Annotated in this window: 48 protein-coding genes (2 of these 48 running past the window's edge); 8 read left to right on the top strand and 40 right to left on the bottom strand. The window is 70.9% G+C overall.

The window, feature by feature from the left end:
* The 11 genes from AB1046_RS11905 to fdxA all read right to left on the bottom strand — a co-directional run.
* Window positions 1-1682: the 5' portion of a dipeptide ABC transporter ATP-binding protein gene (locus AB1046_RS11905; RefSeq protein ID WP_369369524.1), read on the bottom strand. It extends 64 nt beyond the left edge of the window; 1682 of the gene's 1746 nt are visible here — the first part of the coding sequence; its start codon is at window positions 1680-1682; the stop codon falls past the left edge of the window.
* Window positions 1679-2638, bottom strand: a complete 960-nt coding sequence (locus tag AB1046_RS11910; RefSeq protein WP_369369525.1) for an ABC transporter permease — start codon at window positions 2636-2638, stop codon at window positions 1679-1681. The genes AB1046_RS11905 and AB1046_RS11910 overlap by 4 nt, the downstream gene beginning before the upstream one ends.
* Window positions 2631-3557 (bottom strand): ABC transporter permease, encoded by a 927-nt coding sequence (locus tag AB1046_RS11915; protein WP_369369526.1) that lies wholly within the window; start codon window positions 3555-3557, stop codon window positions 2631-2633. Before AB1046_RS11915 ends, AB1046_RS11910 begins: the two co-directional genes overlap by 8 nt.
* Before the next feature lie 151 nt (window positions 3558-3708).
* A complete protein-coding gene (locus AB1046_RS11920) occupies window positions 3709-5283 on the bottom strand; it encodes an ABC transporter substrate-binding protein (protein WP_369369527.1) in 1575 nt (524 codons plus the stop codon).
* A 381-nt stretch (window positions 5284-5664) separates the two neighbouring features.
* On the bottom strand, window positions 5665-6357 hold the full coding sequence (locus AB1046_RS11925; protein WP_369369528.1) for an ABC transporter ATP-binding protein: 693 nt from the start codon (window positions 6355-6357) through the stop codon (window positions 5665-5667).
* Window positions 6354-7328: an ABC transporter ATP-binding protein gene (locus AB1046_RS11930; protein WP_369369529.1), complete on the bottom strand. Its 975-nt coding sequence runs from the start codon at window positions 7326-7328 to the stop codon at window positions 6354-6356. The genes AB1046_RS11925 and AB1046_RS11930 overlap by 4 nt, the downstream gene beginning before the upstream one ends.
* A gap of 54 nt (window positions 7329-7382) precedes the next feature.
* Window positions 7383-10229: an FtsX-like permease family protein gene (locus AB1046_RS11935; RefSeq protein ID WP_369369530.1), complete on the bottom strand. Its 2847-nt coding sequence runs from the start codon at window positions 10227-10229 to the stop codon at window positions 7383-7385.
* Complete coding sequence (locus AB1046_RS11940; RefSeq protein ID WP_369369531.1) at window positions 10229-13483, bottom strand: FtsX-like permease family protein; 3255 nt, start codon at window positions 13481-13483, stop codon at window positions 10229-10231. Before AB1046_RS11940 ends, AB1046_RS11935 begins: the two co-directional genes overlap by 1 nt.
* 177 nt (window positions 13484-13660) lie before the next feature.
* On the bottom strand, window positions 13661-14968 hold the full coding sequence (locus AB1046_RS11945) for a citrate synthase (RefSeq protein WP_369369532.1): 1308 nt from the start codon (window positions 14966-14968) through the stop codon (window positions 13661-13663).
* A 113-nt stretch (window positions 14969-15081) separates the two neighbouring features.
* A complete protein-coding gene (gene dapC, locus AB1046_RS11950; protein ID WP_369369533.1) occupies window positions 15082-16200 on the bottom strand; it encodes a succinyldiaminopimelate transaminase in 1119 nt (372 codons plus the stop codon).
* Window position 16201: 1 nt separating this feature from the next.
* Window positions 16202-16519 (bottom strand): ferredoxin, encoded by a 318-nt coding sequence (gene fdxA, locus AB1046_RS11955; protein ID WP_369369534.1) that lies wholly within the window; start codon window positions 16517-16519, stop codon window positions 16202-16204.
* A 139-nt stretch (window positions 16520-16658) separates the two neighbouring features.
* Between fdxA and AB1046_RS11960 the strand changes: the two genes are divergently transcribed.
* On the top strand, window positions 16659-16985 hold the full coding sequence (locus AB1046_RS11960) for a DUF6725 family protein (protein WP_369369535.1): 327 nt from the start codon (window positions 16659-16661) through the stop codon (window positions 16983-16985).
* Here the strand turns inward: AB1046_RS11960 and AB1046_RS11965 are convergent.
* Together AB1046_RS11965 and glgP are read right to left on the bottom strand one after the other, a co-directional pair.
* On the bottom strand, window positions 16960-17157 hold the full coding sequence (locus tag AB1046_RS11965) for a ferredoxin (protein ID WP_369369536.1): 198 nt from the start codon (window positions 17155-17157) through the stop codon (window positions 16960-16962). The genes AB1046_RS11960 and AB1046_RS11965 overlap by 26 nt on opposite strands.
* A 63-nt stretch (window positions 17158-17220) precedes the next feature.
* Complete coding sequence (glgP, locus tag AB1046_RS11970) at window positions 17221-19800, bottom strand: alpha-glucan family phosphorylase (protein ID WP_369369537.1); 2580 nt, start codon at window positions 19798-19800, stop codon at window positions 17221-17223.
* 121 nt (window positions 19801-19921) lie between these two features.
* On the opposite strand from glgP, the gene AB1046_RS11975 reads away from it, so the two are divergent.
* From AB1046_RS11975 to glgB, 4 genes are all read left to right on the top strand, one after another.
* Window positions 19922-22018, top strand: coding sequence for an alpha-1,4-glucan--maltose-1-phosphate maltosyltransferase (locus AB1046_RS11975; RefSeq protein ID WP_369369538.1), 2097 nt, complete (start codon window positions 19922-19924; stop codon window positions 22016-22018).
* Entirely contained in the window at window positions 22015-23895 is a 1881-nt protein-coding gene (gene treS, locus AB1046_RS11980) for a maltose alpha-D-glucosyltransferase (protein WP_369369539.1), read from the top strand. The genes AB1046_RS11975 and treS overlap by 4 nt, the downstream gene beginning before the upstream one ends.
* Window positions 23892-25343: an aminoglycoside phosphotransferase gene (locus AB1046_RS11985; protein WP_369369540.1), complete on the top strand. Its 1452-nt coding sequence runs from the start codon at window positions 23892-23894 to the stop codon at window positions 25341-25343. The genes treS and AB1046_RS11985 overlap by 4 nt, the downstream gene beginning before the upstream one ends.
* 66 nt (window positions 25344-25409) lie before the next feature.
* A complete protein-coding gene (gene glgB / locus AB1046_RS11990; RefSeq protein ID WP_369369541.1) occupies window positions 25410-27713 on the top strand; it encodes a 1,4-alpha-glucan branching protein GlgB in 2304 nt (767 codons plus the stop codon).
* Window positions 27714-27740: 27 nt separating this feature from the next.
* On the opposite strand, the gene AB1046_RS11995 is transcribed toward glgB, so the two are convergent.
* From AB1046_RS11995 to AB1046_RS12010, 4 genes are all read right to left on the bottom strand, one after another.
* Complete coding sequence (locus AB1046_RS11995; RefSeq protein WP_369369542.1) at window positions 27741-28703, bottom strand: co-chaperone YbbN; 963 nt, start codon at window positions 28701-28703, stop codon at window positions 27741-27743.
* 117 nt (window positions 28704-28820) lie between these two features.
* Window positions 28821-29861: a hypothetical protein gene (locus AB1046_RS12000; protein WP_369369543.1), complete on the bottom strand. Its 1041-nt coding sequence runs from the start codon at window positions 29859-29861 to the stop codon at window positions 28821-28823.
* Between the two features lie 12 nt (window positions 29862-29873).
* Window positions 29874-30875 (bottom strand): hypothetical protein, encoded by a 1002-nt coding sequence (locus AB1046_RS12005; protein WP_369369544.1) that lies wholly within the window; start codon window positions 30873-30875, stop codon window positions 29874-29876.
* A gap of 5 nt (window positions 30876-30880) precedes the next feature.
* Entirely contained in the window at window positions 30881-32290 is a 1410-nt protein-coding gene (locus AB1046_RS12010; protein ID WP_369369545.1) for a hypothetical protein, read from the bottom strand.
* Window positions 32291-32626: 336 nt separating this feature from the next.
* On the opposite strand from AB1046_RS12010, the gene AB1046_RS12015 reads away from it, so the two are divergent.
* Window positions 32627-34201 (top strand): DivIVA domain-containing protein, encoded by a 1575-nt coding sequence (locus tag AB1046_RS12015; RefSeq protein WP_369369546.1) that lies wholly within the window; start codon window positions 32627-32629, stop codon window positions 34199-34201.
* A 107-nt stretch (window positions 34202-34308) separates the two neighbouring features.
* On the opposite strand, the gene AB1046_RS12020 is transcribed toward AB1046_RS12015, so the two are convergent.
* The 3 genes from AB1046_RS12020 to AB1046_RS12030 all read right to left on the bottom strand — a co-directional run bounded on the left by AB1046_RS12020 (window position 34309) and on the right by AB1046_RS12030 (window position 36318).
* Entirely contained in the window at window positions 34309-35136 is an 828-nt protein-coding gene (locus AB1046_RS12020; protein WP_369369547.1) for an alpha/beta fold hydrolase, read from the bottom strand.
* A 38-nt stretch (window positions 35137-35174) separates the two neighbouring features.
* Window positions 35175-35957 (bottom strand): alpha/beta hydrolase, encoded by a 783-nt coding sequence (locus AB1046_RS12025; protein ID WP_369369548.1) that lies wholly within the window; start codon window positions 35955-35957, stop codon window positions 35175-35177.
* Window positions 35958-36018: 61 nt separating this feature from the next.
* Complete coding sequence (locus AB1046_RS12030) at window positions 36019-36318, bottom strand: hypothetical protein (protein ID WP_369369549.1); 300 nt, start codon at window positions 36316-36318, stop codon at window positions 36019-36021.
* 152 nt (window positions 36319-36470) lie between these two features.
* Here AB1046_RS12030 and AB1046_RS12035 point away from each other — a divergent pair, with 152 nt between their 5' ends.
* Together AB1046_RS12035 and AB1046_RS12040 are read left to right on the top strand one after the other, a co-directional pair.
* Window positions 36471-37457, top strand: coding sequence for an FKBP-type peptidyl-prolyl cis-trans isomerase (locus tag AB1046_RS12035; protein ID WP_369369550.1), 987 nt, complete (start codon window positions 36471-36473; stop codon window positions 37455-37457).
* A 66-nt stretch (window positions 37458-37523) separates the two neighbouring features.
* Entirely contained in the window at window positions 37524-38051 is a 528-nt protein-coding gene (locus tag AB1046_RS12040; protein ID WP_369369551.1) for a phosphoribosyltransferase, read from the top strand.
* Window positions 38052-38067: 16 nt separating this feature from the next.
* Here the strand turns inward: AB1046_RS12040 and AB1046_RS12045 are convergent, their stop codons facing one another.
* The 20 genes from AB1046_RS12045 to AB1046_RS12140 all read right to left on the bottom strand — a co-directional run.
* Window positions 38068-38505 (bottom strand): VOC family protein, encoded by a 438-nt coding sequence (locus AB1046_RS12045; RefSeq protein ID WP_369369552.1) that lies wholly within the window; start codon window positions 38503-38505, stop codon window positions 38068-38070.
* A 255-nt stretch (window positions 38506-38760) separates the two neighbouring features.
* Window positions 38761-39153: a DUF5615 family PIN-like protein gene (locus tag AB1046_RS12050; RefSeq protein ID WP_369369553.1), complete on the bottom strand. Its 393-nt coding sequence runs from the start codon at window positions 39151-39153 to the stop codon at window positions 38761-38763.
* On the bottom strand, window positions 39143-39385 hold the full coding sequence (locus tag AB1046_RS12055) for a DUF433 domain-containing protein (RefSeq protein WP_369369554.1): 243 nt from the start codon (window positions 39383-39385) through the stop codon (window positions 39143-39145). Before AB1046_RS12055 ends, AB1046_RS12050 begins: the two co-directional genes overlap by 11 nt.
* 506 nt (window positions 39386-39891) lie before the next feature.
* On the bottom strand, window positions 39892-40872 hold the full coding sequence (gene nrdF / locus AB1046_RS12060) for a class 1b ribonucleoside-diphosphate reductase subunit beta (RefSeq protein ID WP_369369555.1): 981 nt from the start codon (window positions 40870-40872) through the stop codon (window positions 39892-39894).
* Window positions 40873-40956: 84 nt separating this feature from the next.
* Complete coding sequence (gene nrdE, locus AB1046_RS12065) at window positions 40957-43062, bottom strand: class 1b ribonucleoside-diphosphate reductase subunit alpha (RefSeq protein ID WP_369369556.1); 2106 nt, start codon at window positions 43060-43062, stop codon at window positions 40957-40959.
* A 38-nt stretch (window positions 43063-43100) separates the two neighbouring features.
* Window positions 43101-43535 carry a class Ib ribonucleoside-diphosphate reductase assembly flavoprotein NrdI gene (gene nrdI / locus AB1046_RS12070; RefSeq protein ID WP_369369557.1) on the bottom strand — a complete coding sequence of 145 codons (435 nt, stop codon included), beginning with the start codon at window positions 43533-43535 and terminating at the stop codon, window positions 43101-43103.
* A gap of 35 nt (window positions 43536-43570) precedes the next feature.
* Window positions 43571-43813 carry a glutaredoxin-like protein NrdH gene (nrdH, locus tag AB1046_RS12075; protein ID WP_108495800.1) on the bottom strand — a complete coding sequence of 81 codons (243 nt, stop codon included), beginning with the start codon at window positions 43811-43813 and terminating at the stop codon, window positions 43571-43573.
* A gap of 492 nt (window positions 43814-44305) precedes the next feature.
* A complete protein-coding gene (locus tag AB1046_RS12080) occupies window positions 44306-45742 on the bottom strand; it encodes a GH1 family beta-glucosidase (RefSeq protein WP_369369558.1) in 1437 nt (478 codons plus the stop codon).
* Entirely contained in the window at window positions 45739-48021 is a 2283-nt protein-coding gene (yicI, locus tag AB1046_RS12085) for an alpha-xylosidase (protein WP_369369559.1), read from the bottom strand. Before yicI ends, AB1046_RS12080 begins: the two co-directional genes overlap by 4 nt.
* A gap of 25 nt (window positions 48022-48046) precedes the next feature.
* Window positions 48047-48619: a GNAT family N-acetyltransferase gene (locus tag AB1046_RS12090; RefSeq protein WP_369369560.1), complete on the bottom strand. Its 573-nt coding sequence runs from the start codon at window positions 48617-48619 to the stop codon at window positions 48047-48049.
* An 88-nt stretch (window positions 48620-48707) separates the two neighbouring features.
* Window positions 48708-49331 (bottom strand): DUF402 domain-containing protein, encoded by a 624-nt coding sequence (locus AB1046_RS12095; RefSeq protein WP_369369561.1) that lies wholly within the window; start codon window positions 49329-49331, stop codon window positions 48708-48710.
* Window positions 49332-49355: 24 nt separating this feature from the next.
* Window positions 49356-50606, bottom strand: a complete 1251-nt coding sequence (locus AB1046_RS12100) for an N-acetylglucosamine-6-phosphate deacetylase (RefSeq protein ID WP_369369562.1) — start codon at window positions 50604-50606, stop codon at window positions 49356-49358.
* A 30-nt stretch (window positions 50607-50636) separates the two neighbouring features.
* Window positions 50637-51332, bottom strand: coding sequence for an endonuclease NucS (nucS, locus tag AB1046_RS12105; protein ID WP_369369563.1), 696 nt, complete (start codon window positions 51330-51332; stop codon window positions 50637-50639).
* Window positions 51332-51757, bottom strand: a complete 426-nt coding sequence (locus AB1046_RS12110; RefSeq protein ID WP_369369564.1) for a DUF2550 domain-containing protein — start codon at window positions 51755-51757, stop codon at window positions 51332-51334. Before AB1046_RS12110 ends, nucS begins: the two co-directional genes overlap by 1 nt.
* A 12-nt stretch (window positions 51758-51769) precedes the next feature.
* Complete coding sequence (locus AB1046_RS12115; RefSeq protein WP_369369565.1) at window positions 51770-52030, bottom strand: F0F1 ATP synthase subunit epsilon; 261 nt, start codon at window positions 52028-52030, stop codon at window positions 51770-51772.
* Window positions 52031-52133: 103 nt separating this feature from the next.
* Complete coding sequence (gene atpD, locus AB1046_RS12120; RefSeq protein WP_369369566.1) at window positions 52134-53615, bottom strand: F0F1 ATP synthase subunit beta; 1482 nt, start codon at window positions 53613-53615, stop codon at window positions 52134-52136.
* A gap of 89 nt (window positions 53616-53704) precedes the next feature.
* Window positions 53705-54601 (bottom strand): F0F1 ATP synthase subunit gamma, encoded by an 897-nt coding sequence (locus tag AB1046_RS12125; protein WP_369369567.1) that lies wholly within the window; start codon window positions 54599-54601, stop codon window positions 53705-53707.
* A gap of 3 nt (window positions 54602-54604) precedes the next feature.
* A complete protein-coding gene (gene atpA, locus AB1046_RS12130; protein WP_369369568.1) occupies window positions 54605-56233 on the bottom strand; it encodes a F0F1 ATP synthase subunit alpha in 1629 nt (542 codons plus the stop codon).
* A gap of 55 nt (window positions 56234-56288) precedes the next feature.
* Complete coding sequence (locus tag AB1046_RS12135; RefSeq protein WP_369369569.1) at window positions 56289-57101, bottom strand: F0F1 ATP synthase subunit delta; 813 nt, start codon at window positions 57099-57101, stop codon at window positions 56289-56291.
* Window positions 57101-57671: the 3' portion of a F0F1 ATP synthase subunit B gene (locus tag AB1046_RS12140; protein WP_369369570.1), read on the bottom strand. 32 nt of this gene lie beyond the right edge of the window; the window shows 571 of its 603 coding nt (coding positions 33-603); the start codon falls outside the window, past its right edge; the stop codon is at window positions 57101-57103. Before AB1046_RS12140 ends, AB1046_RS12135 begins: the two co-directional genes overlap by 1 nt.

The following is a 57671-nucleotide window of genomic DNA, read 5'->3' on the forward strand; positions in this document are numbered from 1 at the left end:
TGCGGGTTGTCGAACACCTCGTCGGTCGGTGCGTGCTCCACGATGCTGCCGTCCTTCATCACGGCCACCAGGTCGGCGATCTGCCGCACCACTGCCAGGTCGTGCGTGATGAACAGGTAGGACAGCCCCAGCTCGGCCTGCAGGTCGTTGAGCAGCGTCAGGATCTGCGCCTGGACCAGCACGTCGAGCGCCGAGACGGCCTCGTCGAGCACAAGCACCTCTGGCTTGAGCGCCAGCGCACGCGCGATGGCGATGCGCTGCCGCTGGCCACCTGAGAGCTCGTTCGGGAACCGGCGCATGGTCGCCTGCGGCAGCGAGACCATGTCGAGCAGCTCGCGGACCCGCGCCTCGCGGGACTTCCGGTCGCCCACCCGGTGCAGGGCGAGCGGCTCCTCGATCGAGCGGAAGACCGAGAACACCGGGTCCAGCGAGCCGTAGGGGTTCTGGAACACAGGCTGCACCCGACGGCGCAGCGCGAACTGCTCCCTCGCGGTCATCTTGGTGATGTCCTTGCCGCCGAACAGGACGCTGCCCGACGTCGGCTCGAGCAGTCCCAGCACCATGTTGGCCGCCGTGGACTTACCCGAGCCGGACTCGCCCACCAGCGCGAGCGTGCGGCCCTTGGGCAGCACGAAGTCGACGCTGTCCACCGCCGTGAAGTCGGTGTGCGAACCCGGCCGGGAACCGCGGATGCGGAACACCTTGGTCAGGTCCTTCGCCACGACGACGTCGGGCGCGGTGGTCTCCTCCTCGTCCGCGTGCTCGGCGAGCAGGTCGTCGGCCTCCTGGCCGCGCTCGTGCGCGGACTGGATGCGCCGCGACGCCAGGGAGGGCGCCGAGGCCACGAGCCGCTTGGTGTACTCGTGCTGCGGGTCCTTGAGGATCTGTGCCGCCGGGCCGGACTCCACGACCTTGCCCTTGTACATCACCACGAGGTGCTCGGCGCGCTCGGCGGCCAGGCCCAGGTCGTGCGTGATGAACAGGACCGCCGTGCCGAGCTCCGCGGTCAGGCCCTCCAGGTGGTCCAGGATCTTCTTCTGGACAGTCACGTCGAGGGCGGAGGTCGGCTCGTCCGCGATGAGCAGCTTGGGCCGGGAGGCCAGGCCGATCGCGATCAGCGCGCGCTGGCGCATGCCGCCCGAGAACTCGTGCGGGAACTGGCGGGCGCGCCGGGCGGCATCGGGCAGGCCGGCCTCACCCAGCAGCTCGGCGACGCGCGCGGTGCGCTCCGCCCTGCTGCCCTGGAAGCCGTTGGCGACCAGCGCCTCGTCGATCTGCGTGCCGATGCGCCACACGGGGTTCAGGTTCGACATCGGGTCCTGGGGTACCAGGCCGATCTCGCGCCCGCGCAGGTCCTCGACCTGCTTGCGCTTCAGGCCGACGAGCTCGCGCCCGCCGAACGAGATGGACCCGCCGGTCACCCTGCCGGTGCCCGGCAGCAGGTCGATGATCGCGTGCGCGGTCGTCGACTTGCCGGAGCCCGACTCACCCACGATCGCCACGGACTGACCCGGGTAGATCGTGAGGTCCACACCGCGCACGGCGTCGACCTTGCCGGTCGCAGTGGTGAAGGAGATCTGCAGGTCGCGGATCTCGAGCAGCGGGGTGCTGTCGTCCCGCTGCTCGGCGGGCACCGGGGCGTCCTCGGTGGTCCCGTCGGTGAGGCTGATAGTGGTGGTCATCGCTTCCTCGCCTTCGGGTCGAGGGCGTCGCGCACCACGTCGCCCATCATGATGAAGCTCAGCACGGTGAGTGCGAGCGCGGTCGCCGGGTAGGCCATGATCTCGGGGGCCACCCGGATGGAGGCCTGGGCCTTGGCGAGGTCGCCGCCCCACGAGACGGTCGACGTCGGCAGGCCGATACCGAGGAAGCTCAGCGTCGCCTCGGCGACGATGAACGTACCCAGGGCCACCGTCGCGTAGACGATGATCGGCGCGGCCGCGTTGGGCAGGATGTGCTTGCCGAGGATCGCCAGGCGCCCCATGCCGAGCGCCTTTGCCGCGGTGACGAACTCGTTGTTCTTCACCCCGAGCACCGCACCGCGGGTGATCCGGGCAATCGACGTCCAGCCGAACGCCGCTAGGACAACGGCGACGACTACCTCGTTCCGGTCCTCCAGCAGGCTCATGATCACGATCGCCGCGAGCACGAACGGCACCGCGAAGAAGATGTCGGTGAACCGGGACAGGAGCGAGTCGAGCCAACCGCCGAAGTATCCGGCGATCGAACCGACGAGCGTGCCGACCACAACGACGAACACTGTGGACAGTAGGCCGACGATCACCGAGGCGCGTGCGCCGTAGATCGCCCGCGCATAGATGTCGCAGCCCTGCCTGTCGAACCCGAAGATGTGCCCGGCAGCGGGCGCGCCCAGCGAGTCCTCCAGGAAGCACGCTCTAGGGTCCGCCGACGTGAACAGCGCCGGCACCGTCGCCATGAGGATGACGAACACGATGAGGGCCGCGGAGACCCAGAACAGCGCCCGATGACGCATGTCGCGCCAGGCGTCTCCCCAGAGGCTGGACGGCGCCTCGGACGTGTCGACAGCATCGACAACACCGACCCGCACCTCCTCGGGGGGCGCCACGAAGTGGCCCTGCCCCGGTCGCGGGGTCTTCTCGTAGCGGTTGTCAGGCATAACGGATCCTCGGGTCCAGGACGGCGTACAGGACGTCCACGATCAGGTTGGCGACGATATAGACGATGACCAGCACCGTGGTCAGTGACACCACTGTCACGTTCTCGCCGCGGACGATCGCCTGATAGAGGGTTCCACCGACGCCGTTGATGTTGAAGATGCCCTCGGTGACCAGGGCGCCGCCCATGAGGTTGCCGAGGTCGATACCGATGAACGTGACGACCGGGATGAGGGAGTTGCGCAGCACGTGCCGCGTCATGACCTTGCCCTGCGGCAGCCCCTTGGCGCGCGCGGTGCGCACGAAGTCCGCCGTGATGTTCTCGACGACCGACGTCCGTGTCAGGCGCAAGATGTAGGCGAACGACGTCGTGGCCAGCACGACGGCGGGCATCAGGAGGCTGATGAAGTCGGGATCTCGTCCGGCGGTGATCGGGAGCCAGCCGAGCTGCACGCCCACGACGGCCTGCAGCACAAAACCGATCACGAAGGTCGGCAGCGAGATGAGCAGCAGGCTCCAGAGCAGCACCGTCGAGTCGAACAGCTTGCCCTTGCGCACCCCGGCCCACAGCCCGAAGCCGATGCCGAACACGGTCTCGATGACGATGGCCATCAGGGCGAGCTGGAACGTCACGGGGAAGGCCTGGGCAATTACCTCGACGACGGGGCGCCCGGTGAACGTGACTCCCATGTCGAACGTGAAGACGCCTCGTAGGAAGTACAGGTACTGCATGAAGAACGGCTGATCCAGGTGGTACGCCTCGCGGATCGCGAGCTCGGCAGCCGGCGACAGGCCGCGCTCACCGCCGAGAGCAGCCACGGGATCGCCTGGGCGCAGGAACACGAGCCCGTACAGCAAGAGCGTGGCGCCGAGGAACACGGGGATCACCTGCAACAGCCGGCGTCCGATGTACCAGAGCATGGGTTGGTCTCCTTGTTGATAACTGCGGAACATTCTCCCGGACCAGTTCCGGTGCTGTGTCCCGCACAGTTGAGGGCGGGGCGCGCAGTCCACGCGCCCCGCCCGTCACCTGGGATGATAGGTCAATCCGGCGGACCGGAAGTGATCGCTATCACTCCGCCTTGGTCACCTCGTAAAGCAGCGGCATGCTGTCCCAGCCGAACTCCACGTTCTCCACGGCCTCGGAGTGTCCGGCAGTGGTGGAGTAGTACCACAGCGGGATGCCCGGGAGGTCCTGGAAGAGGATCTCCTGCGCCTGGTTGTAGAGCACGTTGGCCTCGTCGAGCGACGGGGCGGCAGCGGCCTCGGCCAGAGCGGCGTCGAACTCGTCGCTCACGTAACGGCCGTCGTTCGAGCCGGCCAGCGCCGCCTCGCTGTAGAGCGGGCCGAGGTAGTTCTGCAGCGAGGGGTAGTCCGCCGACCAGCCGGCACGGAACAGACCGTTGACGCTGCCGTCGGGGCCGGCGTCGCGCTCGTTGAGGAACTCGTCGAACGTCGCGTAACCCGTCATCTCGCAGTCGATGCCGAGGTCATTGATGTACCCGTTGCACACTGCCTCCACCCAGTCCTGGTGCGTGGAGTCGGTGTTGGTGTGGATCGTCAGGACGTAGTCGTCCGGCAGCGGGTCTTCCTCGTTGGCCTGGTCCCAAAGGGACCGGGCCTCTTCCGCGTTGTACGTGGTGACCTCGTTGCCCGGGATCTCGCCGGTCCAGCCGTCGATGACGGGCGACGTGAAGTCGGTGGCCGGGATACGGGTACCCGCGAAGATCGTCTCGGTGATCTGCTCCCGGTTGATCGCCAGAGACAGAGCCTGACGCCGCAGCAGACCGGCCTCGCCCTGGAACTCGGGGAGCCACTCGGGCACCGTCATCGCGGCGAAGCTGGCGGACGGCTCGCTGACCGCTCCGTCACCCAGGTCCTCCTCGAAGGTGCTCATCGCCGTGGTCGGCACGTTCTCGAGGATGTCGAGGTTGCCGCCCTGCAGGTCCGCGTACGAGGTGTTCTCGTCCGTGTAGACGATGAAGTCCAGGCCACCGTTCTGCGCCAGGCGCGGACCGGCGTACGACTCGTTCGGCACGAGGCTGAGCTCGGACTCGTGCTCCCAGCTCTCCAGCGTGTACGGCCCGTTGACGACGGTGGTGTCCGGCTCGGTGCCGAACGCCGCGGGGTCCTCGAAGAACACCTCGGGCAGCGGGAAGTACGCCGAGTAGCCCAGGCGGATCGGGAAGTCGGACTCCGGCTGACCAAGCGTGACCGTGAACTCGGTGGGGCTCACGACCTCGAGGCCGGACAGCGTCTCCGCCGTCGGCTCCTCGGCCATGCCGGAGACATTGCCCTCCTCGTCGAACTCGGGCACACCCTGAGCCTCGGCGAAGCCCTCGATCGGCGAGAAGAAGCCAGCGCCCTTGGCGCCGTTCGGGCCGTAGCCCGCCCAGTTCCACGCGTCGACAAAGCTGTCCGCGGTGACCGGGGTACCGTCCGACCACTCCCAGCCGTCCTGGATGGTGATGGTCCAGGTCTGGTTGTCGTCAGACTCGATCGACTCAGCGATCTCGTTGTGCACGACGCCCTCGGCGTCGTAGTAGACGAGGCCGGAGTAGAGATTCTGAACGACGAGACCACCCTCGGTCTCGTTGGTCATCGACCCGATGAGCGGGTTCTGGGGCTCACCGTTGCTGATCGTCACGATGCCGTTGCTGGCGCCTTCGGCGGGCGGATCTTCGCCGCCGCTACCGCCACAGGCAGTCAGCACGAGCGACGAGGCAAGTGCGAATGCGCCGAGCCCCACAAGTCGCTTACGAGGTGTCACGTGTCCTCCTGGGTAGCAGTACACCCCGGCCCGGCGGTCGCCGTCCGGAGCGATGCGGGCGCAACGTTGCGCCCCGTGGTTTCACGCCTAACGTAACCGGTCCCCACACGTCCCGATGACCACCTACAGGGAAACGCCACCGAGTTGTGACCATCTCGGTATGCGTGGGTAACACCAGGTAACAGTTCTGACCAGGTGGTTCTCACGACCGTAACACTAGCGCGGTGAGGGCCTTGGCCAGGAAATTCACCCGTTGCCTCAGGCCACCACCTGCCCGTCATGCAGCTCCACCACCCGGTCGGCTCGGGCCATCAGCTCCGGATCGTGCGTGGAGACGACTGCGGCCACACCCCGCTCGTGCACGACCCGGGCGAGCAGGTCCATCACCACCGCCGCCGTCCCGGAGTCGAGCTGCCCGGTGGGCTCGTCCGCGAGCAGCACCTCCGGTTCGGCCACGAGCGCCCGGGCAATGCCCACCCGCTGCTGCTGCCCGCCCGAGAGCTCGTACGGCCGCTGCTTCGCCTGCCCGGTCAGCCCCACGGCCTCCAGCGCCGCCGCCACCCGCTCCGCCCGCTCGGCCGCCGGCGTGCGCCGCAGCCGCAGCGGCACCTCGACGTTCTCCGCCGCGGAGAGCACGGGCACCAGCCCGAACGACTGGAACACGTAGCCGATCCGGTCGCGCCGGGCGGCGAGCACCGCCGTCTCCCCCAGGGCGGTGAGCTCGGCGTCGCCGAGCCACACGCTGCCCGACGTCGGCCGGTCCAGCCCGCCCAGCAGGTTCAGGAGCGTCGTCTTGCCCGAACCCGAGGGGCCGCGCACCACGAGCAGCTCACCCGCGGCCACCTCCAGCGAGGCGTCCGCCAGGGCACGCACCTCACCCGCGCCGGTGCCGAACACGCGGGTCAGGCCCTGAGCGCGCAGCACGGTGCGGGCCGGTGTGGTGGTGGTCATCGGTCCTCCTCCTTCGGGGTCTCGGCGGGCTCGGCCGCCGGGCCCGGGCCCGGCGCCGCCGGCCACACACCCACGTGGTCCGGCTCCAGCGCCAGCCGCACCCGGTCGCGCAGGTCGAGGGCGTGCACAAAGTCCTGCGGCAGCTGCAGGCGGCCCACCCGGTCGAGCACCGCGAACTCCTCCGACACGTGCCGTGCCTGCCCGTGCTCATCGGTCTCCGTGCGCCGCAGCGTCTCCGTGGAGGTGCGCCCGTCGCGGATCTGGATGGTGCGGGCGACGTGCTCGGACACCGTCGGGTCGTGCGTGACGATCAGCGTGGTCACGCCCGTCTCCCGGTTCACACCGCGCAGGGCCTCCAGGACCTCCACCGACGTGGCCTCGTCGAGCTCACCGGTGGGCTCGTCCGCGAGCAGCACCCGCGGGTTGTTGGCCACCGCTACCGCTATCGCGGTGCGCTGCTGCTCGCCGCCGGACATCTCGCCGGGCCGCCGCCCGGCCACGTGCCCGACCTCCAGCAGCTCCAGGAGCGCCTCGACGCGGCGCGTGCGCTCGCGACGCGGCAGCGTGTTCGCCAGCTCCAGCGGGAGCCGCACGTTCTCGCTCGCCGTGAGGTACGGCAGCAGGTTGCGCGACGTCTGCTGCCACACGAAGCCGACGGTGGACCGCTGGTAACGCACCCGCTCGGCGTGGCCCATGGTCAGCAGGTCAGTACCGGAGACCACCGCGGACCCGCCGGTCGGCGTGTCCAGGCCGGAGAGAATGGTCAGCAGCGTCGACTTCCCGGAGCCGGACGCCCCGACGACGGCGACGATCTCCCCCGGGTCGACGCTCAGGGTGAGGCCCTGCAGCGCCTGCACCTCGACGCCGTCCGTGGCGAAGATCCGCACCAGGTCGCCGCAGCGGATCTCGCCGCCGCCTGCCGGCTCGGCCGACGCCGGCGCGTCACCCGTCAGCTCGATCGTCGTGCTCATCGGGTCTCCTCTCGAACGTCTGGGCCTCGAACGCCTGCGTCTGCAGTAGTCATGTCAGTCGTTGCTCCCCATCCGGAGCTGGGCGGCGACCTCGCCGCGCCGGCTCAGCGCCGCCGCGACGCCCACCGCGGCCAGCACCACCACGAAGAACCCGGCGGCGGCCGCGCCCAGCAGCAGCGGGTCGTACTGCGCGTCGGGTTGGATGTTTCCGCCGGTCAGGGCCGTGACGTCCACCGCGGCCAGCACCAGCGACGGCACGGCCACGCCGAGCACCGCGCCCACCACGAGCGCCACCACGGCCCACGGCCCGATCTCCCAACCCACCAGCCCGCGGCCCTGCCGGGGCGAGAGGCCCAGGGTCTGCAGCACGGCGAGCAGCCGGGCTCGCGCGGGCGCGGCGAGCATCAGCGTCATCACCACCGCCGCCGCGCACAGCAGCCCCGCGAGCAGCACCGCCAGCACGAACGCGACCGCCAGGCCCCCGGAGACGGGCGCAGCCAGGATGTCGGCGGCCTCCTGGTCCGGGTCCTCGACCACCGCCGTCGGCAGGAGCTGCGAGATCTCGGCGGTCACCGCGGTGCGGTCCGCGGCGTCGGCCAGGCCGACGAGCGCGAGCCGCGCGTAGGCGTGGTCGCCCGTGCCCTCGGCCAGCCGGTCGGCGTCGGCGAGGACGAGGGCTCGGCCCGCGGGCAGGCCGGGCAGCTCGTCGACCACGTCGACGACCCGGACGGGCACGCTGCCCTCCTGCGTCACGAGGGTGCCGCCCGTGCTCCCGGGGCTGACGCCAGGGCCGGCCGCGGCACTGGTGAGGATCACGGGCACCGCGTCGTCCGCCCCACCCGGCCCGGTCAGCGCGTCCAGCGTCTCGGGGGCACCGGCCACCTCCTCCTGGGCGACGGCCAGCGCCGCGGCGTCCACCGTGTAGACCTCGGTGCGGAGCGACGATGCCTCGTTCTGCAGCACACCGTCGCCCACCGCGCCGACCGGCGTGACCGCATCGACCCCGTCGAGCGCCGCGATCTGCGCCGCCACCGGCTCGTCGACGACCGGACCGGAGACCCGCAGGTCGGCGCCGGTGGCCCGCCACGCCTCGCGGACCACACCGCCGGAGACGGTGGAGTAGAGCACGGCGGACGTCGCGGCGACGGCCACGGCCAGGACGAGCGCCACCGCCGGGACGGGCCCGCCCGCCGGGTCGCGCGTGGCGCGCGCGGCACCGAGGAACGGGACCAGGTCGCGCCGGGGCGCGAGCGCCCGCTCGACGGCGAGGGCGAGCCACGGGTAGGCGCGCACGGCGAGCAGGGTGAGCGCGAGGGAGACCAGCAGGGGTGCGGCGGCGACCAGTGGGTCGACACCCGCTCCGGCGCCGGTGGTGGCGCCCGAGCCCGCGACGACCCCGCGGGTCAGGAGCAGCCAGGTCGCGAGCGCCGCACCCGCGACCACGAGCACCTCCAGCACCCAGCGCACGCGGCTGCGCGAGCGGGGTGCGAGGTCGGCCCGGGTGGCGCGCAGCCCGGCGGGCGAGGTGGCGAACGCCAGGGCCACCGCCGGGGCAAGACCGGCGGCGAGGGCGAGCGCGACCTGGCTGACGGTGACGGGTGCGTCCATGCCGACGCCGGCCGAGAGGGCGAGCCCCGCAGCAAAACCGGCCACCGCGGACCCGAGGCCCACGACGAGGCCCTCGCCGCCCATGAGCACGCGGAGCTGGGTTCCGGATGCTCCGCGGGCGCGCAGCAGGGCCAGCGCGGGGCGACGCCGGTCGACCACCAGCCGGGCGCCGAGCGCGAGCACGGCCACGGCGGCGCCGAGCGGCCCGACGGCCAGCACCGCGACTATCGCGTCGACGCCGGTGCGCTGCGCGAGCAGGCGCTCCAGGATCTCGTTGAGGCGGCTGGTGGGCCGTAGCTCGATCGCGAACGGGTCGTCCGGGGCGGCCTCGACGATGATCGTCCTGGCCGACTGGCCGTTGAGCTGGGCCAGGAGCAGTGGCACGTCCGCGGCCGTCACGCTGTCGGTGCTCACCGGGTACCAGACGCGGGTCTCGGCCATGCCGAGCGTCAGCGGCGTGATCATCGCCGGGTCCACGTAGGCGGCAGCGGTGCCGAGCAGCCCGCGGTTCGGGTCGGCGATGACGGACGCCCGGGCCCCCAGGGCGTGGTGCAGCCAGTAGTCGGCGTCGGGGTCGCCGGTCTCGAAGATGCCGGTGACGACGAAGGTCGGATAGCGGTCGGCCAGGGCGATCACCCCCGTGCCCGAGAGGTTGTCGTACCGGCCGCCGAGCTCCCAGCCGTACGTGTCCGCGACGGCTTGTGAGACGGCTACCTCGAACGGCGGGGCCTGCGCCGTGGGCTGTCCCAGGGCCTGCTCCTCGTCCCCGAACACGGGGCCCGACGTCGCGGCGGGCCAGCGCCCCGCGACGAGCTCGGCGTGCTCGCTCAGGTCGGTGGCCGTACGGAGGAAGACCTTGGCCTCGGCCAGCTCGGAGACCGGCACCGGGTCGGTGTACGCGGGGTCGGTCGAGGTCACATGGAACTGCGGCGCGCCCATCACCGAGCGCAGCGGCTCCGGGGTCTCGGCGCGCACGGTGTCCAGGTTCGCGAGGAACGGCGCCCAGTCCGGCTCGGCCGGCACGCCGCTCTCGATGCTGCCGGGGTCGTAGAACCCCACGTCCGGCGGCTGCCCAGGGATCGCACCGACCACGGAGATGACGTCGCGGGCAGGCCCGGAGGACTCCGCCGTCTCGTACGCCACCTGGTCGGCGTGCATGGTCGCGACGGCGCGCGGCGCGGTCGACAGCACCCCGGCCGCGAGGAACGCGACCACGCCGAGCGTCGCCGTCGCGCCCCAGGACGTGCGCAGCTGCCGCCGCGCGAGCAGGCCCAGCCCGGACAGCGCGCCCATCAGCGGACCTCCTCGCGGTAGGTGGTGTCGCGGGCCTGCGCAGCCACGCGCGCGCCCACGCCGATCGCGACCAGGGCGAGCCCGGCCACGGCGGCGGCCAGCACCAGGCCGGTCCCGGCGGTCTCCAGGACGAACCGGGCCGGCGGCGCGGCGTCGATCCCAGTGAGGGTCGCGGCCGCGAGGCCGCCGACGACGAACCGCGCCACCCCCCACCCGGCGGCGGCGCCGATCGCGAGCGCCACCACGCAGACGGCGATCAGCTCGGCGGCCCGGGCTCGGCCCTGCGTCGCGGGGCCGAGGCCCACGGCGCGCAGGACGATCACCTCGCCGCGCCGTTCGCGCAGGGTCGCCACGGCGACCGCGAGCACACCCGCCAGCGCGAGCACCGTCGCGCCCGCGGCGGCCAGCCAGAACGAGACCCGCACCGGGACGGCGGTGTCGGTCGAGCCATAGCCCGGGGTCGTGACGGTCGGCTGCTCCCGGGTGCTCGTCGCGGAGGCCTCGGCCTCGGCGATCGCGGCCCCGGCCAGGCGCGCCACGGCGCCGGCGGGCGCCGTGGCGCCGGGCGGGGCCGCGGCCAGCCAGACCTCGTTGGTGAGCACCGGGTCGCTCACGCCGCGCACGAGCGCGGCGGCGAGCGCGCCCCGGTCCAGCAGGGCGGCGTATGGTTCGAGCGCCCCGGGTATGGTGCCCGACGCGGCGACGGCGACCACCTGCAGACGCGTGCCGCCGAGGGTGAGCTCGAAGGGGTCGCCCGCGGCGATGTCCAGCGCTTCAACCAGCGACGACGACGCCAGCAGAGGAATGGTCCCGGCGTCCGGCGTGGTCAGGAGGCGCAACCGGCTGGCGCCGACCGCGAATCCGCCGAGCGGCATGGTGAGCTCGGCCTCGCCGGGCCGGGGGTCTGTGGCCAGCTCCAGCCCCTCGGGGCCGTCGAGCGTCTCTGACAGCGTCCATCCCCGGGCGTCCACGGGTTCCCCGCCCGCCGTCAGGCCCCCGACGGACAGGGTCGCGGTCGCCATCGACCAGCCGGGGGTCGTGTCCAGGTTCACGGCCGCGACCCGCCAGGCCTGCCCCTGCGGGGGCGGCGGCACCTCGCCGGACAGCTCGTGCGTCGTCCGGTCCGGGCCGAGCGTGCTGCCGGTCCCGTCGCCCTCGGCGAGCTGCCCGAGGTCAACCTCGGCGAGGGTGCCGTCGCGTGCCGCGAGCAGCAGCGACACGTCCAGCTTGTGCCCGGGTGCGCCCTCGGGCAGGAGTATCTCCACGGTCGGGCGGATCTGGCCGGTCAGGGTGAGGCTGATGTCGCGCGCGTCGTCGGGCAGGGCGGGGGCCCCGGCGAACGCGTCGTTCGCCAGGTCGTCGGCGAGCCGCCCGACGTCGAGCACCTCCGCCGGCGCTCGCACCACCAGCGGCACCGCCGCCGCGGGCAGCGCGAGCATCGTCACCGGACGTCCGTCCGCGTACGCGGTCCCGGACAGCACCGGCGCGGCCGCCACGGCCTCGCCGCCGGGCCCCGCACCGCCGGGCAGGTACGGCGCCGGGTCGAGCGGCCCGCTCTCGGGGGCCATGACCCGCACGTCTGCACCGTTCGCGAGCACGTCGACGTCAGCCCGCAGGCGCTCCGCGGTGCCCGTGTACCCGCCGGCCAGCGTCGCGGCCCCGCCCGCGAGCACCAGCAGGACCACCGGCACCACGTACACGACGATCCGGCGCGCCACCTGCCGCGCCGCCAGCGGCCCGACGATCCCTCGCGACCGTCCCGCGAGCCCCGCCCACAGGCGGGTGGCCGGGCCGAGCACGGCCATCGCCACCACGGCGAGCGCGGCCAGCACCAGGGCCGGGGCGGCAGCCGCCGTCGGGTCGGTGCGCGAGCCGTCGGGGGTGGTCAGCAGGGGCGAGCCGTAACGCAGCAGCTGCGTCACGCTCACCGCGGCGGCGGCCACCGTCAGCACCACGGTGCCCAGGGCGGCCACCTGGCGCACCCGCCCGGAGCGGTCGGTCACCTGCCGCCGCACCGCCGCCTGTGCCTGCAGCGCTGCGACCAGCACGAGCGCCGCGGTGGCGACGACGGCTACGGCGAGCGCCACGGCCAGCGGTGTCGCGGCGGGGACTGCCGCACCGCCGTCGGCCCGGGCGACCACCCGCAGCGCGGCCCACGCGGCGCCACCGCCCGCGGCCGCGGCGGTCAGCGCCAGCAGCGCGCCCTCGACGCCGGCGGCACCGGTCACCGTGCCCGGTGCGGCACCGCGCGAGACGAGCAGCGCGACCTCACCCTCCCGGGTGGCGGCCAGCAGCCGCGCCACCTGGACGAGAGCGACCAGGCCCACGAGCGCCAGCAGGCACAGCGGCACCAGCGCCACGGCATCGGCGGCGCGCAGCGCGGCCTCCAGGTCGGCGGCCGTCACCTCCAGCGTGCCAGCGACGGTGAGGCCACGCGGCGCGACGGTACGGTCCTCGCCCAGCGTGCGCTCGACCTCGGCGGTGAGCGCCGCCAGGGCGGGCAGGTGGGCGGGGTTGAGTGCGGCGACGTCGGGCACGACCGTCCAGCGGGCGAACGGGTCGGTGTCCAGGCCCGCGAGGACCTCCGGGCTCACCACGACTGGGCCGAGGTAGGCGCCGTCGGCCCCGGTGAGCGCCGTGGGGTCGCCGAGCCAGACCGCGGCGTCGGGGTCGGTGACGCGCCAGGTGGCCGCGACGGTGACGGGTGTGCCGGTGTCCGTCGGGGCGTCCGGGTCGATGCCGAGGCGGACCGTGTCGCCGATCGTGAGCCCGGCGGCCTGTGCGGCGTCCGCCTGCACCGCTGCCTCGTCGGTGCCGGAGGGCCAGACGCCGTCCACCAGCGTGACGCCGTCCGCGCCCCCACCTGCGAATGCCTCCGCGCGCGACGGGGCGGGCAGGACGGCGACCGTCCAGCGGCCCAGGTCCTGACCGTCGCTGCCCTGGGTGTACTGCGGCTCGGTGCGTAGGTCATAGGCGACGTGGTGCGGCACGCCGTCGAGCAGCTCAGCGAGCACCTGCTGGACGGCGGTGTCCTGGACTCCGGCGTCATCCCCGAGACGGGTGGCGAGCTGCAGCGCCCGGCCCGACGGCTCGGTGCCGGCCAGGCCGTCGCGGGCGCCCGCCGTCGCGGCGGCCTGTGTCCAGCCGACGGTCACGCCGAGGGCCCCCGTCAGCACCGCGACCAACAGCCAGACGAGCGCGAGCAGCCCACGGTGCGCCGTCGACCGGCGGGCTAGGAGGGTGGCTCGACTCACGGAGCAAAACTAGCCGGGCTGTCCGACACCCACGACAAAACTAATGACGCCCAGGGCAACAATCCGGTCACGCCGTGCCGAGCAGTCGGTTTCGAGAACGACTTCGGGTACCGAATCCGGCTGGAATCGGTACCCGAGGACGTTCTCGAAGCGGACCGGCTGCCCACCCCGCAGGAGCTAGCGCTGCGTCGCCGGGGCGTACGCGCGCTCGGTCGCGCCGATGTACAGCTGGCGCGGGCGGCCGATCTTCGTCTGCGGGTCCTTGATCATCTCGCGCCACTGGGCGATCCAGCCGGGCATGCGGCCCAGCGCGAACAGCGGCGTGAACATCGCGGGCTCGAAGCCCATGGCCTTGTAGATGAGGCCCGTGTAGAAGTCGACGTTCGGGTAGAGCTTGCGCTCCACGAAGTAGTCGTCCGAGAGGGCGATCTCCTCCAGGCCGCGCGCGATGTCGAGCAGCGGGTCCTTGACGCCGAGCTTGTCGAGCACCTCGTCGGCGGACTTCTTCACGATCGCGGCGCGCGGGTCGTAGGACTTGTACACGCGGTGGCCGAAGCCCATCAGCCGCACGCCGTCCTGCTTGTTCTTGACCTTGTCCATAAAGGTCGCGACGGTCTCGCCGCCCGACTGGATCTTCTCCAGCATGGTCAGCACGGCCTCGTTGGCGCCGCCGTGCGCGGGGCCAGACAGGGCGTTCACGCCCGCGGCGACCGACGCGTACAGGGTCGCGTTGGACGAGCCGACGACGCGCACCGTGGACGTGGAGCAGTTCTGCTCGTGGTCCGCGTGCAGCACCAGCAGCTTCTCCAGGGCGTCCACGATCACCGGGTCGGCCTCGTAGGCCTCGTACGGCGTTGCAAACGTCATGCGCAGGAAGTCCTCGACGTAGCCGCGCGAGTAGTCCGGGTACAGCAGCGGCTCGCCCACTCGGCGCCGGTGCAGGTAGGACGTGATGGTGCGCGTCTTGGCGAGCAGGAGCACGGTGGCCAGGTCGACCTGCTCGTCGTCGGCCGGGTCGAGCGACTCCGGGTAGAACGTGCCCAGCGCGTTCACGGCGGACGCGAGCACGGCCATCGGGTGCGCGTTCCGGGGGAAGGTGCCCATGAACGTGCGGAAGTCCTCGTGCACCAGGGTGTGGCGGTTGACCCGCTCGGTGAACGAGTCCAGCTCCGCGGCGCTCGGCAGCTCGCCGTAGATGAGCAGGTACGCCACCTCGAGGAAACCCGCACCCGAGGCCAGCTGGTCGATCGGATACCCGCGGTAGCGCAGGATGCCGGCGTCACCGTCGATGTACGTGATCGACGACTCGCACGAGGCCGTGTTCATGAAGCCCGGATCGACCGTGACCAGGCCGGTGTCCTTGAGCAGCGACGTCACGACTATGCCGTCGTTACCCTCGCTGGCGGCGACGACAGGCAGGGTGTGAGAGGTTCCGTTGACGGCGAGCTCGACTTGGCTCAAGCCGTCCACCGGTGTGGAGGTCATGTCTTCCTTCCTGAATGGCGCACGAGGGACGCTGCTGTGAGGGAAGCTGACGGGCAGCGTCGACCTGGGCCACGACAATATCGCGCCCAGCTCTCGTTTTTCCAATCCATCGGTCAAGCCTCTGTGAGGCGTGCCACACAGTCGGCAATCTGCGCATCAGTGGCGGTCAGCGCCACGCGCGTGTGCCGGTCGTCGCCGTACAGGTGCCCGGGAGCGGTCAGGATCCCGCGCTCCGCGAACCACTCGGCGACCTGCGCTCCGGAGCGGCCGTCGGGCGCCGCCACCCACAGGTACAGGCCGGCGCCAGACTCGTCCACGACGAGCCCGGCCGCGCCGACCGCGGCGGCCAGCGCATGGCGCCTGGCGCCGTAGGTCGCCCGCTGGGCGGCGACGTGCTCGTCATCGGACAGGGCCGCCGTCATCGCGGCCTGCACCGGTGCGGGCACGATCAGGCCGAGGTGCTTGCGGGTCTGGGTGAGGTCGGCGATCAGGGCGCGATCCCCCGCCAGGAAGGCCGCCCGGTAACCCGCGATGCTGGACTGCTTGGACAGCGAGTACGCCGCGAGCAGGCCCTCGTGCGAGCCCCCGCACACGCGCGCGTCGAGGATCGACGGGACTCCGGCGTCGGCCCACGGGGCCTCCCACGCCAGCTCCGCGTAGCACTCGTCGGAGACGACGACGGCGCCGAGCGCCCGCGCGGCGTCGACCACCTCGCGCAGCGCCTCGACCCCCAGGACGCGGCCCGTCGGGTTTCCGGGCGAGTTGACCCAGACCGTCTTCACGTCGTCCCGGCCGGCCCAGTCGGCTACGTCGTCCGTCGCCAGCGGTGTGGCACCGGCCGCGCGGATGCCCGCCAGGTACGTCGGGTAGGCGACGGCCGGGAGCACCACTACGTCCCCGGGGCCCAGGTGCAGCAGCGAGGGCAACAGGCCGACAAGCTCCTTGGAGCCGATGGTCGGCAGCACGGCCGCGGGATCAAGTCCCGGCACACCCCGGCGGCGGGCGAACCAGTCGGCGACGGCCTGACGCAGCGCGGGCGTGCCGGCCGTCATGGGATACCCGGGTGCGTTCGACGCCGCTTCGAGCGCGTGCCGCACGACGTTGGGCGTCGGGTCCACGGGGGTGCCCATGGAGAGGTCGACCAGGCCACGCGGGTGGGCCTTCGCGGTAGCGGTGATACCCGCTATCGAGTCCCAGGGGTAGGGCAGGTCGGACAGATCTTGCAGGCCCACGTCAGGCCTGGGGCGGGAGAGCCGCGATCATCGGGTCGTCCTTGTTGATCACGCCCATCTTCGCGGCGCCGCCCGGGGAGCCCAGGTCGTCGAAGAACTCCACGTTCGCACGGTAGTAGTCCTTCCACTCCTCCGGGACGTCGTCCTCGTAGTAGATGGCCTCCACCGGGCACACCGGCTCGCACGCACCACAGTCCACACACTCGTCCGGGTGGATGTAGAGGGAGCGGCTGCCCTCGTAGATGCAGTCCACGGGACACTCCTCGATGCACGCGCGGTCCTTCACATCAACGCACGGCTGAGCGATCACGTAGGTCACTTCGAGGGTGTCCTTCCACTTCCGGACTAAAGAATCATGCAACGTGCAGTCCGCGGGACGGACCCTGCGGCGCGATCCTAGTATCTCCCGGGACACCCCCAGATCCCCACCGGTCTCACGCAGCGGAAGGAGAACCCGAGTGACATTCGCTACACCACCCGTGCCAGACGGCGTACCAGGCGGCGTGTCAGGCGGCGACTGGCGCGGTCTGCCGCCCGGCACACGGGTAGTGGTCCGCCGCCGGCTAGCGCCCGCAGGCCCCGTCGTGTCCGACGGCGGCACCGCGCACCGCTGGACCGACCTGATCGGCTTTGTCGTCGAGGTGTCCGACGCCGGTCTACGGCTGCGCACCGACCCGGTGCCCGGCCGCGGCGAGCCGCAGGAGGTCGACGTGGCGGCCGCCGACATCGAGGCCGCCAAGCCGATCCCCCCGAGACCCGTCAGGCGTTCTGGTCCACCCAGATGACGCCGGTCGGGCACATGCTCACGGCCTCCTGGACGGCGAAGTCGTGCTCGGGGCCCGGGCGCTCGTTCAGCAGCTTCACGATCCCCTCCTCGTCCTGGTCGAACACGTCGGGTGCGAGCAGGACGCACTGGCCGGCGCCGCAGCAGGCGTCACGGTCCACGATGATCTTCATGGGACCACTCTCCCTACCAATGAGGCAGTTAGTCGAATCCGGCCAGTCGAATCGGCCACCGGCTCAGGCGTTCGCCACCAGCCCCAGCTCCGCCACGCTCGCCAGGTGCGAGTGCTTCGGCACGATCCGGACGGTGTAGCCGAACGGCCCGGACGTGTCCAGGTCGACCTCACCGCCGAACGCGTGCCGGCCCGCCTCGTACGACTCGGCCAGGGCGAGGGGCTCGGCGGTGAACTCGTTGATGACGTCGGCCTCCGTGACGCGGCCGTGCACCACCTGCACGTCCACGTCGTCCGGCGACAGCGAGCCGAGCGAGACGTAGGCGCGCACCGTGAGCCGGTCGCCGACCTGCACGGCCTCGCCGATGCCCGCGGACTCCACGTGGTCCACCCGCACCTGGGGCCAAGCGCCGCGGACGTGGGCCTTCCAGCCCGCCAGGTCCTTGGCCGCAGTGAACCCGTCGGCCACGAGCAGCCCGGCCTCTGCTGCCGGGGCGTACAGCCCGTGCACGTACTCGGAGACCATGCGCGTGGCCTGCACCTTCGGGCCCAGCGTGGCCAGGGTGTGCCGCACCATCTCTAGCCAGCGGCCCGGCACGCCGTCGGTCCGGTCGTAGAACGCGGGCGCCACCTGGGACTCCACGAGGTCGTACAGCGCGGCGGCCTCCAGGTCGTCCCGCCGGTCAGCGTCCTCGACGCCGTCGGCCGTCGGGATGCCCCAGCCGTTCTCGCCGTCGTACCACTCGGCCCACCAGCCGTCCTCGATGGAGAGGTTCAGCCCGCCGTTGAGCGCCGACTTCATGCCCGAGGTGCCCGAGGCCTCCAGGGGCCGCAGCGGGTTGTTCAGCCAGACGTCGCAGCCCGGGTACAGCGACTGCGCCATGCCGATGTCGTAGTTGGGCAGGAAGACGATGCGGTGCCGCACGCCGGCGTCGTCGGCGAACCGGACGAGCTGCTGGATGAGCCGCTTGCCGGAGTCGTCGGCCGGGTGCGACTTGCCCGCCACGACGAGCTGGATCGGCCGCTCGGGGTGCAGCAGGAGCGCCTTGAGCCGGTCCTGGTCGCGGAGCATGAGGGTGAGCCGCTTGTAGGTGGGCACGCGGCGGGCGAAGCCGATGGTGAGCACGTCGGGCGACAGGATGTCGTCGACCCAGCCCAGCTCGGCCGGGGACGCCCCGCGCTCGCGCCACGACGCGTAGACCCGGCGGCGCGCCTCGGCCACGAGCTCGCCGCGCATCGCGCCGCGCAGGGCCCACAGCTCGGCGTCGGACACCTTGCTCGGGTCGAGCCAGCCCGACGACGCCTCGGGCGCCGTGATCTCGTCGAGCCCGAGGCGCTCCGCCTCGACGGCGGCCAGCCGCGGCGCGACCCAGGTGGGCGAGTGCACGCCGTTGGTCACCGACGTGATCGGCACCTCACGCGCGTCGAACCCGGGCCACAGGCCCTCGAACATCTCTCGCGAGACCTGGCCGTGCAGCAGCGACACACCGTTCGCACGGCCGCCCAGGCGCAGGCCCATCACTGCCATGTTGAACACGGTGGGGTCGCCGCCGTCGTAGTCCTCGGAGCCGAGCGCCAGCACGCTCTCCAGCGGCACGCCCGCCATCGCGTTGTCGCCGCCGAAGTAGGCGGTGACCAGGTCCTTCGGGAACCGGTCGATGCCGGCCGGGACCGGCGTGTGGGTGGTGAAGACCGTGGCGGCCCGCACCGCCTCGTGCGCCTCGCCGACGCTCAGGCCGGACCCGACGAGCTCACGGATCCGCTCCACGCCGAGGAAGCCCGCGTGGCCCTCGTTGGTGTGATAAACCTCCGGCTCGGGTGCGCCGGTCAGGCGAGACCAGGCGCGCAGTGCGCGCACCCCGCCCACGCCGAGCAGCAGCTCCTGCTGCAGGCGGTGCTCACCGCCACCCCCGTAGAGGCGGTCGGTCACCTTGCGGGCCGCGTCGTCGTTCTCCGGCACGTTCGAGTCGAGCAGCAGCAGCGGCACCCGGCCGACGGCGGCGACCCAGACGTGCGCGTGCATCTTGCGGCCACCGGGCAGGTCGAGCGAGATGATGGCGGGTGTGCCGTCCTCCTCGCGCAGGACCGCGAGCGGCAGGCCGTCCGGGTCGAGCAGCGGGTAGGTCTCGACCTGCCAGGCGTCGCGGGTGAGCGACTGCCGGAAGTACCCGGCGCCGTACAGCAGGCCGACGCCGACGATGGGCACACCCATGTCGGACGCGCTCTTCAGGTGGTCGCCCGCCAGGATGCCCAGGCCGCCCGAGTACTGCGGCAGCACCGAGGTGATGCCGAACTCCGGCGAGAAGTAGGCGATGGCCTGCGGCAGCTCGCCGCCGGACCGCGACGTCTGGCCCTGGTACCACTGCGGGTCCCGCAGGTAGCGGTGGAGATCCTCGGAAGCGGCGCGCACCCGGCCGGTGAACTCGTCGGAGGCCGCGAGCGCCGCGAGGCGGTCGGAGCCGAGCGCGGCGAGCAGGGCGACGGGGTCGCCCCGGACGTCCGACCAGAGGTCGGGGTCGATGCTCGCGAACAGGTCGCGCGTGGGGACGTGCCAGGACCAGCGAAGGTTCTGGGCCAGCTCGTCGAGCGCCACGAGCTGCTCGGGGAGGACCGTGCGGACAGTAAATCTGCGGATCGCTCTCACCGGCAGAAGACTACGCACATGTCCGGGCCGACACACCTGTTGCCCGTGCTGCAAAACCCATCCACGTTCCGCCCACGCGTCCTTCGCCCTCGCCGTCCGCTTTAGTCGCTAACGTTGGCGCGTGACCGCGTACAAGCCGATCGGCCGCATCCCTGTCCTTGAGGTCGCCCCCGTCGTCGAGGGCGGCCGTTGGCCCGCGAAGGCCGTGGTCGGGGAGGTGGTCCCGATCGAGGCCACGGTGTTCCGCGAGGGGCACGACGCCGTCTCCGCCACCGCCGTGCTCGTCGCTCCGGACGGCTCGGACCACTCGTGGGCCCCGATGGTCGACGTCGCCCCGGGCCTGGACCACTTCAGCGGTTCGCTGCAGCCCGACGCCGAGGGCGACTGGGCCTTCCGCGTCGAGGCGTGGGCGGACCCGTACGCCACCTGGGTGCACGACGCCGGGATCAAGATCGGCGCGGGGATCGACACCGAGCTCATGCTCGCGGAGGGGATCCGTCTCTTCGAGCGGATCTGCCGCCTGGTGCCCAGCGACGCGCTGGTAGCCGCGGGCCGGACGGCCCGCGACGCGCGGGTGCTCACCGCGGCGGCACGCGCCCTGGCCGACGACACCCGGCCGGCCGAGGCCCGGTTCGCGGCCGCGACGGCGCCCGAGGTGGCCGACGCGCTGCGCCGCGCGCCCCTGCGCGAGCTGGTCTCGGCGTCGGACGCCTACCCGTTGCGGGTGTCGCGGCGGCTGGCCCTGGCCGGGGCCTGGTACGAGATGTTCCCCCGCTCGGAGGGGGCGTACCAGAAGGCGGGCGGCACGTGGGTGTCGGGCACCTTCGCGACGGCGGCCAAGCGGCTGCCGGGCATCGCGGCGATGGGGTTCGACGTCGTCTATCTCACACCGGTGCACCCGATCGGGACCACGTTCCGCAAGGGCCGGAACAACACGCTGGTCGCCCAGCCGGGCGATCCCGGCTCCCCGTACGCGATCGGCTCGCCCGACGGCGGGCTGGAGGCGATCCACCCCGACCTGGGCACGGAGGCGGACTTCCGGGACTTCGTGACGGCGGCGCGGTCCGAGGGGCTGGAGGTCGCGCTCGACATCGCGCTCAACTGCTCCCCCGACCACCCGTGGGTCGAGGAGCACCCCGAGTGGTTCACGACGCGGGCCGACGGTTCCATTGCCTATGCGGAGAACCCGCCCAAGAAGTACCAGGACATCTACCCGCTGAACTTCGACAACGACCCCGACGGGCTGGCGCGGGAGATCCTGCGCATCCTGCGGTTGTGGATCGACCGGGGCGTCACGCTGTTCCGCGTCGACAACCCGCACACCAAGCCGCTGAACTTCTGGGAGTGGCTCCTGGCCGAGGTGCATGCCACCAACCCGGAGATCATCTTCCTGTCGGAGGCGTTCACCAAGCCGGCGATGATGCTGACGCTGGCCCGGATCGGCTTCCACCAGTCGTACACCTACTTCACCTGGCGCAACTCGAAGGAGGAGGTCGAGGAGTACCTGGCGGAGGTGAGCGGGCCGCAGGGCTCGGTGCTGCGCCCCGCGTTCTGGCCCACCACCCACGACATCCTGCCGCCCTACCTGATCGAGGGTGGCGTCGCGGCCTTCGCGGTGCGGGCGGTGCTGGCCGCCACGGGCGCGCCCACGTGGGGCATCTACTCCGGCTACGAGCTCGTGGAGAACACCCCGCGGCCCGGTGTCGAGGAGCAGATCGACAACGAGAAGTACGAGTACCGGCCCCGGGACTGGGAGCGTGCGGACGAGTACGGGATCGCCCTGCTGCTCGGTACGCTGAACCAGGTGCGCCGCGCGCACCCCGCCCTGACCCAGCTGCGCAACCTGACCGTCCACCCCACGTCGAACGACCAGGTCATCGCTTACTCCCGCCGGATCGCCGCTGATCACGTGTCGCGCGCGACAGCGACGCCGCCGGGCCGCACCATGAGTACTGGGGGCAACGGTCGGCGTGCCCCACGACACGACGACGTGATCGTGGTCGTGCTGAACCTGGACCCCCGGAACGTGCAGGAGTCTGTTGTGCACCTGGATCTATCCGCCCTCGGCCTGAGTGCCCCCGAGAGCGACGACACCGCCCCGTTCTTCGTGGCACACGACCTGTTGTCCGGCGAGACCTACGGCTGGGGAGCGCATCCCTGGGTGCGGCTCGACCCGCAGGTCCGCGTGGCCCACGTGCTCCAGGTGGGGCTGGCATGACCACGTTCGGGCCGGGAGGCCCCGCCGTCGGACCACCGGAGGGATACCCCGAGCCGGCGGCCGGGCGCACGCAGCCCGGGCACACGCAGCCCGAGCGCCCCAGCATGCCCAACCCGCCGTCGGTGCCCGTGCCGGTCCAGGCCCTGCCGCCGCGGCGGCAGCCGCGCCTCGACGCCCAGCGCAAGGGCCTGGCGCACGACCCCGAGTGGTACAAGACGGCGGTCTTCTATGAGGTCATGATCCGGTCGTTCTCCGACTCGGGTGACAACGGGGCGGGCGACCTGCGCGGTCTGGTGGAGCGGCTCGACTACCTGCAGTGGCTCGGCGTCGACTGCCTGTGGCTGCCGCCGTTCTTCCCCTCCCCCCTGCGCGACGGCGGGTACGACGTCGCGGACTTCACCGCCGTGTCGCCGCAGTTCGGCACCATCTCGGACTTCAGCGACCTGGTCGCCGCCGCGCACGAGCGCGGCATCCGCGTGGTGATCGACCTGGTCATGAACCACACCAGCGACGCCCACCCGTGGTTCCAGGCCTCGCGCGCCGACCCGGAGGGCCCGTACGGCGACTTCTACGTGTGGGGCGACGACCCCAACCGCTACGAGGGCGCGCGCATCATCTTCGTGGACACGGAGACGTCGAACTGGACGTTCGACCCGGTGCGGCGGCAGTACTTCTGGCACCGGTTCTTCAGCCACCAGCCCGACCTCAACTTCGAGAACCCGCGGGTAGTGGACGCGATGCTCGACGTCGCGCGGTTCTGGCTGCAGCTCGGTGTGGACGGGTTCCGGCTCGACGCCGTGCCGTACCTGTTCGAGGCCGAGGGCACCAACTGCGAGAACCTGCCCGAGACGCACCGGTTCCTGCGCAAGGTGCGACGCATGCTCGACACCGAGTTCCCGGGCCGCATCATGCTGGCCGAGGCCAACCAGTGGCCGGCCGACGTCGTGGAGTACTTCGGCACCGAAGACGAGCCCGAGTGCCACATGTGCTTCCACTTCCCCGTGATGCCGCGCATCTTCTACGCGATCCGCGACCAGCGGGCCCGCCAGCTCCTGGAGATCCTCGCGGACACCCCCGCCATCCCGGCGGGGGGGCAGTGGAGCACGTTCCTGCGCAACCACGACGAGCTCACCCTGGAGATGGTCTCCACCGAGGAACGCGCCAGCATGTACGGCTGGTACGCCTCCGACCCCCGGATGCGGGCGAACGTGGGGATCCGACGGCGGCTCGCGCCGCTGCTGGACAACGCCCGCAAGGAGATCGAGCTGGCCAACGCGCTGCTGCTGTCGATGCCCGGCACCCCGTGCATCTACTACGGCGACGAGATCGGCATGGGCGACAACATCTGGCTGCCCGACCGCGACGCCGTGCGCACCCCCATGCAGTGGACGCCGGACCGCAACGCCGGGTTCTCGACGGCGGACCCGGGCAAGCTGTACCTGCCGCTCGTCCAGTCGCTCGTGCACCACTACCAGCACACGAACGTGGAGGCGCAGCTCGCGCAGCCCACCTCCCTGCTGCACTGGACGCACAACATGCTGGCGTTCCGGCGGCTGCACCCCACGTTCGGGACCGGCGACTTCACAGCGCTCGACTGCAACGACGAGTCGGTCATCGCGTTCACCCGGTCCTCGTCCCAGGAGACGCTGCTGGTGGCCGCCAACCTGTCCGCGACCGCGCGCTCGTCCACGATCAAGCTCCCCGGGTACGCCGGCTGGACCCTTACGGACGTGTTCGGCGGGGCCGGGTTCCCGAGCGTCGGCGAGGACGGGATCCTGACGATGACCTGGGGCGCGCGCGACTTCTACTGGCTGGTGCTGGCTCCGCCGGCCCGGGCGCAAGCGGACGTCTCTGCCGGGCAGGCGCGAGGGGCGTGAGCCCGCCCCGACCGCTCCAGGTCTCCCCCGGCTCCGCGCACCTCGCCCCCGAGGTGCTGCGGCTGCTCGAAGGGTGGCTGCCCGCGCAGCGCTGGTACCCGGTGCCCGCCGACGGCGTGGTGCACGAGCCGTGGCTCACCGTCACGTTCCCGGGTGTTGCCGACTTCGTCGTCGCCCTCCTGCGGCTGGCCGGTCCCGGCCTGGCCGCCGGCCCCGAGTCGCTGGTGATCCAGGTCCCGCTGGTCCTCAGCCCCACGGCCGAGCCGACGGCCGACACCGCCGACACCGAGGCGGCCGGCCTGATCGGCACGGTGGTCACGGCGTCGGGCACCGTCACGGTGCACGACGGCGGCCAGCACCCCGCGGCCTGGCGGGCCTACCTCGGCACGGCCGTGCCCGGCACGTGCGAGCAGGAGGGCTGCACCGAGCTGGTGGGGGCGCGGCGGATCTCCGGGGAGCAGTCCAACACCTCGGTGCTGCTCCCGGCCCTGCCGCACGACAGGGGCCGGGGCGGCATGCTCAAGATCCTGCGGACGGTGACGCTCGGCCCGCATCCCGACGTGGTGATCCCGGCGGCCCTGACCCGCGCGGGCTGGGACGGCGTGCCCCGCTTCCTCGGCGCCGTCGGGCTGCCCGCGCCCGATTCTCATGGCGCCGAGCCGCTCGCCCACCTCGCCGTGCTGTCCGAGCTCGTCGAGGACGCCACCGACGGGTTCGAGCTCGCCTGCGAGTACGCCGCACGCAACGAGGACTTCGGGGAGCGGGCCGCGGAGCTGGGCGCGGTGGTCGCGCAGCTCCACGCCGTGCTGCTCCGGGCGCTGGGCCCGGGCCCGGCCCTCGAGCCCGCCGGTTTTATGGGCGTGCTGCGCCGCCGCGCCGCCGAGGCCTTCGCCGACGTGCCGGACCTGGCGCCGCACCGCGCCGGCATCGCCGCTCTGTTCGACGCCGTGAGCGCGCGCCTGACCGCCGTCACCGAGCGCGACGGCGGCGTGGTGCCGCTGCAGCCGATCCACGGCGACCTGCACCTCGGCCAGGCCCTGCACGCGGCGGGCGGCTGGAAGGTGCTCGACTTCGAGGGTGAGCCGCAGCGACCCGTGGCTGAACGGGTCGCCCCCGACCTGCCGTTGCGCGACGTCGCCGGGATGCTGCGGTCGCTGGACTACGCGGCCGCCGTCGGGCAGGCCACGGACCCGCGCTGGGCGGCGCACGCCCAGCTCAGCTTTCTCGAGGGGTACCGGCAGGCCAGCGGCGAGGCGCACGAGGGAACGGTGCACGCGGTGGCGGGAGCGGCGACGTCGGGCAGCGAGCTCGACGTGGCGACCGCCGAGCTGCTGCTCCGCGCGCTGATCGTGGACAAGGCGCTGTACGAGGTGGTCTACGAGTTCCGGCACCGCCCCGCGTGGATGCACATCCCGCTGACCGCGGTGGAGCGCGTGCTCGCCTCGTGAGCCTCGTGAGCCCGGTCCGGCGCGGCTGTGTCGCACCGCACACGCCGGACATGGAAAGGTGGCCCCATGGCTGACCTGCCCGATGCGGACCTCGAGGTCCTGACCGCCGTCGCGTCCGGAACCCACCACGACCCGCACAACGTGCTCGGCCCGCACCTGCTGGACGGGCCCTGGACCGTGGTGCGCGCCCTGCGGCCGCTCGCCGACGAGGTGGTCGTGACAACCTCGGGCTCGGGCGGTGACACGGAGGTCTCAGCGACGCACCAGGGCGCCGGAGTCTGGGCCGCCGTCGTGCCCGCCGCGGAGGATCCCGACGGGTCAAGGCACGCCCCCGACTACCGCATCCGGACCCGTTCCGGCACGGCGACCTGGACGTCCGACGACCCGTACCGGTTCCTGCCCACCCTGGGCGCCGTCGACCTGCACCTGATCGGCGAGGGCCGGCACGAGCAGCTCTGGCAGGTGCTCGGCGCCAACCTGCACCGGTACCCGAGCGCGTCCGGCGACATCGCCGGCGTCGCCTTCGCCGTGTGGGCGCCGAACGCGCGGGGCGTGCGGCTCGTGGGCGACCACAACGGCTGGGGTGGCACGCACCCCATGCGCTCGCTCGGCGCCACGGGTGTGTGGGAGCTGTTTGTCCCCGACGTCGGCCCGGGCCTGCGGTACAAGTTCGAGATCCTCGGCGCCGACGGCATCTGGCGGGCCAAGGCGGACCCGCTGGCCAAGGCGACGGAGCTGCCGCCCGCGACGGCGAGCGTCGTCACCGCCTCGGCGCACGAGTGGCACGACGACGCGTGGCTCACCGCCCGGGCGACCACCGACCCGCACTCCGGTCCGCTGAGCGTGTACGAGGTGCACCTGGGCTCGTGGCGCCAGGGCCTCGGCTACCGCGAGCTCGCCGAGCAGCTGACCGCCTACGTCACCGAGCAGGGCTTCACGCACGTCGAGCTGCTGCCCGTCGCGGAGCACCCGTACGGCGGGTCGTGGGGCTACCAGGTCACCAGCTACTACGCACCGACGGCGCGGTTCGGCTCGCCCGACGACTTCCGGCACCTCGTGGACACGCTGCACGCGGCCGGGATCGGCGTCATCCTCGACTGGGTGCCGGCGCACTTCCCGCGCGACGAGTTCGCCCTGGCCCGCTTCGACGGCACCCCCCTGTACGAGCACCCCGACCCCGAGCGGGGCGAGCAGCAGGACTGGGGCACGCTGATCTTCGACTTCGGCCGCCGCGAGGTGCGCAACTTCCTGGTGGCGAACGCGACCTACTGGTTCGAGGAGTTCCACGTCGACGCGCTGCGCGTCGACGCCGTCGCGTCCATGCTCTACCTCGACTACTCCCGCAAGGAGGGCGAGTGGACGCCCAACGTGCACGGCGGGCGGGAGAACCTGGAGGCCATCGCCTTCATCCAGGAGGCGAACGCGACCGCCTACCGCCGCACGCCGGGCGTCATGATGATCGCGGAGGAGTCGACGGCGTTCCCCCAGGTCACAGGCCCGACGTCGGGCGGAGGGCTGGGCTTTGGCCTGAAGTGGAACATGGGCTGGATGAACGACACCCTCCGCTACCTGGCCGAGGACCCGTACAACCGGCGGTACCACCACGGCGAGCTCACGTTCTCGATGGTGTACGCCTACACCGAGCAGTTCGTGCTGCCGATCAGCCACGACGAGGTGGTGCACGGCAAGGGGTCGTTGCTGCGCAAGATGCCCGGCGACCGGTGGCAGCAGCTCGCGGGAGTGCGGTCGTTCCTCGCGTACCAGTGGACCCACCCCGGCAAGCAGCTGCTGTTCATGGGGTGCGAGTTCGCGCAGGACAGCGAGTGGTCCGAGTCCGACGGCCTGCGCTGGGACCTGCTCGGCGACGCCGGGCACGCCGGCGTGCAGCACCTCGTGCGGGACCTGAACGCGCTCTACCGCGCGACGCCGGCCCTGTGGGAGCTCGACTTCGACCCGGCGGGCTTCGAGTGGCTCGAGGCGGACGACGCCGACCACAACGTGCTGGCGTACGTGCGCCGGTCACGCTCCGGGGACCCGGTGGTGGTCGTCGTGAACTTCGCGGGCGTGCCGCACGAGGGGTACCGCCTGCCACTGCCGTCGATCCCCCGGGCCACACCCGCCGCACCGGCCGAGGCCTCGACCGGTCCGGGTGATCGCTCGGGCGACCAGGAGAGCCCAGCTGCAGAGAATCCCGTGTGGCGCGAGGCGCTCAACACGGACGCCACGGTGTACGGCGGGTCGGGCGTGGGCAACATGGGCCGCGTGCAGGCGGAGCCGATCCCGCACCACGGCCGCAGCTGGTCGGCCGAGATCCGCGTCCCCCCGCTGGGAGCGCTGATCCTGACCCCGGCGGCCAGCCCCGAGCACTGATACCGGGTGGCCAGACCGGGTCTGCCGTCAGTAGAGGCTTAGGGCCAGGCGCTTGCGGGCCTTCGCTACCCTCGGGTCCGTGGTGCCTGCCACCTCGAAGAGTTCCAGGAGGCGCACGCGGACCAGCTCCTTGCCGTCCGCGTCCAGCCCAGGCAGCAGGTCGAGCAGGCGCGCGAAGGCGTCGTCGACCTTTCCGCCCAGCATGTCCAGGTCGGCGACGGCGAGCGCCGCGGCGACGTCGGACGGCGCATCCGCCGCGGCCTGGCGTACGGCCGCGAGGTCGGCGTCGTGCGTGCGCTGCATGAGGTGCACCTGGGCCAGGCCGGCCGTCGCGTCCGCGTCCCGGGGGTCCTGCCGCAGTGCCTTTCCGTAGGCTGCGGCGGCCGCCTCCAGGTCGTCGCGCTCGATCGCGTCGTACGCCTCCTGGTGCAGGGGCGGCAGCGGCTGCTCCGGCACGGCCTCCGGCTCGTCGGCCGCGGGTGCCGCGCCCGGGACCCGGCCGGTGACACCGTTCTGCTCGGCGGCCGCGAGCACCTGGTCGAGCACGCCGCGGATCTGCTGCTCGTCGGCGGCACCCTGGAACAGCGGCAGGGGCTGGCCCTGCAGCACCGCGACGACGGTGGGCACACCCTGCACCTGGAACGCGGCGGCGACCTGCGGGCTGGCCTGCGCGTCGACGCGGCCCAGCAGGAACCGGCCGCCGTACTCCTGCGCGAGGCGGCCCAGCGTGACGCCGAGCTCGGCGTTCGCCTGGTCGGTCGGGATCCACAGCAGGATCACCACCGGGTAGGTGGACGAGTCGCGGACCAGCTGCTCGAAGTTCGCCTCGCTGACGTCCACCACAAAGCCGCCGGCTTCGGGCGCACCACCGGGCTCGCCGGGCGGCGGCGCCTGGGGACGGTTGAGGGCGGACAGGTCGACGGCGCCGCGCACCGCGAACTCGGGCTGTGCGTTCCGGGCGGGCCCGGCCGGAGGAGTGGTACTGCTCATGGCGCCAATCCTAATGAACTCGGGGGCGGTCCCTCACCGACTCCGCTCTCAGCGAGAACGTCGCGGAAGATTACGACGCGGGTCAGGCGTTGCTCGTCTGACGGCTGAGCCTGCGGCTCAGCCGTTCGAGACGGCGTAGGGCACCCGTTGGACGCCCAGCAGGCTGATCCGCCCTGCCGAGTCGGCGGGCGGCACGTACAGGGCCGCCGTGTTGCGGTAGGCGATCTGCATGACGTTGGTCCCCTCGGCGTCGCCCCAGAGGGCCCTGGCCGACGACTCCGCGCCCGGCACGAGCTGCCAGTTCTCCTCGGCCCGCAGGGTCTCCTGGCTCAGCATCGCGACGAGCACCATGGCTCCGCCGTCGACCGTCCGGACCGCCTTGACCGGGTCGTCGGTCGGCTCGTACGTGACCTCGAAGGTGCCCTCGCCGTCCTCGCTCTCGATCGCGGCGACCTGGTCCTGTCCGCTCTGGCGCAGGACCTGCCGCAGGTAGTCGTCGTCGGTGAAGCTGTCGGCGTACCTGGACTCGTCGCCGGCCGTCAGCACGGACGCGTACTGCTCGACCACGGCCTCGGGAGTCACCAGGAGGCTCGTGTCGTCGGGCGCCACGGCGGCACTGCCCAGCCCTTCTTCGGCGAACTGCGGCATGGTTACGTTGGGCACCAACCGGACGTAGGACCACAGCTTGTACTGGTCGCGCGCGCTCGCCTGGTCGAAGGCCGCGAGCACGGGCACGGTCCCGTCCGCCGGCTGTGTGGTGATGGCGAAGCTGCTGCGGGGCCAGCCCTGCTCCGACGGCAGGACGAGCTGCTGCGTCTCCATCGTCAGGTCGGTCAGGGCTTCGTTGTCCCCACGCGCGGCGGAGACGGCCAGCTCGGCCTCACGCATCGCGAGCGCGGGCCCGGACAGGCGTGTACCAAGGTCTTCGGCCTGCTCCGCCTCCGCCAGGACCGTGGAGACGCTGTCCAGGATCCTGCGTTCCTGCGACGCGGTGACCACCGCCGCGACCACCGGCGCCTCGGCGGTGGGGGTGGGCGGCTCGGCGGTGCAGCCGGCGAGCACCACGGCGGCCGCGGCGATGCCCACCAGGCCGACGGCGCCTCGGCGTCGGGCCGGGAGCAGGGCTCGGGCCGGGAGGAGAGCTGGGGAACGCGTCAAGGGTGGCCTCCGTCAGCCGTTCGATACCGAGCTGGGCACGTGCTCGTAGCCGACCAGGCTGATCTTGGCGTCCGAGCCCTTGGGCGGCACGTACATCGCCACCATGTCCCGGTAGTTGACCTGGACGACGTTGCTGACGTCGGCGTCGCCCCAGAGCGCCTGCGTCGTCTCGGTCGGCGGGCCGATCTCGCAGCCCTCCTCCTTGGCGGTGATGGTCTCCGTGCTGGTCATCGCGGCCATCACGAGAGCGCCGCCGTCGGCCGTGCGCACCGACTTGACCGAGTCGTCCGTGGGCGCGTACGCGACCTCGAAGGCGCCGCCGCACTCTTCCTTGTTGATCGCGTCGACCTGGAGCTTGCCGTAGTCGCGGAAGAACTGGCGCAGGTTGTCGTCGCCGAAGTTGGCGGCGTACTTCGAGTCGTTGTCGACAGTGAGCACAGAGGCGTACTGCTCGATGACGGCCTTTGGCGCCACCTTGAGAGTCTCGTCGTCCGCCGCTACGGCGGCGCTCCCCAGGTCAGCCTCCGCGAACTGCGGCATGGTCACACCGGGCAGCAGGCGGACCCAGCCCCACAGCTTGTACTGCTGCCGGGCGTCCCCCTGGTTGAAGGCCATGAGCACCGGCGTGGTGAGGTCCTTCGGCTGCACAGTGATGGCGAAGCTGGTGCGCGGCCATGTCTGGTCCGACGGCAGGATCACCTGCTGCATCTCCATGTTGAGGTCGGTCAGCGGCTCGGTGTCGCCGCGCGCCGCGGCGACGTCGAGCTGGGTCTCGCGGATCTCGAGCGCGGGCCCGGACAGGCGCGCGGCGAGATCGCCCGCCTGGCTGGACTTGGTCACCTCATTGACGACGCCCGCCACGCTGTCCAGGATCTCGCGCTCCTGCGCCTGCGTGACGACGGCCGCCGCGACGGGCGCCTCCGGCGTCGGCGTGGGGAGCTCCTCGGCACAGCCGGCGAGCAGCCCCGTGACGAGCACGGTGGTCACTACTGCCGTGGTACGGGTTCTGGTCACGCGCTTCATCTGTCGTCTCCGTCCCCGGTGACGCCCCAGGTCTGGCGCCACGCGGCAGCTCGGCTGCTCGGTGTCTGCGGCTGCTCCGCATCGGGGGCGGGCTCCGGCTCTGCTTCGGAAGGGGGCACTGTGGGCATCGCGCCGGTCGCGGCCCGGCGCTGCGCCTGCTCACGCATGCGCATCTCGCGTCGTGTCATCGGCTTGCCCGACGGCGCCGCGGCGGCCGGGGCGGCCTGCGCGGCGGGCGCACCCTCGCCCGGGGCCGGGCGTGCCGGTGCCTGCCCCGGGGCGGGGGCGAACGGCGTCCGCCCCGCCGGGGGCTGAGCAGGAGCGACCGGCGGCTGAGCGGGACCCGCACCCGGGCCCTGGTTCCGGCGGCTGCGCCTGAGCCCGCGGGCGGACGCCGCCGGGGCGGCGACCGGGTCGGCGGCGGGAACCGGCTCAGGTGCCGGGGGCGGCGTGATCGGGGCTGCACCGCCGAAGGGGGCGGGCGGGCCCCAGGCGGGCGCGCTCTCCCGGTCGGGTACGGGTGGTGCGCCCTGCACCGGCGGGCGGCGTCCGGGCATCCCGGAGCGTGATGGCGGGTAGACCGAGGTGCCGCCCTCTACCGGGTCGTCCGATGCGGGCGGGTAGCCGCCGTCGGGCTCGTTGCCGAGCGGCTCCGACTGCTCGCCGTCCACCCCGAAGACCGCGTCGCGATGCGGCTGGTCGGATTCCGGTCGGCGCGAGCGGACCGCGGACGAGCGTCCCTTGCCCGCGCCGGTCTTCTTGCCGCGCCGCGCGCCGATGGCCATGAAGATGCCGAGGATGAGGGCGAAGCCACCACCCAGCACACCCGGCCAGAGGTAGGGAGTGGCGACCGGACGCGGCCAGGTGAGCTCGAGAGTGGGCGCCACCGCGTTCTCGCCGACGCCGGCGGCCAGCAGCACCACACGGCCCGGCTCCTCGGTCCAGCGCATCTGGGCGACGGTCTCGCCGCTCACCTCGGAGATCCACATGTCGGACCCGGCAGGGTTGGGACCGGTGGTCGGAGCCTCGGCCGGTTCCTCGGTGTCCTCGGCCTCCTCGTCACCGGTCGCCAGGCCGGTACCCGGGGCGACGCTCAGCGTCTCCCATGTGGAGAGCCCGGTCACCGCGTCGTAGGGGTCCTCGCCGACCCAGCCGAGCACGTCGACGTCGGACCCGAGCGCGAGCGTGACCGTCTGCCCCTCGGGGACAGTGGCTCGGACGGTCACCTGGTCGTCTACGAGCCCGAGCACGCCGGGATCGGTCACGACCATGGTTCCGTCACCGCTGGGGGTCGCGGTCGCGACAACAGTGTCGGACTCGCGCAGGACGGTTGCCGTCGCGACTCCATAACCGATCCCGCCGAGCCCGGCGAGGATCAGGAGAGTCGCCCAAAAGCGTTGCACCACCGATTCCCTTCGAATTTTGGGCGTGTGCCCACGATCAGGTGGATGTTCCAGAATAAGGACCGTACGTGGAGCCCTGTCCAATGACGGGCGTGCTGTGGGGGTTCGGCAGGGACTCTCACCCTTCCTTCACTGGGGGGTGCCTGAACCGCCATCAGGGTCCGGGGCCGCGCGGCCAGCGGAGAGTATTCCATGCAATACGTACATTGCATCCGCTAGCGGGAGTATCCACATCCGCACAAGGCACGTATCCTGGGCGCCGGACGAGCCGTATAAGCGGCGTCCCAGGGGGGAGCCTGACCCGCGCCTCACCAAGTTCCGACACTGGAGGTCTGCACCGTGTCCGACGAGCGCTCGCTCTTTCCGACTGCCATGCGCGGATACGACCGCGACCAGGTGCACGCGCACCTGGACCGGCTGAACCACGCCCTCGAAGAGGCGCGTCGCCAGGTGGAGGCCTCTGACGGCCGCGCCATGCAGCTGACGCAGGACCTCAGCGATGCCAAGCGCAACCTGCGCGAGACCGAGAAGCCGTCTTACGCCGGCCTCGGCTCCCGCATCGAGCTGCTGCTGCGTTCCGCCGAGGACCAGTCGACCGACATCATCAACCAGGCAAACCAGCAGGCCGCGGACATCATGGCACGCGCCAAGCTGTCCGGCGGACAGGTGCGCTCGCGTGCCGAGTCCGAGGTCGCCGAGATGCTCGCCAGCGCCCGCCGCGAGGCCGAGGAGATCCGCACCACGATGGCCGCCGAGGCTGAGGGCCACCTGCTGGCCGCCCAGCGCCGCGCCGAGGAGCTCGTCGGCTCCGCCGAGCGTGAGTCCGCGCAGATCGCCAGCGCGATCAACGCCGAGGAGAGCGAACGCCGGGCCAGCCTCGAGCGCGAGCTCGGCACCCTGCGCTCGACCGTGGAGCGCGAGACCACCGAGCTGCGTGTGAACACCGAGCGCGAGGCCTCCCAGCTCCGCGCCAAGGTCAACGCGGAGACCTCCGAGCAGCGGGAGACCGTGGAGCGCGACACCTCAGCCCTGCTGGCCAGCGCCCGCGCCGAGTCCGACCAGATCCTGTCCGAGGCGCGTCGTCAGGCCGCCGAGGCCTCCAACGCCGTCACCAGCGAGATGGAGGAGCTGCGCGAGCAGGCCCGCGCGGCACTCGCCCAGGCCGAGCTCGACATCGTCCACCGCAAGGAGAGCGTCGAGAAGGAGCTCGCCGAGCGGCACGAGACGGCCAAGTCCGAGACCGCGAAGCTGGTCAAGACGGCCGAGGAGCACGCGGCAGAGGCCGAGAAGCGCGTGGCCGTGGCCCTTGAGCAGTCGGAGAAGATCCGCTCGGAGTCCGACGTCTACGTCAAGGACCTCGTCGCCGACGCCCGCAAGTCCGCCGACCGGATCGTGGTCGAGGCCCGCGAGTTCGCGGAGCAGACGATCGACGACGCTCGCGCCGAGGCGGAGTCGAGCCGGTCGGCCGCGCAGCACCAGCTGGAGGACCTCACCCGCCAGCACGACTCGATCAACTCCTACCTGGACGAGCTGCGCGGCATGCTGACGCCGCCCGCATCGGGCAACGGCACCCCCGCGGCTCCCGCGCTGCCCAGCCCGCCGGCCAAGCCGTCGAGCATGGCAGGGGCCACTCCGGCGCAGCAGGCGCGCTTCGCCGTCGTCGGCGACGGGACCGAGGCCGAGCCCGAGATCCCCGAGTCCGCGGACGCGGACCCGTCAATGCCGGCGTCGATCCCGCCGAGCAACCCGTCCCCCGTACCGGTGGGCACGGCGACCGTCGTCATCCCGTCGGTCAAGGGCACGAAGGCGAGCACCAAGGCCGGTCAGGCCAAGGCTGCAGACTCGGCCTCCTCCCCCGCCGAGCAGGACGACGCCGAGGAGCAGGTCTCCGAGAAGGCCGGCGCCTCGAGCTGACCTAGCTGAACAGAGCCGAACAGAGCCGGACAGAGCTGGGGCGGAACCAACCACTGGTTGGTTCCGCCCCAGCTCTGTCTCGGCGTGATTGTGTCTCGGCGTATCGATCAGCGATGAGCCACCACGTGGGAGTGCAGCAGGCCCAGGGCCGCCGCGACCGCCTGCGGTTCCTCGACGACGCTCAGGTGGCCGGCGGCCGGTACGAGGGTGAGCGCGGAGTCGCCGGCGGAGAACACCGACGGCGCCCCTGCCGCTCGGACCATGTGCTCGGCGTCGGCCAGCGGGGTGATGACGTCCTCCGTACCGACCACGACGGCAACCGGCGCGTCGAAGCGCTCCAGCACCGCCGTCCGGTCGGGGCGGGCCGCCATCGCCCGCTGCGCCCACGCCACGCCGGCCGGCGACTGCGCCCGGATCCACGAGTCCAGCAGGGGGAACAGGTGCCGTCGACGCCGCGTGCTCGTGGCGCCCACGAGGTCGGCGGGCATGCCGAGCACCGCGTCCACCGTCTGGCTGGCGTCGGCAGCGGCGGCGATCCGTAGCCGTTTGGCGCGTGCCTCCTCGGTGTCCGCCGTGGACTTGGTGTCCACGAGGCCCAGCCCGGCGACGAAGCCCGGGTGCCGCTCGGCCAGGGCGAGCGCCACGTAGCCGCCCATCGAGTGCCCGACGACTACGGCGTTGCCCTCGCCGGCCGCGACCATGGTCCGGTACACGGCGTCGGCCGAGTGCTCGATGCTCGGCGGGTGCCCGTCCAGGTCGCTGTGCCCGGCGCCCGGCAGGTCGATGCCGATGGCGCGCGTGCCCGGCGGCAGGTGCGGCGCGCAGACCGCCCACATGCGGTGGTCGAGCGGGAAGCCGTGCAGCAGCACGAGCGGCACGCCGCCGCCGTCGCGCAGCGCGAAGGTTGCCAGGTTCCCGCCGGATCGTGAGGTCATCGTCGTCCTCCTGTAGTGGGTGCCGTGGTGGGTAAGGCTCAGGACGTGCCCAGCGGTCCGTCCCAGTGCGTCGGCAGCGGGAGCGGGTGGTCGGGCAGCACGTGGGCGACTATCTCGTTCAGCACGCGGGCGACCGCCGGTTCCCCGACCCACAGGTGCTTGGCGCCGTCGACGCCGATCACCTCGGCCTGCGGGACGCGCGCGAACCGGCGCTTCGCCTCCTCGGGCCGGAGGTAGTCGTCGAGCTCGGGGACCAGGACCACGAGGGGCTTGCCGAACGCGGCCCAGCGGTCCAGGTCCTCGTCGGTCGCGCGGTGCAGCGGCGGCGACAGCAGGATCGCGCCCTCGACGCTCGGGTCGGTGCCGTGCCTGAGCACCAGCTCCGTGCCGAACGACCAGCCGACGAGCCATGGCCGCGGCAGCCCGCGGAACTCGGCCAGCTCGATCGCCGCCGCGACGTCGTACCGCTCGGCGTCGCCGCCGTCGAAGGTGCCCTCGCTCGTGCCGCGCGGGGAGGTGGTGCCGCGCGTGTTGAACCGCAGCACCGCGAGGTTCGCCAGCGCGGGCAGCCGCCAGGCCGCCTTGCGGTACACGTGGGAGTCCATGAAGCCGCCGTGCGTGGGCAGCGGGTGGAACGTCAGCAGGCTGGCCGCCGGCTCGCTGTCCTCGGGCAGCGAGAGCTCACCCACCAGGGTGAGCCCGTCGGCGGTGTGCAGCTCGACGTCCTCGCGCTGCGCGGGCAGGACCGTGCCCGAGCGGATCTGGTGTGTCGTCTGGCCGGAGGCCGCGCCCGGCGTCGCTTCAGTGGTCATCGGTCCCATTCTCTCCCTGCTTCGCTCTGACCACCGCTGCCAGGGCTCTGCCCTTATACCCGCCGCCGGGTCAGCGCAGGTTGGTGCGTCGCTGCCAGCAGCTGTTGTGCCAGTGCCGCCGGCCGTCCAGCCCGGCCTCGGGCCCCAGCAGATCGTCGGTCTTCCAGGCGACGACGTGCGGCGTGCCCGGGGTGACCTCCTGGCGGCAGGCCGGGCAGACGTAGGTCTTGTCGGACGAGCGGATCCGCTGCACCACCCACTCGCCGTCGGCCGCGGACTCGCTGCGGCGGCCACCCGTCGCACGGTCGAGATCGAGCGGCACATGGTCCGCGGCATACGGACGCTTGTTGGAGCGGCGGTTCGACGGCATGCCATCTATTCTTCCGCAGGGCGGAGCGGATGGCTGGACCATGCCAGAAAACGGGCCGCGCCGCGCACCACATCACCTGGGAGCCGCACACATCTGCGCCCGCTAGAGTGTGCCGGTCCCCAGCAAGGCGTAAACCTACCGAAGGACTACTTGTGAAGCACCGCACCACTGCCGGCCTGGCAGCCGTCGCGCTGGCCACCCTCTCACTGACGAGCTGCGCAAGCGGCGACGCGGGCGGCGACGCTGCCGCCTCCGGTGACGCCGTCTGCGAGGTGACGCCGGCCGCCGAGCCGTCGCCCCTGCCGAGCCCGTCCGAGGCGGACGTCGCAGCCGTCGACGCGATCGAGGTCACCGGCGCGGTCGGCGAGGAGCCGACCGTCGAGTTCGAGACCCCCCTGGAGATCTCCGCACCGACGTTCCGCGTGCTGGACGAGGGCACCGGCGACCCGCTCGTCGAAGACACCGAGATCACCATCAACTACATAGTGCTCGCGGGCGCGGACGGCTCCACGAGCGGTTCCACCTGGGAGACCGGATCGCCCGAGACGTTCACGCTCGGCGACCCGCAGTACGACCTCCTGAACGACCAGCTGATCGGCCAGACGGAGGGCACGCGCATCCTCATGGCCAGCACCGCCATGGACCAGACCATCCAGGTCACGGTGGTCGAGATCACCGAGGCCGGCGAGGTCCAGGAGCCCGGCCCGACACGCGCCGAGGGCACCGCGGTGACCCCGGAGGCGGGCCTGCCCACCGTCGCGCTCGCCGATGACGGCCAGCCGACCGTCACCATCCCGGAGGGCTACACCGCGCCCGCCGAGCTCGTGGTCCAGCCGCTCCTCGAGGGCGACGGCGCCGAGGTCACCGAGGACCAGACCGTCACCGTCCAGTACGCGGGCTGCCTGCTCGACGGCACGTCGTTCGACTCCTCGTGGAGCCGTGGCGCGCCGACGTCGTTCCCGCTCACCGGCGTGATCCCCGGCTGGACCAACGGGATCGCCGGGCAGACGGTCGGCAGCCAGGTGCTGCTCGTCGTGCCGGCCGACCAGGCCTACGGCGACCAGGAGCAGGCCGGCATCCCGGCGAACTCGCCGCTGGTGTTCGTGGTCGACATCCTTGGGGCCGAGGCCGCGGCCTGACCGACAGGGACTTGGAAGTGGCGGGCACCCGAGCCGGGTGCCCGCCACTTCTCGTAGGGTCGGCACATGACTTCGACAGACCTGCCCGCCGCTGAGCCCGCTCCAGTGCCGGAGCGCGAGGTGCTGACCTGGGTGGCCTTCCCCGACGCGGTGCGCGACCTGGCCCACCAGGTGGTGGACAGCGGGTTCGTCCCGGAGGTGGTGATCGCCGTCGCGCGCGGCGGGCTGGTGCCTGGGGGCGCCATGGCCTATGCGCTCGGCACCAAGGGCGTGGGCACGCTGAACGTCGAGTTCTACACGGACATCGGCCAGACGCTCGACGACCCGCGCGTGCTGCCGCCGCTGATGGACACGTCCGACCTACCCGGCGCCAAGGTCCTCGTGGTGGACGACGTCGCCGACTCCGGCCGCACCCTGGCCCTGGTCATGGACCTCCTGGAGAAGCAGGGCGCCGAGGCCCGCTCCGCGGTGCTGTACACCAAGCCGCGCACCATCATCCAGCCCGACTACTCGTGGAAGGACACCGACCTGTGGATCACCTTCCCGTGGTCCGCCGAACCGCCGGTGACGGGCGCCCGGTCGACCGAGGCGTGAGCAGCCGGCCAGGCTGTCAGTTGAGTTCTTCGGCCAATGCCACGATGACTCCCTCGGGGCCGCGGACGTAACAGAGCCGGTAGCTGTCCTGGTACTGCGCCACCTCCCCCACGAGTTCCGCGCCATGGGCAAGCAAGTCGGCGACAATGGTGTCGACGTCGTCGACCTGGAACATGATGTTCCGCAGACCCAGCGTGTTCGGTGCATTCACCGGCTCGGCGCTGGACACCGCCGGGTTGTGGAACTTCGTCAGCTCCAGGCGGCCGTGACCGTCCGGGGTCCGCATCATCGCGATGTCGACTCGGACGCCGTCGATCGCGTTGACACGGTCCACCCAGTCCCCCTCGACCGGCGCCTCGCCCTCCAGCTCCATACCGAGCTGGACGAAGAACGCCTTGGCGGCTTCCATGTCGTCGACAACGACGCCTACATGGTCCATCCGCTGGATTGTCATACTGGTTCTCCCTCTCGGAGAGTGAATTCCCGTGTGAGGCCGGGCTGTTGCGACCACGCTGGCCGCATCTATCCCTAGGACGGAGCTGCCACGTCGATCTCGACATCCCGGCCGCATCCTTCGTCCAGCGCGGGGGATACCTGACCCGGGCCTAACGGGACACGCAGAATGCTGGGGATTCTGCGGCGGCTTGCGGGCCGCGTGCCTACTGCGTGCCACTCGTGAGAGTCCGCGATTGCGGGCTCTATGTCCTGCTCACGAATACTCTCGGCGAGGGTGCAGAGTGAGCGCACTGGATCCCAGCTCGACGAAGTCCGCATGGGCGAACGCCGCTGAAATCGTGACGTGATGAGCGCTGACGAGGGCAAGCAGGTCTCGGTTCTTGATGTTGCCAACGGTCACGAGAAGCAACTTGTGAGGGTGCCCGCCGGTTTCGTGCGTGTGCCGGAAGTCCGCGTCCTTCGTGACGACGATCCTGCGCTCCAGATCAGCAACCCTCGTGATCTCGGAGTCGCTGGTGTCGCCTCCAGCCGGGAGTTCCTTGACGTGGATCGCGTCGTACCCGAACTCCGTCAGCCGAACAGCCAGAGACCTCGGAAGCTGAGCATCGACAATGAATCGCTCCGATTCGCCCGCCTCAGGCGACAAGGGCCTGAACCTGGAGACCACCGGCTACCGAGGCCGCGTACTCGAGGGCAGCGACGATGTCCTCCCGGGACAGCTCGTCGTACTCGTCCAGGATCTCTTCGAAGGTTTCGCCGGCCGCGAGCAGTTCCAGGATGACCTGCACCGTCATCCGGGTACCGCGAATCCGCGGCTTTCCGTGCACGACCGTAGGGTCCACGGCGATCCGACCGAGACGGGTTGCTTCAGCAGCCATGTCGTCAGTCTCCCACGCGTCCCGCCTCGCAGCCAGGGACGCCCGTGAACAATGACCGAGACGCCGGGCTGGACGCAAACTAGCCGACCAACCCGACGTCCCTTACTCAGGCCCGCCCCGATCCGTTCTTCGTCGGGTCGACGAGCTCATAGGTCTGACCGGGCTTCGGCGTCGGAGGGGCGGTGTGCCCGCGAGGAATCGTGCGTTCCTCACCGGTACGTCCGCCACGCGGACCGACGATCTCGTACTGCCCGGACCTTTCGGCCGACTGTCCCGGCCTGATGTTCTTAGCCATGTTCTGGCCTTTCCCACACACGGCCGCATGAGGCAGATCACGCACCCATTGGGATGCGATCACATGGCAACACGATAGGGTCGAGGAGTTCCTGCGAAGAACCTCGATGACCCCGCCCGGCCGCTGACCCACTTGGTGTTCAGCAATCTGCCGGACGGGGTCATTGTGTGTCCTAGCCCAACGCGCTAGACAACTGCGCATTGGAAACTTGTCAGAAGTCCCAGTCGTCGTCCTCGGTCTCAACGGCCTTGCCGATGACGTACGACGAGCCGGATCCCGAGAAGAAGTCGTGGTTCTCGTCCGCGTTCGGCGACAGCGCCGCGAGGATCGCGGGGTTGACGTCGGTGTCCTCCTTGGGGAACAACGCCTCGTAGCCCAGGTTCATCAGGGCCTTGTTGCCGTTGTACCGCAGGAACTTCTTGACGTCCTCGGTCAGCCCCAGCTCGCCGTACAGCGAGTCGGTGTACTCCACCTCGTTCTCGTACAGCTCGAACAGCAGGTCGAACGTGTACGCCTTGAGGTCGTCCTGCTCGGGCTGCGTCAGCTTCGCGAGGCCCTTCTGGTACTTGTAGCCGATGTAGTACCCGTGCACCGCCTCGTCGCGGATGATGAGGCGGATCAGGTCGGCCGTGTTCGTGAGCTTGGCCCTCGAGGACCAGTACATCGGCGCGTAGAAGCCGGAGTAGAACAGGAACGACTCGAGCATCGTCGAGGCGACCTTGCGCTTCAGCGGGTCGTCGCCCCGGTAGTAGTCGAGCACGATCTCTGCCTTCTTCTGCAGGTTCTCGTTCTGCTCGGACCACGCGAAGGCGGCGTCGATCTCCGGCGTGGAGAGCAGCGTGGAGAAGATCGAGGAGTAGCTCTTCGCGTGCACGCTCTCCATGAAGGCGATGTTGGTGTACACCGCCTCCTCGTGGGGAGTGATGGCGTCCGGGATCAGCGACACCGCTCCGACCGTGCCCTGGATGGTGTCCAGGAGGGTCAGGCCGGTGAACACCCGCGAGGTCATGGTCTTCTCGTGCTCCGAGAGGGTGTTCCACGACTGGATGTCGTTGGAGACCGGGACCTTCTCGGGCAGCCAGAAGTTGCCGACCAGACGGTCCCAGACCTCGACGTCCTTCTCGTCCTCAAGACGGTTCCAGTTGATCGCGGTCACGCGGTCGATGAGCTTGAGCTTCCCTGTGGGCGACATCTTCGTTCTTCTTCCGGTGTACGACGGCGGTCGGGCTGATCATGGGCGATGCGGGCGCGCCGAGGCAGACGCGCCGTCAATGCTCTAGAGCATGCAGCTGACGCAGTTGTCCACTTCGGTACCCTCCAGGGCGAGCTGACGCAGGCGGATGTAGTACAGGGTCTTGATTCCCTTGCGCCACGCGTAGATCTGCGCCTTGTTCACGTCGCGCGTGGTGACGGTGTCCTTGAAGAACAGCGTGAGGCTCAGGCCCTGGTCCACGTGCTGCGTCGCCGCGGCGTACGTGTCGATGATCTTCTCGTACCCGATCTCGTACGCGTCCTGGTAGTAGTCCAGGTTGTCGTTCGTCATGTACGGCGCCGGGTAGTAGACGCGACCGAGCTTGCCTTCCTTGCGGATCTCGATCTGGGCCGGCACCGGGTGGATCGACGACGTCGAGTTGTTGATGTAGCTGATCGAACCCGTGGGCGGCACCGCCTGGAGGTTCTGGTTGTAGATGCCGTGCTCCATGACCGAGGCCCGCAGCTCGCGCCAGTCGTCCTGCGTCGGGATCGCGACCCCGGCGTCGGCGAAGAGGCGTGCGACGCGCTCCGTGGCCGGCTTCCACTCCTGCTCGACGTACTTGTCGAAGTACTCGCCGGTGGCGTACTTCGAGTCCTCGAAGCCACCGAACTTCTTGTTGCGCTCGATGGAAAGGCGGTTGGAGGCCGCGATCGCGTGGTACGCAACGGTGTAGAAGTAGAGGTTCGTGAAGTCGATGCCCTCTTCGGAGCCGTAGTAGATGCGCTCACGGGCGAGGTAGCCGTGCAGGTTCATCTGGCCCAGGCCGATGGCGTGGCCCCGCTCGTTCGCCAGCTTGATCGACGGGACGGACTCGATCGACGTCTGGTCGCTCACCGCGGTCAGTGCGCGGATCGCGGTGTCGATCGTCCGGCCGAAGTCCGGCGAGTCCATCGCCTTGGCGATGTTCAGCGAGCCCAGGTTGCAGGAGATGTCCCGCCCGACCTCGTTGTACGAGAGGTCCTCGTTGAACGTCGACGGGGTGGAGACCTGCAGGATCTCCGAGCACAGGTTCGAGTGCGTGATGCGGCCCTTGATCGGGTTCGCCTTGTTCACCGTGTCCTCGAACATGATGTACGGGTACCCGGACTCGAACTGCAGCTCGGCGACCGTCTGGAAGAAGTCGCGGGCACTGATCGTGGTCTTGCGGATCCGGTCGTCGGCCACGAGCTCGTCGTACTTCTCCGAGATGGAGATGTCGGCGAACGGCACGCCGTAGACCCGCTCGACGTCGTACGGGCTGAACAGGTGCATGTCCGCGTTCTTCTTGGCCAGCTCGAACGTGATGTCCGGGATGACGACGCCGAGCGAGAGGGTCTTGATGCGGATCTTCTCGTCCGCGTTCTCCCGCTTGGTGTCGAGGAATCGCATGATGTCGGGGTGGTGGGCGTGCAGGTACACCGCACCGGCGCCCTGCCGCGCGCCGAGCTGGTTCGCGTACGAGAAGGAGTCCTCGAGGAGCTTCATCACGGGGATGACACCGGACGACTGGTTCTCGATGTGCTTGATCGGCGCACCGTGCTCGCGGATGTTGCTCAGCAGCAGTGCAACACCGCCACCGCGCTTGGAGAGCTGCAGCGCGGAGTTGATGCCGCGCGCGATGGACTCCATGTTGTCCTCGATGCGCAGCAGGAAGCAGGACACGGGCTCGCCGCGCTGCGCCTTGCCGACGTTGAGGAACGTCGGCGTCGCAGGCTGGAAGCGCCCGGAGATGACCTCCTCGACGATGTCGCGCGCCGTCTGCTCGACGCCGTCCGCCAGGCCGAGCGCGACCATGGCCACGCGGTCCTCGAAGCGCTCCAGGTACTTCTTGCCGTCGAACGTCTTGAGCGTGTACGAGGTGTAGTACTTGAACGCACCCAGGAACGTCTCGAACCGGAACTTCTTCGAGTACGCGAGCTGGAACAGCTCCTTGACGAAGGTGTCCGAGTACTTGGCCAGCACGGTCGGGTCGTAGTACTTGGCCTCGACGAGGTGCTTGAGCTTGGCGTCCAGCGTCTCGAAGTCGACGGTGTTGGGGTTCACGTGCTGCAGGAAGTACTGGCGGGCCGCCTCGCGATCCTTGCTGAACTGGATCTTCCCGTCCGGTCCGTACAGGTTCAGCATGGCGTTGAGCGCGTGATAATCCATCTGGATGCTCTCCAGGGGGATCTCGCTCAGGCCCTCAGTCAGGCTGACAGGCTCAGTCGTTGTTGCTGCCAAAATCGTCCCAATCCGTTGCGGACGCGCGTGACGTCCTGCGCCGTACCCAGTAGTTCGAAGGCGTAGAGATACGGGACGTCACACTTCGCAGCGATGATGTCCCCGGTGATGCAGTACGCAGCCCCGAAGTTGGTGTTCCCCGCGGCGATGACCCCGCGGATGAGCGACCGGTTGTGTTCGTCGTTGAGGAACTTCCTCACCTGCCGGGGGACGGCCCCGCCCTCGTTGCCGCCACCGTAGGTGGGGGACATGAGGACGTAGGGCTCGTCCACGCGCAGAAAACCGTCGGCCGGGCGCAGCGGAATCCGGTGCACCGACATCCCCAGCTCGTCGAGGCCAAGCTTCCCGACGAACCGGTGCGTGTACTCGGACACGCTGGAGAAGTAGACGAGAGAAACCACGTCACGCCTCCTTGCCGACGTTGCTGTACTGCAGGTCAGGCCGAAGCGGCCTGAAGGGCGGCGACCGCGCTGATCTGGTCGGGGCGAAAGCCCGACCAGTGGGTGTCACCGGCCACGACGACCGGCGCCTGGAGGTACCCGAGGCCGCGAACCATCTCGAGCGCCTCGGCGTCCTGCGTGATGTCGACGACCGAGTACTCGACGCCCTTGCGATCCAGTGCCCGATACGTCGCGTCGCACTGGACGCACGCCGGCTTGCTGTAGACCGTGACGCTCATGTCCGCCTCCTCTGACCTGGAAGGACACCCGTGAACTTACACCGATGTGCTTTGTCAGCGGGTCTGCGTCTCCCGCTGAACCAAACACTACACCTAGTGTCTGACACTCGCTTGCTTACGACATGTTGTGGTTCTGGGCGAACGGCGCACTATGCCCAACCCGCTGCACGACCGCTCTGAGACCCCTCCGAGGCGCCCGTAGACCATGCTGCCACGAGCCTCTGACACCGCCTGGTAGGCCGCGTGCAGGGCTCTGCGCGGGGTGCTCGTACGGGTGCCCACGAGGCGCGAGAAAGGGCAGTTCACACGTCCGCGGAGGGACCCGCGAACCCAGAAAAAGTGATCTGAGTCCACGGCGTGTCGCGACACTTGGGCGTGTCCCGCAGGACACCCACGGGACACTCGCCGGACACCCGACCAAGCCAGTTGAGTGCTGGGCATTCGCCCTGTGGCGGAGGCCAGGAGGGCGAATACCCAGCACTCAACGAGGGGTCAGGCGGGGGTGACCTCGTCCGTCGTCGGCAGCGTGCCACTCGTCGCCAGGCGGCGGTACCAGTGCGCCGAGTCCTTCCAGGTGCGTTCCAGGGTCTCGTAGTCGACCCGGATGATGCCGAACCGGCGGTCGTACCCGTAGGCCCACTCGAAGTTGTCGAGCAGCGACCACGCGAAGTACCCGCGCACGTCCACACCCTGGTCGTGGGCCTGGCCCACGGCCTCGACGTGGTCGTGCAGGTACGAGACACGCTCCACGTCGTGCACCCGCGCCACGCCGTCCTCGACGACCACGGTGTCGTCGAACGCGGCACCGTTCTCGGTGACCATGAGCGGCTGGCCGGGGTAGGTCTTGTGCAGCGACACCAGCAGGTCGGTGAGGCCCGCGGGCTCGATGTTCCAGCCCATGGCGGTGTACGGGCCGGGCTGCGGCAGGAACTCGACCTCGTCCGCGGCGATCCACGGGGTGCCGGCGGCGTCCTTGTGCCCGTCGGCCTGCTGCCGGTCGCCCTGCCCGGAGAAGTGCCGCACGCGCGCCGTCGAGTAGTAGTTGACGCCCAGCACGTCCAGCGGCTGCCTGGTGATCTCCAGGTCGCCGTCGTGCACGAACGACCAGTCGGTGACCGACGCCGTGTTCTCCAGCAGGTCAGCGGGGTAGGCACCGTCGAGCACCGGGCCGAGGAAGGCCCGGTTGGCGAGGGCGTCGACCACGCGGACGGCGCCGAGGTCCGCCTCGGAGGTGGGGTCGTCCGGCCGGAAGACGTGCAGGTTCAGCGTGATCGACGTCTTGGCGGCAGAGCCGAGCACCTCGCGGATCTGCTGGACCGCGAGACCGTGCGCCAGGTTCAGGTGGTGCACGGCCTGCAGGGCGGCCAGGGGCTCGGTGCGGCCCGGCGCGTGGACGCCCGAGCCGTAGCCCAGGTACGCGGAGCACCACGGCTCGTTGAGCGTGGTCCAGACGTCGATGCGGCCACCCAGCTCCTCGGCCATGCGGCGCGCGTACTTCGCGAAGGCGTAGGCCGTCTCACGGTTGGTCCAGCCGCCGGCGTCCTCCAGCTCCTGCGGGAGGTCCCAGTGGTAGAGCGTGACCACGGGCTTGATGCCCGCCGCGATCAGCCCGTCCACGAGGTCCGAGTAGAACCTGATGCCCTCGGCGCTGAACTCGCCCGAGCCGCCCGGCTGCACACGCGGCCACGCGATGGAGAACCGGTACGCGCCCAGACCCAGGTTCCTGATGTGCTCGACGTCCTCCTGCCACCGGTGGAAGTGGTCGTCCGCCACGTCGCCCGTGTCGCCGTTCAGCGTCTTGCCGGGCGTCTTCGAGAAGGTGTCCCAGATCGACGGGCCGCGCCCGCCCTCGGTGACAGCGCCCTCGATCTGGTACGACGCCGTCGCCGATCCCCAGAGGAAGTCCGCGGGGAATTTCCGTGCACTCAAAGTCTCACCTCTCCTGGGCCTGTGGCCCGTGCTTTGCGTCCGTCGTTCTCTACGCCCCAGCCGCCTGGGGCGTCGGCACTGGTCACGTGCACGACGCCGGACGCGTACCGCACACGGAACGTCGCCGGGGCGCCGGTGCCACCGGGTACCAGGACCTCTTCGTCGAACCCCTCGGGCAGACGGGTGCAGCGTAACGTCACACCCTCGGCCCAGGCGTAGTCGGGCCGGTCATCTCGATCACCAACGGGCAGCACGGTGCCGGGCCGGACGAACAGCGGGAGGCTGTCGAAGCCGTGCTCCTCGGTGACCCAGCTCGGCCCGGTGACGGTCGGGGCAAGGCCCGCCCCACCGACGTCGGACAGGCGGGTCCACTCCCCCGCCGGGACGTAGTACTCCACGCGGGACTCGCTGAAGACGGGCGCGACCAGCAGCGACGGCCCCAGCAGGTACTGGGTGTCGACGGACGCCGCCGTCCGGTCGTCAGGGAACTGGAGCACCATGGGGCGCATGACGGGCAGGCCCTCCTCGGCGGCGACGTGGCCGAGCCGGCCGAGGTACGGCATGAGCCGCATCTTCAGCCTGGTGAACTTGCGCGTGACGTCGACCGCCTCGTCGTCGAACACCCACGGGACGCGGTAGGAGCTCGACCCGTGCAGCCGGGAGTGCGAGGACAGCAGGCCGAACGCGACCCAGCGCTTGAACACCGCCGGGTCGGGTGTGCCCTCGAACCCGCCGATGTCGTGGCTCCAGTAGCCGAAGCCGGACAGCGAGAGCGACAGGCCGCCGCGCAGGGACTCCGCCATGGAGACGAACGTGGACTCGCAGTCGCCGCCCCAGTGCACGGGATAGGCCTGGGTGCCCGCGGTGGCGGACCGCGCGAACACGACGGCCTCGCCGCGGCCCCGCTCCTGTTCGAGCAGCTCGAAGACCGTGCGGTTGTAGAGGGCGGCGTAGTAGTTGTGCATCCGCTGCGGGTCGGACCCGTCGTGCCAGACGACGTCGGTGGGGATGCGCTCCCCGAAGTCCGTCTTGAAGCAGTCCACACCCTGGTCCAGCAGCACGCGCAGCTTGTCCTGGTACCAGGCAGCGGCCTCGGGATTGGTGAGGTCGACCAGGGCCATGCCGGCCTGCCAGTGGTCCCACTGCCAGACGTCGCCGTCGGCGGTCTTGACCAGGTAGCCCTTCTCCTTGCCCTCGCGGAACAGGTGGGAGCGCTGGGCGATGTACGGGTTGATCCACACGCAGACCTTCAGCCCACGGTTGTGCAGCCGGGCCAGCATTCCCTCCGGATCGGGGAAGGTCGCCGGGTCCCACACGAAGTCGCACCAGTGGAACTGGCGCATCCAGAAGCAGTCGAAGTGGAACACCGACAGCGGGATGTCCCGCTCGGCCATGCCGTCGACAAAGCTCATCACCGTGGACTCGGAGTAGTCAGTGGTGAACGACGTCGAGAGCCACAGCCCGTACGACCAGGCGGGGACGACGGCGGGCCGTCCGGTGAGGGCCGTGTACCGGCGCAGGATCTCGGCCGGCGTAGGCCCGTGGATCACGTAGTACTGGAGCGACTGCCCCGGCACCGAGAACTGGGTGCGGCTGACCACCTCGGACCCCACCTCGAACGACACCCGCTCGGGGTGGGCCACGAACACGCCGTAGCCGCGGTCGGTCAGGTAGAACGGCACGTTCTTGTAGGCCTGCTCGCTCGCGGTGCCGCCGTCCTCGTTCCAGATGTCCACGCTCTGGCCGTTCTTCACGAACGCGCCGAACCGTTCGCCCAGGCCGTAGACGTGCTCGCCCACCCCGAGCGTCAGCTGCTCGTGCACAAACTCGCCGTCGGGTGTGGTCGCGATCCCGACGCTCCGGTGCGACGACGACGTGAGCACCTCGCCGTCCGCCACGAAGTCGACGTGCCACGGGCCACCGGTGGCGACGCGGGCCGTGAGGCCGCCGGAGGTGAGCTCGGCAGGACCGTCGCCCGCGCCCTCGCCGTCGGGCACCACCACCTTGACCGTGCCCGGCTCCCGGTTGATCGCGAAGTGCGGGCCGCGGTCGCGGCCGCCCTGGAGGTGCTCGATGCGTACCCCGATCACGCCGTCCGCCGGGGCGTCGAACGTGACGGTCACGACCGGGCGGCTCACGGTGACGCCGCGCCCCGTGATGGGCGCCGTGGGCGCGTGCACGGTCAGGGTGCCGGCCCCGGCCTCGACCGAGTCGACGTCGCGGGGACGGAGCATCTCGACGCCGGGACGCAGCTCCCAGTAGCCGTCGGTGAATCTCATGCCCGAAGCCTCACACAGCCTTCAGCTACGCGTTCTCCCGGTCCAGGATCGCGTAGACCAGCTCGGTGGACCACACGCCGTCCCGCAGGTCGCTCTCCAGGAGGCGGGCCTCCTGGCGCATGCCGAGGCGCTCCGCCACCCGCACCGAGGCGTGGTTCTCCTCGTCGATGCGCGCGAACACGCGGTGAAAGCCGTACCTGGTGAACGCGAGCCGGACGGTGGCGCGGGCCGCCTCCGTGGCCAGGCCCTTGCCGCCCACACCCGGGTGCATGGCGTAGCCGACCTCGACCTGCCGCGGCCCGGCGGCCCACTTGAGCAGCGTCTCGCCGACGACGCCGCCGTCCAGCACGACCGCGAGCACCAGCACGTCGCCGGGCTCCTCGAACGGAGCCTCCGACCAGGCACGGAGCTTCTGCTCCGCCGTCGCCAGGTCCCACGGCGGCTGGTACATGTACCGCACCACCTCGGGGCTCGACCGCCAGCCGAGGAACGCTGCGGCGTCATCGGGGACTACCGGGCGCAGGGTGAGGCGCTCGGTGGTCACCGGCCAGGCGGGACCGACGCGGTAGGGCTCGGAAGCCGGAACGGAAGTGGGCACGATCCGACCGTAATGCCCAGAACCCGAGATGCCACCGCGAAATGCGGGGTATTTTGCGCGGGTGCGCGCCGGCACCGGCGAGTCGCGGCTAACGCGCCTCGAACGGGGTGCTCGCCCAGCCCTCGGGCACGTCGCGCGGCTGCCACGACGGGTCGGGCGTCCAGTCGGCCCAGGCCTTGTCCCACCAGAGCTCGCCCGCGTCGAGCAGGCCGGCGATCCGGTCACCCTCGGCGCGGATCTGCGCCATGCGGCCGGGGTAGCGCGCCGGACCGGTCTCCTCGAACTCGGGGACGTCCTTGAACTCGTACGTCTCGGCGTCGGCAGCCCACCAGACGTCCAGCTCGTGGTCGAGGGTGTCGAACCCGATGGCGGTGCGGCGGGGCGCGTCCTCCAGGTTGAAGTACCAGCCCTGGAACGCGCGCTCGGCCCCCGCCCAGAACAGGAAGATGGAGTGCTCCACCCCGGCCCAGTGCAGCTCCAGCCGCCCGTGGCCGCGCCAGTGCGTGCTGCCCGCGAGCTTCCACGGGTGCTCCCCCACCGGGAACGCGCCAGAGCGCGGATACACCATCGGCGTCCCGCCGGGGGTGTAGGTGACAAGCAGGTCGCCGTCGTCCTGGACGCAGACCTGCGGGATGGCGATCCACGGCTCGCCCCGCATGATCTCGCGGCGCACCACCGTCTGGCCAGGCTGGAACACGTCGGACGTCGTCATGCTCGGCACGCTAACAGCGGTCGGTTACGAGGCTGCGACGGGCACGTTTACACCGTGGCGCAGCACCCGCCGCGGCCGCAGGTCCGCGTCCGTGACCAGGACGTCGGCGCGGGCGCCGGGTTCCAGGCTGCCGACCTCGCCGTCAAGGCCCAGCACGCCGGCGGGCACCGCGGTCGCGGAGCGCACGGCGTCCGGCAGGGGCACGCCTGCCGACACAGCGTGGCGGACGACGTCGATCAGGTGGGCGGTGCCGCCCGCGATCGGTCCCTCTGCCCCGGCGTCGGCGTCCGTCGCGATCCGCGCGACGCCGCCCTGCACCTCCACCGACATCGGCCCGAGCTCGTAGCGGCCGTCGGCCACGCCGGCCGCCGCCATCGCGTCCGTCACGAGCATGACCTGGTCGGCGCCGACCATGGTGAACACCGAACGCACCGTCGCGGCGTCAAGGTGCACGCCGTCGCCGATCAGCTCGACGACCATGTCGCCGCGGGCGGCCGCGGCGAGGCAGGCCGCGATCGGCCCGGGCTTGCGGTGGTGCAGCGGGCGCATGCCGTTGAACAGGTGCGTGGCCGTCATCGGCCCGAGCTTGCCGCCCGCCGCGGCCAGCGCCGCGACGACCTGCTCGATCAGGGCCTCGGCCTGTTCGGTGGTGGCGTCGGTGTGGCCCAGGGACGGCAGCACGCCCGCCTCGACCAGCGCCTCGGCGACACCGCCGGGCCCGGTCACCCCCGGCACCTCGGGTGCGATGGTCATGGTGCGCAGGAACCCGCGGGCGGCCTTGGCCAGGTCCCGGACCAGGTCCACACTGCCTTCTTGCAGGTCAGCCGGGTTGTGTGCGCCCCGCCGGCGGTGCGAGAGGAACGGCCCCTCCGCGTGCAGGCCCTCGATCTCCCCCGCCACGGCGAGCTCGGCCAGGACCGCGGCCCGGGTCAGCAGCACCTCCGGCTGGGCGGTCACGAGCGACGCGAGCAGGGTGGTCGTACCGTGCCGGCGGTGCTCGAGCACACCCGCCAGCGCTTCGTCGGCCGAGGTCACGTCCGGGAACGAGGCGCCGCCCCCGCCGTGGTTGTGCAGGTCCACCAGACCGGGCAGCACGTACGTCTCGGGGGCAGGCGGCACCTGTTCGACGGCGGGTCCGTAGCCGGTCGCCGCGGCGTCGGCCATCGAGCCCGCGAAGGTGACCCGACCGCCCGAGGCGACGACGACGCCGTCGTCGACCACGGAAGTGGGCTGGACCAGGCGGCCGCGCACGACGAAGGCACCGGAATCAGTCATGCGGACATCCTGCCAGGGTCGCGGTGCAGGTCAGAAGAGGCGGGTCGTCGGGTCGTCCGCGCCGCGCATCGTCTCGTAGTCCAGCAAGAGGGTCGCGATGCCGCGGTCGTGGGCCAGGACCCGCGCCTGCGGCTTGATCTCCTGGGCGGCGTACACACCGCGCACCGGGGCGAGCAGCGGGTCGCGGTTCAGCAGGTCCAGGTACCGCGTGAGCTGCTCGACGCCGTCGATGTCGCCCCGGCGCTTGATCTCGACGGCGACCGTGGAGCCCGAGCTGTCACGCGCCAGGATGTCCACCGGACCGATGGCCGTCGGATACTCGCGGCGGACCAGGGTGTGCCCGTCGCCCAGCAGCGCGATCTGCTCGGCGAGCAGCTCCTGGAGGTGCGCCTCCACGCCGTCCTTCACGAGGCCCGGGTCGATGCCCAGGTCGTGGGCGGAGTCATGGTGCACGGTGAACAGCTCGACCTCGAGCCGGTCGTCCGACTTGGCGTGCTGCACGGTCCACACCTCGGTGACGCCGCGCTCGGTGGCCTCCTCGGAGGGCTCGCGCACCGCCAGCGTGCACGGCGGGCTCATCCAGTTCAGCGGCTTGTACGAGCCGCCGTCGGAATGAATGAGCACGCTTCCGTCGGCCTTGACCACAAGCAGCCGGGTGGCCGGCGGGAGCATCGCGGTCAGGCGGCCCGTGTAGAGGGCGGAGCAGTCGGCGACGACCAGCCGCATCAGAGAACCAGATCCTGTCGTCCGGGAGGGGCGGCCTCGAGCCAGGAGGCGAGGCCGAAGTAGTCGCCGGCGGCGAGGTCGAGCTCGAAGTCGAGCCCGTCGTACCGGCACTGGACGAGGTAGTGGTCACCCTGACCACGCTCGTCCGGGTCCAGCGGGGTGCGGCCGGTGACGGCCAGCCGCTCCCGGTACCAGGTGCGGGCCGGACGGGGTGACAGCGACCAGCACCGCCACCACTCGATCCGGCCCACCGCGTACTGGGCGATGCCCGGCGTCCAGGAACCCTCTGGGTTACCGGTCGCCCGGGCATTGCAGTTGAACGAACCCACCCTGCGGGAGAGGGTCCGCAGCCGGGAGATCCCCGCTGCGATCACGAGCGCGAGCGCACCGAGCACCGCTATTGCGATCCAGATGACGCCCGGCACTCGCGCTCTCCCTCAGACCAGGGAGATCTCGTCGACCACGAGGGTGACGAGGTTGTTGTCCACGGACACAAAACCGCCGGTGACCCGTGCTTCCAGGGCCGGGCCCGACGTCGTCTCCACCTTGATCGTGCCCGGGCGAAGCACCGCCAGGAACGGCGTGTGGTTCGCCAGGATGCCGATCTGGCCGTCGGCAGCAGGCGCGCTCACCTGGGTCGCCGCACCGCTCCAGACCTTGCGGTCCCTGGACACGAGGTCCACGCTCAGCTCTGCCATGAGAGCTCCTTCCGATGTAGCGGGCGCGAGGCCGCCCCTGCCGGGTCGCCTGATTCTAGGCTGCCCGGCGGGGCGGCATCACGCACGGAGGACGTGCGAGGCGTCAGGCCCCGTACTCCTTCTGGATCCGTGCCCAGTTCTCTTCGAGCATCTCAAGCCCACCGATGTTGAAGAAGGCCTGCTCGGCGATGTGGTCGAACTCGCCGTCGCAGATCTTCTTGAACGCCTCGATGGTCTCAGACAGCGGGACCGTTGAGCCCTCCACGTCCGTGAACTTCTTGGCCATGTAGGTGTTCTGGGAGAGGAACTGCTGGATGCGACGCGCACGCGCCACAACCGTCTTGTCCTCTTCCGAGAGCTCGTCGACACCGAGGATCGCGATGATGTCCTGCAGCTCCTTGTTGCGCTGCAGGATCGACTTCACCCGGGTCGCGACGTCGTAGTGCTCCTGGCCCACGTACCGCGGGTCGAGGATGCGCGACGTCGAGGTCAGCGGGTCGATCGCCGGGTACAGACCCTTCGACGCGATCTCTCGGGAGAGCTCGGTCGTCGCGTCCAGGTGGGCGAACGTCGTGGCCGGGGCCGGGTCGGTGTAGTCGTCAGCCGGCACGTAGATGGCCTGCAGCGACGTGATGGAGTGACCACGCGTCGAGGTGATGCGCTCCTGGAGGAGGCCCATCTCGTCGGCCAGGTTCGGCTGGTAGCCCACGGCGGACGGCATGCGGCCGAGCAGCGTGGAGACCTCGGAACCGGCCTGCGTGAAGCGGAAGATGTTGTCGATGAAGAGCAGGACGTCCTGGTTCTTCACGTCGCGGAAGTACTCCGCCATCGTCAGCGCCGACAGGGCCACGCGCAGACGCGTGCCCGGCGGCTCGTCCATCTGGCCGAAGACGAGGGCCGTCTTGTCGAAGACACCCGCCTCGTCCATCTCGGCGATCAGGTCGTTGCCCTCACGGGTGCGCTCACCGACACCGGCGAACACGGACACACCACCGTGGTCCTGGGCAACACGCTGGATCATCTCCTGGATGAGGACCGTCTTGCCGACGCCCGCACCACCGAAGAGGCCGATCTTGCCACCCTGCACGTACGGGGTCAGCAGGTCGATGGACTTGATGCCCGTCTCGAACATCGTCGTCTTCGACTCGAGCTGGTCGAAGGCCGGGGGCTTGCGGTGGATCGGCCAGCGCTCGGTGACCTCGAACTTCTCGCCCTCGGCGAGGTTCAGAACCTCACCCGTGACGTTGAAGACCTTGCCCTTGGTGATGTCGCCGACGGGCACGGTGATGGGCGAGCCCGTGTCGGTGACGACGGCGCCGCGGACCAGGCCGTCGGTCGGCTTCAGGGCGACGGCGCGCACCAGGGAGTCGCCCAGGTGCTGCTCGACCTCGAGCGTCAGGGTGAACGAGTTCTCGTCCTCGCCCTGGCCGGACAGGTCGATCTCGACGGTGAGCGCGTTGTACATCTCAGGGATCGCGTCATCGGGGAACTCGATGTCCACGACCGGGCCGATCACTCGAGCGACCCGGCCGGTGCCGGGCCCGCTCGTGTGCTCGACCGCAGTTTCCACGGTGGTGGCGGTCATACTTGCCTCGCTTCGGTGGGCCGGAGGGTCCTCCGGCGGGGGATTCTTGTCTGCTGGACAGGCCGAACAGGCTGGTCAGGTCTCAGCGGTCAGGCTCCGGCCAGGGCGTCGGCACCGGAGACGATCTCGCTGATCTCCTGGGTGATGTCCGCCTGACGGGCCTGGTTGGCCAGTCGGGTGTACGTACGGATCAGGTCCTCGGCGTTGTCGGTCGCCGTGTGCATGGCGCGCTGGCGGGCGGCCAGCTCGGAGGCCGCGGCGTCGAGCAGTGCCGCATAGATGCGGTTCTGCACGTACCGCGGCAGGAGCGAGTCCAGCACCGCCTCGGGCGAGGGCTCGAAGTCGTAGAGCGGCAGGATTTCCTCGCCGCCGGCCTCGGCGACACCCTCGACGACCTCGAGCGGCAGCATGCGCACCACGTGGGGACGCTGCGTCACCATGTTGACGAACTGCGTGGAGACCACGTGCAGCTCCGAGACGCCGTCCTCGTCCTCGGTCGCGAGGAACTTCTCGAGCAGGACCTGCCCGATCTCCTCGGCGATCTCCGGCGTCGGCCGCTCCGAGCCGTAGGACCACGACTGCACGACGTTGCGCCCACGGAACGTGAAGTACGCGATGGCCCGGCGACCGGCGACGTAGAGGAGGACCTCCTTGCCGTCGGCCACGAGCTGCTGCGTCAGCCGCTCGGCCTCACGGACGATGGACGCCGGGTACGAGCCCGCCATGCCACGGTCCGACGAGACCACGAGCACCGCCGCACGCCTGCCACCCTCTTCCTGGGTGAGCGGGTGGTCGATGTTCGTGTGCGTCGCCACGGCGGAGACCGCGCGGGTGATCGCCTGCGCGTAGGGTGCCGCCGCCGCCGTCCGCGCACGGGCCTTGCCGATGCGGGACGCGGCGATGAGCTCCTGCGCGCGGAACATCTTCTTCAGCGACTGCGTCGACTTGATCCGTGCCTTGAAGACGCGCTGGGATCCACCGGCCACGGGTCAGGCCTTCTTCTTGACGACGATCTGCGCCTGCTCGACGTCGACCGGCTCGTCATCAACGTCGCCGCCGACGAGCGCCGTGCCGTCACCCCGCTGGAACCCGGCCCGGAAGTCGTCCACGGCTGCGCTCAGCGCGTCCTCCGTGTCGGACTCCAGCTTGCCGGAGTCCAGGATCTTGCCGAGGACCTCCGACTTGCGACGCAGGTGGTCCAGGAGCTCGGCCTCGAAGCGCTTGACGTCCTCGACCGCGACGTCGTCGAGCTTGCCCTTGGTCCCGGCCCACACCAGTGCGACCTGGTCCTCGACGGGGTACGGCGAGTACTGGGGCTGCTTGAGCAGCTCCGTCAGGACGGCGCCACGCTTGAGCTGCGCGCGGGACGCTGCGTCGAGGTCGGACGCGAACATCGCGAACGCCTCGAGCGAGCGGTACTGCGCCAGCTCCAGCTTCAGCGTGCCGGAGACCTTCTTCATCGCCTTGATCTGCGCGTCACCACCGACTCGGGAGACGGAGATACCGACGTCCACGGCGGGACGCTGGTCGGCGTTGAACAGGTCGGACTGCAGGAAGATCTGGCCGTCCGTGATGGAGATGACGTTCGTCGGGATGTACGCCGAGACGTCGTTCGCCTTGGTCTCGATGATCGGCAGGCCGGTCATCGAGCCCGCGCCCAGCTCGTCCGAGAGCTTCGCACAACGCTCCAGCAGACGGGAGTGCAGGTAGAAGACGTCACCCGGGTAGGCCTCGCGGCCCGGCGGGCGGCGCAGCAGCAGCGACACGGCACGGTAGGCCTCGGCCTGCTTCGACAGGTCGTCGAAGATGATCAGGACGTGCTTGCCCGAGTACATCCAGTGCTGGCCGATGGCCGAACCGGTGTACGGCGCCAGGTACTTGAAGCCTGCCGGGTCGGACGCCGGAGCCGCGACGATGGTCGTGTACTCCAGGGCGCCGGCCTCCTCGAGGGCGCCACGCACGGAGGCGATGGTCGAGCCCTTCTGGCCGATGGCGACGTAGATGCAGCGGACCTGCTTGTTCGGGTCGCCGGTCTCCCAGTTCGCCTTCTGGTTGATGATCGTGTCGACCGCGATCGCCGTCTTGCCGGTCTGGCGGTCGCCGATGATCAGCTGACGCTGACCACGGCCGATCGGGATCATCGAGTCGATCGCCTTGATACCGGTCTGCAGCGGCTCGTGGACCGACTTGCGCTGCATGACGCCGGGCGCCTGCAGCTCCAGGGCGCGGGTGCCCTCCGTCGCGATCTCGCCGAGGCCGTCGATGGGCGTACCCAGCGGGTCGACGACGCGGCCGAGGTAGCCCTCGCCCACGGGGACCGAGAGCACCTCACCGGTGCGGCGGACCTCCTGGCCCTCCTCGATGCCGGTGAACTCGCCCAGGACGACCACACCGATCTCGCGGACGTCCAGGTTCTGCGCGAGTCCGAGCGTGCCGTCCTCAAAACGCAGCAGCTCGTTCGCCATCGCACCCGGGAGGCCCTCGACGCGGGCGATGCCGTCCGCGGCGTACGAGACGCGGCCCACCTCTTCGGCGACCGCTTCCTGGGGCTCGTAGGACTTCACGAAGCTGTCCAGCGCGGCCCGGACCTCGTCCGGGCGGATCGTCAGCTCAGCCATAACTTTTCTCCTGTCGTGGCCGCGAGAGCCGCGGCGGAAGATTCTTGTTCACGTTTCAGCCGGCCAGACGACGCGATGCGTCAGCGAGGCGCGACAGGACGGTGGAGTCGACGACGTCCGCGCCGACCTGGATGCGCATGCCCCCGACGATGGCGGGGTCCACGGTGACGTTCAGCTGCACGGGCTTGCCGTACGAGCGCTCCAGGAGCGCCGAGAGGCGCCCCTGCTGCTCGCGGGTGAGCACCGTCGCGCTCGTCACCGAGGCGACGAGGCGCCTGCGGCGCTCCGCCGCCACCTCGCCGAACCAGGCAAGCGTCTGCACGAACCGGCGGCCGCGCGGCGACGACGTCGCGCGCTGCGCCAGGCGCTGTGTCACGGTGTCGACCTTGCCGCCGACCAGCGAGTCCACGAGCGCCACCCGGCGCTCGGGAGCCGTCGTGGCGTCCGAGAGGGCCTGCTTGGCCTCCCGCTCGCCGACGAGCGACCGGGTGACCCGGAACAGCTCGTCCTCGACGGTCTCGAGCGCACCGCGCGCCTGGGCGGAGGCCAGCACGGCATCCACCCCGAGTCGCTCGATGGCTTCGGCCAGGTCGTCGTCGCTCGCCCAGCGGGACCGGACGAGCCCGGACACCAGGTCGACCACGCGCTCGTCGAAACCGCTCAGCAGGTCGGCCACCAGGCCGGCCTTGGCCTCGCCCTCGCGGGAGGGGTCGGCGAGCGAGCGGCGCAGCGCAGCGGAGTCGTCCAGCGCGGAGACGAGAGTGAGCAGCTGCTCACCCAGCGTCAACGCGTCCGCACCCGCGGCGCGCAGCACCGGCTCGAAGCGCTCCTGCGCCGCAGTCAGCGATGCACCGCTCGATCCCCGCATCACGCCTCCTTGGTGCTTGCTGCGGCGTTGCTTGCCACAGCCTCGCTCGCCTCGAGCTCGTCGAGGAACCGGTCCACCACACGCGACTGCCGGGCCGAGTCCTCGAGGGACTCACCCACGATCTTCGACGCGAGCTCGGTCGCGAGCGCACCGACCTCGGTGCGCAGCGACACGGTCGCTGCCTGACGGTCTGCCTCGATCTGGCGACGAGCGGTCTCGGTGACCCGCGCCGCTTCCTCGCTCGCCTTGGCCCGCAGGTCCTTGACGATGGCGGTGCCCTCGGCACGCGCCTCCTCACGGACCTGTGCCGCGTCGGCGCGAGCCTCGGCGAGCAGCTGCTGCTGCTGCGCCAGCGCCTCGTCGGCCTGCTTCTGTGCTGCCTCGGCCTTCTCGATGCCGCCCTCGATGAGGGTGGCCCGCTCGTCCAGCACCTTGTTCATCTGGGGCAGGACCAGCTTGTAGAACACCGCGGCGATGATCACGAGGATCACTGCCGACCAGAAGAGGTCGTAACCAGCGGGCAGGAACAGGTCGATGCCCGCGGGCTCGTCCTCTGTTGTCTGCGCTACC

It is taken from the genome of Promicromonospora sp. Populi, from assembly GCF_041081105.1.
GTDB lineage: Bacteria > Actinomycetota > Actinomycetes > Actinomycetales > Cellulomonadaceae > Promicromonospora.

Excerpts from the sequence above, each read along its gene's own strand:
- glgB (WP_369369541.1), top strand. The coding sequence starts at position 25,410 with ATGGCTGACCTGCCCGATGCGGACCTCGAGGTCCTGACCGCCGTCGCG.
- nrdE (WP_369369556.1), bottom strand. The coding sequence starts at position 43,062 with ATGGATTATCACGCGCTCAACGCCATGCTGAACCTGTACGGACCGGAC.
- AB1046_RS12095 (WP_369369561.1), bottom strand. The coding sequence starts at position 49,331 with ATGACGACGTCCGACGTGTTCCAGCCTGGCCAGACGGTGGTGCGCCGC.
- AB1046_RS11910 (WP_369369525.1), bottom strand. The coding sequence starts at position 2,638 with ATGCCTGACAACCGCTACGAGAAGACCCCGCGACCGGGGCAGGGCCAC.
- AB1046_RS12135 (WP_369369569.1), bottom strand. The coding sequence starts at position 57,101 with ATGCGGGGATCGAGCGGTGCATCGCTGACTGCGGCGCAGGAGCGCTTC.
- AB1046_RS11935 (WP_369369530.1), bottom strand. The coding sequence starts at position 10,229 with ATGGGCGCGCTGTCCGGGCTGGGCCTGCTCGCGCGGCGGCAGCTGCGC.
- AB1046_RS12025 (WP_369369548.1), bottom strand. The coding sequence starts at position 35,957 with ATGGGACCGATGACCACTGAAGCGACGCCGGGCGCGGCCTCCGGCCAG.
- atpA (WP_369369568.1), bottom strand. The coding sequence starts at position 56,233 with ATGGCTGAGCTGACGATCCGCCCGGACGAGGTCCGGGCCGCGCTGGAC.
- nucS (WP_369369563.1), bottom strand. The coding sequence starts at position 51,332 with ATGCGGCTGGTCGTCGCCGACTGCTCCGCCCTCTACACGGGCCGCCTG.
- treS (WP_369369539.1), top strand. The coding sequence starts at position 22,015 with ATGACCACGTTCGGGCCGGGAGGCCCCGCCGTCGGACCACCGGAGGGA.
- AB1046_RS11915 (WP_369369526.1), bottom strand. The coding sequence starts at position 3,557 with ATGCTCTGGTACATCGGACGCCGGCTGTTGCAGGTGATCCCCGTGTTC.
- AB1046_RS11945 (WP_369369532.1), bottom strand. The coding sequence starts at position 14,968 with ATGACCTCCACACCGGTGGACGGCTTGAGCCAAGTCGAGCTCGCCGTC.
- AB1046_RS12055 (WP_369369554.1), bottom strand. The coding sequence starts at position 39,385 with ATGGCTGCTGAAGCAACCCGTCTCGGTCGGATCGCCGTGGACCCTACG.
- AB1046_RS12045 (WP_369369552.1), bottom strand. The coding sequence starts at position 38,505 with ATGACAATCCAGCGGATGGACCATGTAGGCGTCGTTGTCGACGACATG.
- AB1046_RS12100 (WP_369369562.1), bottom strand. The coding sequence starts at position 50,606 with ATGACTGATTCCGGTGCCTTCGTCGTGCGCGGCCGCCTGGTCCAGCCC.
- AB1046_RS12040 (WP_369369551.1), top strand. The coding sequence starts at position 37,524 with ATGACTTCGACAGACCTGCCCGCCGCTGAGCCCGCTCCAGTGCCGGAG.
- nrdH (WP_108495800.1), bottom strand. The coding sequence starts at position 43,813 with ATGAGCGTCACGGTCTACAGCAAGCCGGCGTGCGTCCAGTGCGACGCG.
- AB1046_RS12020 (WP_369369547.1), bottom strand. The coding sequence starts at position 35,136 with ATGACCTCACGATCCGGCGGGAACCTGGCAACCTTCGCGCTGCGCGAC.
- yicI (WP_369369559.1), bottom strand. The coding sequence starts at position 48,021 with ATGAGATTCACCGACGGCTACTGGGAGCTGCGTCCCGGCGTCGAGATG.
- nrdF (WP_369369555.1), bottom strand. The coding sequence starts at position 40,872 with ATGTCGCCCACAGGGAAGCTCAAGCTCATCGACCGCGTGACCGCGATC.
- AB1046_RS11930 (WP_369369529.1), bottom strand. The coding sequence starts at position 7,328 with ATGAGCACGACGATCGAGCTGACGGGTGACGCGCCGGCGTCGGCCGAG.
- atpD (WP_369369566.1), bottom strand. The coding sequence starts at position 53,615 with ATGACCGCCACCACCGTGGAAACTGCGGTCGAGCACACGAGCGGGCCC.
- AB1046_RS11965 (WP_369369536.1), bottom strand. The coding sequence starts at position 17,157 with ATGAAGATCATCGTGGACCGTGACGCCTGCTGCGGCGCCGGCCAGTGC.
- AB1046_RS12115 (WP_369369565.1), bottom strand. The coding sequence starts at position 52,030 with ATGGCAGAGCTGAGCGTGGACCTCGTGTCCAGGGACCGCAAGGTCTGG.
- AB1046_RS11995 (WP_369369542.1), bottom strand. The coding sequence starts at position 28,703 with ATGAGCAGTACCACTCCTCCGGCCGGGCCCGCCCGGAACGCACAGCCC.
- AB1046_RS11925 (WP_369369528.1), bottom strand. The coding sequence starts at position 6,357 with ATGACCACCACCACACCGGCCCGCACCGTGCTGCGCGCTCAGGGCCTG.
- AB1046_RS12030 (WP_369369549.1), bottom strand. The coding sequence starts at position 36,318 with ATGCCGTCGAACCGCCGCTCCAACAAGCGTCCGTATGCCGCGGACCAT.